This window comes from Halomonas sp. Cn5-12, from assembly GCF_021532545.1.
Taxonomy (GTDB): domain Bacteria; phylum Pseudomonadota; class Gammaproteobacteria; order Pseudomonadales; family Halomonadaceae; genus Vreelandella; species Vreelandella aquamarina.
Genome location: NZ_JAKGAY010000020.1, coordinates 1 through 56,344, shown reverse-complemented (window position 1 = coordinate 56,344; position 56,344 = coordinate 1). Strand labels below are relative to the sequence as shown.

At 56.0% G+C, this 56,344-nt stretch carries 56 protein-coding genes (1 of these 56 cut by a window edge); 35 read left to right on the top strand and 21 right to left on the bottom strand.

Going from position 1 to position 56,344, the window contains the following annotated elements:
* The 5 genes in view from L1249_RS11940 to L1249_RS11920 are tightly spaced (at most 50 nt apart) and all read left to right on the top strand, a layout consistent with a single transcriptional unit that may run on beyond the window.
* A protein-coding gene (locus L1249_RS11940) for an ABC transporter substrate-binding protein (protein WP_044629781.1) crosses the window boundary here: on the top strand, window positions 1–403 show its 3' portion. 827 nt of this gene lie to the left of the window's left edge; the window shows 403 of its 1,230 coding nt (coding positions 828–1,230); its start codon lies off the left edge, out of view; its stop codon occupies window positions 401–403.
* Window positions 404–446: 43 nt separating this feature from the next.
* A complete protein-coding gene (locus L1249_RS11935) occupies window positions 447–1,994 on the top strand; it encodes a fatty acyl-CoA synthetase (protein WP_235253606.1) in 1,548 nt (515 codons plus the stop codon).
* Window positions 1,994–3,136, top strand: a complete 1,143-nt coding sequence (locus tag L1249_RS11930; RefSeq protein WP_228168846.1) for an acyl-CoA dehydrogenase family protein — start codon at window positions 1,994–1,996, stop codon at window positions 3,134–3,136. The genes L1249_RS11935 and L1249_RS11930 overlap by 1 nt, the downstream gene beginning before the upstream one ends.
* A 50-nt stretch (window positions 3,137–3,186) precedes the next feature.
* On the top strand, window positions 3,187–4,371 hold the full coding sequence (gene bktB / locus L1249_RS11925; protein ID WP_228168845.1) for a beta-ketothiolase BktB: 1,185 nt from the start codon (window positions 3,187–3,189) through the stop codon (window positions 4,369–4,371).
* A 39-nt stretch (window positions 4,372–4,410) separates the two neighbouring features.
* On the top strand, window positions 4,411–6,063 hold the full coding sequence (locus L1249_RS11920; protein WP_228168844.1) for a fatty acid--CoA ligase: 1,653 nt from the start codon (window positions 4,411–4,413) through the stop codon (window positions 6,061–6,063).
* Window positions 6,064–6,074: 11 nt separating this feature from the next.
* Here the strand turns inward: L1249_RS11920 and L1249_RS11915 are convergent, their stop codons facing one another.
* Window positions 6,075–7,079 (bottom strand): AraC family transcriptional regulator, encoded by a 1,005-nt coding sequence (locus L1249_RS11915; protein WP_082051457.1) that lies wholly within the window; start codon window positions 7,077–7,079, stop codon window positions 6,075–6,077.
* Between the two features lie 154 nt (window positions 7,080–7,233).
* Here L1249_RS11915 and L1249_RS11910 point away from each other — a divergent pair, with 154 nt between their 5' ends.
* Window positions 7,234–9,153 (top strand): ATP-binding cassette domain-containing protein, encoded by a 1,920-nt coding sequence (locus L1249_RS11910; RefSeq protein WP_054645067.1) that lies wholly within the window; start codon window positions 7,234–7,236, stop codon window positions 9,151–9,153.
* Between the two features lie 53 nt (window positions 9,154–9,206).
* Here the strand turns inward: L1249_RS11910 and L1249_RS11905 are convergent, their stop codons facing one another.
* Window positions 9,207–9,659, bottom strand: coding sequence for a universal stress protein (locus L1249_RS11905; protein WP_044629774.1), 453 nt, complete (start codon window positions 9,657–9,659; stop codon window positions 9,207–9,209).
* A gap of 146 nt (window positions 9,660–9,805) precedes the next feature.
* On the opposite strand from L1249_RS11905, the gene L1249_RS11900 reads away from it, so the two are divergent.
* Entirely contained in the window at window positions 9,806–10,348 is a 543-nt protein-coding gene (locus tag L1249_RS11900) for a hypothetical protein (protein WP_044629773.1), read from the top strand.
* A gap of 3 nt (window positions 10,349–10,351) precedes the next feature.
* Here L1249_RS11900 and slyA read toward each other — a convergent pair whose 3' ends face one another.
* Both slyA and L1249_RS11890 read right to left on the bottom strand, forming a co-directional pair.
* Window positions 10,352–10,804 carry a transcriptional regulator SlyA gene (gene slyA, locus L1249_RS11895; protein ID WP_054641086.1) on the bottom strand — a complete coding sequence of 151 codons (453 nt, stop codon included), beginning with the start codon at window positions 10,802–10,804 and terminating at the stop codon, window positions 10,352–10,354.
* 72 nt (window positions 10,805–10,876) lie between these two features.
* Window positions 10,877–12,034, bottom strand: coding sequence for a DUF5924 family protein (locus L1249_RS11890; protein ID WP_228168843.1), 1,158 nt, complete (start codon window positions 12,032–12,034; stop codon window positions 10,877–10,879).
* Between the two features lie 258 nt (window positions 12,035–12,292).
* Between L1249_RS11890 and fadB the strand changes: the two genes are divergently transcribed.
* Together fadB and fadA are read left to right on the top strand one after the other, a co-directional pair.
* Window positions 12,293–14,479: a fatty acid oxidation complex subunit alpha FadB gene (gene fadB / locus L1249_RS11885; RefSeq protein WP_228168842.1), complete on the top strand. Its 2,187-nt coding sequence runs from the start codon at window positions 12,293–12,295 to the stop codon at window positions 14,477–14,479.
* 24 nt (window positions 14,480–14,503) lie between these two features.
* Window positions 14,504–15,682 (top strand): acetyl-CoA C-acyltransferase FadA, encoded by a 1,179-nt coding sequence (gene fadA / locus L1249_RS11880; RefSeq protein WP_228168841.1) that lies wholly within the window; start codon window positions 14,504–14,506, stop codon window positions 15,680–15,682.
* Between the two features lie 62 nt (window positions 15,683–15,744).
* Here the strand turns inward: fadA and L1249_RS11875 are convergent, their stop codons facing one another.
* Window positions 15,745–16,206: a flavodoxin family protein gene (locus L1249_RS11875; protein WP_054641087.1), complete on the bottom strand. Its 462-nt coding sequence runs from the start codon at window positions 16,204–16,206 to the stop codon at window positions 15,745–15,747.
* A 159-nt stretch (window positions 16,207–16,365) separates the two neighbouring features.
* On the opposite strand from L1249_RS11875, the gene L1249_RS11870 reads away from it, so the two are divergent.
* From L1249_RS11870 to L1249_RS11825, 10 genes are all read left to right on the top strand, one after another.
* On the top strand, window positions 16,366–16,938 hold the full coding sequence (locus tag L1249_RS11870; protein WP_054641088.1) for a hypothetical protein: 573 nt from the start codon (window positions 16,366–16,368) through the stop codon (window positions 16,936–16,938).
* A 52-nt stretch (window positions 16,939–16,990) separates the two neighbouring features.
* Window positions 16,991–17,467, top strand: coding sequence for a YbhB/YbcL family Raf kinase inhibitor-like protein (locus tag L1249_RS11865; protein WP_054641089.1), 477 nt, complete (start codon window positions 16,991–16,993; stop codon window positions 17,465–17,467).
* Between the two features lie 93 nt (window positions 17,468–17,560).
* Window positions 17,561–17,902: a zinc ribbon domain-containing protein YjdM gene (locus L1249_RS11860; protein ID WP_054641090.1), complete on the top strand. Its 342-nt coding sequence runs from the start codon at window positions 17,561–17,563 to the stop codon at window positions 17,900–17,902.
* Between the two features lie 324 nt (window positions 17,903–18,226).
* Window positions 18,227–18,691 (top strand): SUF system Fe-S cluster assembly regulator, encoded by a 465-nt coding sequence (locus L1249_RS11855; RefSeq protein WP_054641091.1) that lies wholly within the window; start codon window positions 18,227–18,229, stop codon window positions 18,689–18,691.
* Between the two features lie 69 nt (window positions 18,692–18,760).
* Complete coding sequence (sufB, locus tag L1249_RS11850) at window positions 18,761–20,203, top strand: Fe-S cluster assembly protein SufB (RefSeq protein ID WP_044629765.1); 1,443 nt, start codon at window positions 18,761–18,763, stop codon at window positions 20,201–20,203.
* 70 nt (window positions 20,204–20,273) lie between these two features.
* Window positions 20,274–21,023, top strand: coding sequence for a Fe-S cluster assembly ATPase SufC (gene sufC / locus L1249_RS11845; RefSeq protein ID WP_044629764.1), 750 nt, complete (start codon window positions 20,274–20,276; stop codon window positions 21,021–21,023).
* Entirely contained in the window at window positions 21,020–22,360 is a 1,341-nt protein-coding gene (gene sufD / locus L1249_RS11840) for a Fe-S cluster assembly protein SufD (RefSeq protein WP_054641092.1), read from the top strand. Before sufC ends, sufD begins: the two co-directional genes overlap by 4 nt.
* A 14-nt stretch (window positions 22,361–22,374) precedes the next feature.
* Window positions 22,375–23,640, top strand: coding sequence for a cysteine desulfurase (locus L1249_RS11835; RefSeq protein ID WP_044629762.1), 1,266 nt, complete (start codon window positions 22,375–22,377; stop codon window positions 23,638–23,640).
* 8 nt (window positions 23,641–23,648) lie between these two features.
* Window positions 23,649–24,218 carry a putative Fe-S cluster assembly protein SufT gene (gene sufT, locus L1249_RS11830; protein ID WP_044629761.1) on the top strand — a complete coding sequence of 190 codons (570 nt, stop codon included), beginning with the start codon at window positions 23,649–23,651 and terminating at the stop codon, window positions 24,216–24,218.
* Window positions 24,219–24,236: 18 nt separating this feature from the next.
* Window positions 24,237–25,025 carry a SanA/YdcF family protein gene (locus L1249_RS11825; protein WP_137094193.1) on the top strand — a complete coding sequence of 263 codons (789 nt, stop codon included), beginning with the start codon at window positions 24,237–24,239 and terminating at the stop codon, window positions 25,023–25,025.
* A 21-nt stretch (window positions 25,026–25,046) separates the two neighbouring features.
* Here the strand turns inward: L1249_RS11825 and L1249_RS11820 are convergent, their stop codons facing one another.
* From L1249_RS11820 to L1249_RS11805, 4 genes are all read right to left on the bottom strand, one after another.
* The gene (locus tag L1249_RS11820; protein ID WP_044629760.1) at window positions 25,047–25,493 is read right to left on the bottom strand and encodes a hypothetical protein; all 447 of its coding nucleotides are present in this window, start codon (window positions 25,491–25,493) and stop codon (window positions 25,047–25,049) included.
* Window positions 25,494–25,581: 88 nt separating this feature from the next.
* Window positions 25,582–26,490 (bottom strand): 30S ribosomal protein S6--L-glutamate ligase, encoded by a 909-nt coding sequence (gene rimK / locus L1249_RS11815; RefSeq protein WP_044629759.1) that lies wholly within the window; start codon window positions 26,488–26,490, stop codon window positions 25,582–25,584.
* 40 nt (window positions 26,491–26,530) lie between these two features.
* Complete coding sequence (locus tag L1249_RS11810) at window positions 26,531–26,971, bottom strand: ATP-dependent zinc protease family protein (protein WP_044629758.1); 441 nt, start codon at window positions 26,969–26,971, stop codon at window positions 26,531–26,533.
* Window positions 26,972–27,023: 52 nt separating this feature from the next.
* The gene (locus L1249_RS11805; protein WP_054645068.1) at window positions 27,024–28,076 is read right to left on the bottom strand and encodes a DUF3549 family protein; all 1,053 of its coding nucleotides are present in this window, start codon (window positions 28,074–28,076) and stop codon (window positions 27,024–27,026) included.
* Window positions 28,077–28,361: 285 nt separating this feature from the next.
* Here L1249_RS11805 and L1249_RS11800 point away from each other — a divergent pair, with 285 nt between their 5' ends.
* Complete coding sequence (locus L1249_RS11800; RefSeq protein ID WP_044629756.1) at window positions 28,362–28,694, top strand: YqcC family protein; 333 nt, start codon at window positions 28,362–28,364, stop codon at window positions 28,692–28,694.
* Window positions 28,695–28,796: 102 nt separating this feature from the next.
* On the opposite strand, the gene L1249_RS11795 is transcribed toward L1249_RS11800, so the two are convergent.
* The 6 genes from L1249_RS11795 to L1249_RS11770 form a co-directional block, all read right to left on the bottom strand.
* Window positions 28,797–29,423: an OmpW/AlkL family protein gene (locus L1249_RS11795; protein ID WP_054645069.1), complete on the bottom strand. Its 627-nt coding sequence runs from the start codon at window positions 29,421–29,423 to the stop codon at window positions 28,797–28,799.
* 251 nt (window positions 29,424–29,674) lie between these two features.
* Window positions 29,675–31,165 (bottom strand): sodium/proline symporter PutP, encoded by a 1,491-nt coding sequence (gene putP / locus L1249_RS11790; protein ID WP_228168840.1) that lies wholly within the window; start codon window positions 31,163–31,165, stop codon window positions 29,675–29,677.
* Window positions 31,166–31,463: 298 nt separating this feature from the next.
* The gene (gene putA, locus L1249_RS11785) at window positions 31,464–34,655 is read right to left on the bottom strand and encodes a bifunctional proline dehydrogenase/L-glutamate gamma-semialdehyde dehydrogenase PutA (protein WP_228168839.1); all 3,192 of its coding nucleotides are present in this window, start codon (window positions 34,653–34,655) and stop codon (window positions 31,464–31,466) included.
* 259 nt (window positions 34,656–34,914) lie between these two features.
* A complete protein-coding gene (locus L1249_RS11780; protein WP_228168838.1) occupies window positions 34,915–35,778 on the bottom strand; it encodes an AraC family transcriptional regulator in 864 nt (287 codons plus the stop codon).
* A 27-nt stretch (window positions 35,779–35,805) separates the two neighbouring features.
* Window positions 35,806–36,165, bottom strand: coding sequence for a hypothetical protein (locus L1249_RS11775; protein ID WP_044629751.1), 360 nt, complete (start codon window positions 36,163–36,165; stop codon window positions 35,806–35,808).
* 279 nt (window positions 36,166–36,444) lie between these two features.
* Window positions 36,445–36,852, bottom strand: a complete 408-nt coding sequence (locus L1249_RS11770) for a CBS domain-containing protein (protein WP_228168837.1) — start codon at window positions 36,850–36,852, stop codon at window positions 36,445–36,447.
* Between the two features lie 145 nt (window positions 36,853–36,997).
* On the opposite strand from L1249_RS11770, the gene L1249_RS11765 reads away from it, so the two are divergent.
* From L1249_RS11765 to L1249_RS11730, 8 genes are all read left to right on the top strand, one after another.
* On the top strand, window positions 36,998–37,522 hold the full coding sequence (locus L1249_RS11765; RefSeq protein WP_044629749.1) for a YqaE/Pmp3 family membrane protein: 525 nt from the start codon (window positions 36,998–37,000) through the stop codon (window positions 37,520–37,522).
* A gap of 86 nt (window positions 37,523–37,608) precedes the next feature.
* Window positions 37,609–38,478, top strand: a complete 870-nt coding sequence (locus L1249_RS11760) for a carboxylate/amino acid/amine transporter (protein ID WP_044629748.1) — start codon at window positions 37,609–37,611, stop codon at window positions 38,476–38,478.
* A 112-nt stretch (window positions 38,479–38,590) separates the two neighbouring features.
* Window positions 38,591–39,523: an NAD(+) kinase gene (locus tag L1249_RS11755; RefSeq protein ID WP_172416063.1), complete on the top strand. Its 933-nt coding sequence runs from the start codon at window positions 38,591–38,593 to the stop codon at window positions 39,521–39,523.
* A 1-nt stretch (window position 39,524) separates the two neighbouring features.
* Window positions 39,525–40,511: a metallophosphoesterase gene (locus L1249_RS11750; protein ID WP_054641094.1), complete on the top strand. Its 987-nt coding sequence runs from the start codon at window positions 39,525–39,527 to the stop codon at window positions 40,509–40,511.
* Between the two features lie 200 nt (window positions 40,512–40,711).
* Entirely contained in the window at window positions 40,712–41,563 is an 852-nt protein-coding gene (locus L1249_RS11745; RefSeq protein ID WP_044630635.1) for a rhomboid family intramembrane serine protease, read from the top strand.
* Between the two features lie 41 nt (window positions 41,564–41,604).
* Complete coding sequence (locus L1249_RS11740) at window positions 41,605–41,889, top strand: YeaC family protein (protein WP_054645073.1); 285 nt, start codon at window positions 41,605–41,607, stop codon at window positions 41,887–41,889.
* On the top strand, window positions 41,873–42,736 hold the full coding sequence (locus L1249_RS11735) for a DUF2797 domain-containing protein (protein WP_083602212.1): 864 nt from the start codon (window positions 41,873–41,875) through the stop codon (window positions 42,734–42,736). The genes L1249_RS11740 and L1249_RS11735 overlap by 17 nt, the downstream gene beginning before the upstream one ends.
* A 92-nt stretch (window positions 42,737–42,828) precedes the next feature.
* Window positions 42,829–43,254, top strand: a complete 426-nt coding sequence (locus L1249_RS11730) for a CopD family protein (protein WP_044630638.1) — start codon at window positions 42,829–42,831, stop codon at window positions 43,252–43,254.
* A gap of 49 nt (window positions 43,255–43,303) precedes the next feature.
* Here the strand turns inward: L1249_RS11730 and L1249_RS11725 are convergent, their stop codons facing one another.
* Window positions 43,304–43,762, bottom strand: coding sequence for a DUF2231 domain-containing protein (locus L1249_RS11725; protein WP_062360241.1), 459 nt, complete (start codon window positions 43,760–43,762; stop codon window positions 43,304–43,306).
* Window positions 43,763–43,830: 68 nt separating this feature from the next.
* Here L1249_RS11725 and coxB point away from each other — a divergent pair, with 68 nt between their 5' ends.
* The 4 genes from coxB to L1249_RS11705 are packed head-to-tail and all read left to right on the top strand — an operon-like array spanning window position 43,831 to window position 50,075.
* Complete coding sequence (coxB, locus tag L1249_RS11720; RefSeq protein ID WP_230834767.1) at window positions 43,831–44,895, top strand: cytochrome c oxidase subunit II; 1,065 nt, start codon at window positions 43,831–43,833, stop codon at window positions 44,893–44,895.
* Window positions 44,892–47,417, top strand: coding sequence for a cytochrome c oxidase subunit I (ctaD, locus tag L1249_RS11715; RefSeq protein WP_230834768.1), 2,526 nt, complete (start codon window positions 44,892–44,894; stop codon window positions 47,415–47,417). Before coxB ends, ctaD begins: the two co-directional genes overlap by 4 nt.
* A 4-nt stretch (window positions 47,418–47,421) precedes the next feature.
* Window positions 47,422–47,766, top strand: coding sequence for a hypothetical protein (locus tag L1249_RS11710; protein WP_054641095.1), 345 nt, complete (start codon window positions 47,422–47,424; stop codon window positions 47,764–47,766).
* 56 nt (window positions 47,767–47,822) lie between these two features.
* Window positions 47,823–50,075, top strand: a complete 2,253-nt coding sequence (locus L1249_RS11705; protein WP_235253607.1) for a heavy metal translocating P-type ATPase — start codon at window positions 47,823–47,825, stop codon at window positions 50,073–50,075.
* On the opposite strand, the gene L1249_RS11700 is transcribed toward L1249_RS11705, so the two are convergent.
* The 5 genes from L1249_RS11700 to L1249_RS11680 form a co-directional block, all read right to left on the bottom strand.
* Window positions 49,996–50,289 (bottom strand): winged helix-turn-helix domain-containing protein, encoded by a 294-nt coding sequence (locus tag L1249_RS11700; RefSeq protein ID WP_054641096.1) that lies wholly within the window; start codon window positions 50,287–50,289, stop codon window positions 49,996–49,998. The two genes, L1249_RS11705 and L1249_RS11700, sit on opposite strands and share 80 nt — an antisense overlap.
* Before the next feature lie 38 nt (window positions 50,290–50,327).
* On the bottom strand, window positions 50,328–51,407 hold the full coding sequence (locus L1249_RS11695) for a PA0069 family radical SAM protein (protein ID WP_054641097.1): 1,080 nt from the start codon (window positions 51,405–51,407) through the stop codon (window positions 50,328–50,330).
* 97 nt (window positions 51,408–51,504) lie between these two features.
* Window positions 51,505–52,008 (bottom strand): opioid growth factor receptor-related protein, encoded by a 504-nt coding sequence (locus tag L1249_RS11690; RefSeq protein ID WP_062360251.1) that lies wholly within the window; start codon window positions 52,006–52,008, stop codon window positions 51,505–51,507.
* Between the two features lie 73 nt (window positions 52,009–52,081).
* Window positions 52,082–53,116: a helix-turn-helix transcriptional regulator gene (locus L1249_RS11685; RefSeq protein WP_172514361.1), complete on the bottom strand. Its 1,035-nt coding sequence runs from the start codon at window positions 53,114–53,116 to the stop codon at window positions 52,082–52,084.
* Between the two features lie 39 nt (window positions 53,117–53,155).
* A complete protein-coding gene (locus L1249_RS11680) occupies window positions 53,156–53,776 on the bottom strand; it encodes a DUF2201 family putative metallopeptidase (protein WP_054641098.1) in 621 nt (206 codons plus the stop codon).
* Between the two features lie 450 nt (window positions 53,777–54,226).
* Here L1249_RS11680 and L1249_RS11675 point away from each other — a divergent pair, with 450 nt between their 5' ends.
* From L1249_RS11675 to L1249_RS11665, 3 genes are read left to right on the top strand one after another with little or no spacing between them, the layout of a single operon-like run.
* Complete coding sequence (locus tag L1249_RS11675) at window positions 54,227–54,598, top strand: hypothetical protein (RefSeq protein WP_054641099.1); 372 nt, start codon at window positions 54,227–54,229, stop codon at window positions 54,596–54,598.
* Window positions 54,577–54,738 (top strand): hypothetical protein, encoded by a 162-nt coding sequence (locus L1249_RS11670; protein WP_172416070.1) that lies wholly within the window; start codon window positions 54,577–54,579, stop codon window positions 54,736–54,738. Before L1249_RS11675 ends, L1249_RS11670 begins: the two co-directional genes overlap by 22 nt.
* Complete coding sequence (locus tag L1249_RS11665; RefSeq protein WP_230834769.1) at window positions 54,735–56,042, top strand: DEAD/DEAH box helicase; 1,308 nt, start codon at window positions 54,735–54,737, stop codon at window positions 56,040–56,042. The genes L1249_RS11670 and L1249_RS11665 overlap by 4 nt, the downstream gene beginning before the upstream one ends.
* Window positions 56,043–56,344 lie beyond the last annotated feature (302 nt).

The following is a 56,344-nucleotide window of genomic DNA, read 5'->3' as shown; positions in this document are numbered from 1 at the left end:
GCAAGGGCTGCAGTTTACCAAGGCGTGGTATTACGACCTTAACGAAGAGACGCGGGCCTGGGCAGAACGTTTTCGTGAGCGCACAGGCAGCATGCCGACCATGGTTCACGCCGGGATTTATTCCAGCACGCGCCACTATCTAGAGGCCATTGCAGCGGTGGGTACCGACGATACACAGACGGTGCGCCAGCAGATGGCCGATACGCCGATTAACGATATTTTTGCCAAAAATGGCTATATCCGTGAAGACGGCCGTATGGTGCATGATATGTATCTCGTCGAAGTGAAAACGCCAGAAGAGTCGGCCGATGCAGACGACCTTTTCCGCGTCGTGCGCACTATCCCAGCAGAGGAAGCGTTCCGGCCGCTGTCTGAAAGTGTCTGCCCACTGGTAACGGGTTAATTCATCGCTGAAGCCTTTTAGACCATAACAACAAGGACTTAGCATGACGCTTACCAACTCAATCCACCGTAATACCATTGGCGCTGCGCTTAACCGCAGCGCTCGCAAATACCCCCAGCAGCTTGCGCTTCGCTTTGCTGACCGTTCATGGAGCTATCAAGCCCTTAACGTGGCCGCTAACCAAGTGGCTAACGCTCTTTTAGAGGCGGGGCTTGTCCCGGGAGACCGACTAGCGGTATACGGAAAAAACTCAGATGCCTATGTGATTGCCTGGCTGGCAGCGGTTAAGGCTGGGCTGGTGCATGTCCCGGTCAACTTTGTCCTGAGCAGTGAAGAGCTTGGCTACATTTTGCAGCAATCAGGCACTAAGGGAGTACTGAGTGATGCCTCACTTGCTGACAAAGTGCGCGAGGCCACTCAGGCAATCACGCTGACGGTGAATGGCACCTTGCATGCTGTGGAGCCTGGCGGCTTCGACGTATTAGCCAGCGTCGGGTCGTCCCACTCAAGTAATGAGCCCGACGTGGCGCTAGAGGGGAGTAGCCTTGCCCAGCTGCTCTACACCTCGGGTACGACCGCCGCGCCCAAGGCCGCGATGATGAGCCATCAGGCGTTAATGGCAGAGTATATGGCGTGCATGGTAGAGCTGGATATTAAAGGCAGTGAGGCGATGTTGGCCGCGTTGCCGCTTTACCACTCGGCACAAATGCACGTGTTTTTGATGCCCGCGTTACTGCTTGGTGCCCCGGTTATTCTCCTGGAAGCGCCAATGCCAGACAGCTGCTTAGCCGCCATTGCTCAGCACCAGATTACCTCATTTTTTGCACCGCCGACGGTATGGATTAGCCTCTTACGCCATCCCCAGTTCGGCCAGCACGACCTCTCTACCCTGCAAAAAGCCTATTACGGTGCCTCTATTATGCCGGTACCTGTACTGGAAGAGATGCAGCAGCGCTTTCCTGGCGTGGGCTTATACAACTGCTACGGCCAGAGCGAAATAGCCCCATTAGCGACTGTTTTACGACCTGAAGAGCATGCGGAGCGCCCGGCATCGGCGGGCCGCCCGATCCTTACGGTAGAAACGCGCATCGTCGATTTAGAAGGGAACGACGTTGCCCCTGGTGAACATGGTGAAATTGTGCATCGCTCGCCGCAGCTAATGGTGGGTTACTGGGATAAGCCCGCGATGACCGCTGAAGCGTTTCAAGGCGGCTGGTTTCACTCAGGAGATGTCGGCTATATCGACGAGGCGGGTTACCTATATATCGTAGATCGTATTAAAGACGTCATTAATACCGGCGGTGTGTTGGTGGCTAGCCGAGAAGTGGAAGAGGCACTCTTTAAGCACGCGGCGATTGCTGAGGTCGCCGTGATAGGCCTTCCCGATGAGAAGTGGATTGAAGCGATTACGGCAGTGGTGGTGCTGAAAGAGGGGCAGGAGGCGAGCGAGCAGGAACTGATTCATCACACCAAAAGCATTGTGGCGCCCTATAAAGTGCCTAAACGGATTGTCTTTACTGACGCGCTCCCGAAAAGCACGGCAGGGAAAATTTTAAAGCGCCACCTGCGCCAAGAGTTTAAGGAGTCATGATGGACGAGCAGACACACGCGCTTTTTCACACCATGATTACCCGCTGCTTAGCACAGGAAGTGGCACCGTTTTACCCGCAGTGGGAAGACGCAGGAGAAATACCACGCTCTTTATGGAAGGCGCTGGGCGCCGCTGGGCTGTTAGGCATTGATTTAGACGAAGCGTATGGCGGTTCGGCGGCCGATATTGCGGTGACTCAGCTGGCACTAGAGGAGATGTCTCGCCAAGGTTTTGGTGGCCTTGCCAGTGCCTACAACATTCACGCCAATATCGTTATGCCCTATGTGCAGAACTTGGGGTCGCCTGAACAGAAAGAGACATGGCTACCGCGCATGGCGCAAGGTGATTGCTTAGGAGCGATTGCCATGAGCGAACCCCACGCAGGCAGTGATTTAGCGGCGATGAAAACCCGAGCCACGCGTATAGACGATGGTTGGCTGCTCAACGGTAGCAAACTGTTCATCACCAACGGCCAAGTGGCTGATTTGGTAATCGTATGCGCGAAAACAGACCCCAGCGCTGGCGCAAAAGGGGTCTCACTGTTTTTGGTGGACACCGCGTTACCCGGATTTTCTCGTGGTAAGCCGATCAAAAAAATTGGCCAGCACGCTAGTGATACGGCGGAGCTGGCCTTTGATCAACTGAAACTGCCTGCTAATGCGCTATTAGGTGAAGAGGGCGAAGGGTTTCGCTACCTCATGCAAGAGCTGCCCCGGGAGCGTTTAGGCGTGGGTGCCCAAGCCTTGGGGGCAATAGAGGGTGCGCTAGCGCTAACGCTTGAGTACGTCACCCAGCGGGAAGCCTTTGGCCAGCGAATCGCCGACTTTCAAAATACCCGCTTTACGCTGGCGCAGATTAAAGCCCAGCTTGAAATGGCAAGAGCCTATTTCGATCAGTGCGTCGAACGGTATCGACAAGGCACCATGAGTAGCACCGATGCGGCTATTCTCAAGTTACAGCTGAGCGAACTGCAGTGCCATGCGATTGATCGCTGCTTGCAGCTGTTTGGTGGCTACGGCTACACCCAGGAGTACCCCATTTCACGCTTTTATCTGGATGCACGGGTACAAACGATTTACGCCGGCAGCTCCGAGATCATGAAAGAGGTGATCGCACGTTCGCTGCTGGGCAAGGCCCCGTAATGCAAGGACCTGTGATGTTAGGACCTGAGTATTGTTAACAAGGAGCATGTATGCAGCTGGATAGCGTAGTTATTGTGGGCGGTGCACGCACGGCCATCGGCGCTTTTGGTGGGGCGCTGTCATCCTTTGCCCCGCATGAGCTAGGTACCCTTACGGCCATAGAAGCGCTGCGCCGAGCAGGGGTGGAAGGCAATGACATTGACCACTCTGTGTACGGTCATATTATCACCACCGGCCCTGAAGATGCCTATTTGGCCCGCCATATTGCACTCAATGCAGGCGTCCCAAAAGAAGCCGGTGCCTTTAATGTCAATCGGCTGTGCGGCTCCGGTGTGCAAGCGGTGGTGTCAGCTGCGCAGCAAATTGCCTTAGGCGACAGCCGACTTGCCTTAGCAGGTGGTGCCGAAACCATGTCCCGTGGTGCCTATGTGTTAGCCCCCCAGGCGCGTAACGGTATTCGTATGGGCGACACAAGCATTCAAGATTTAACCCTTGGCGTGCTTAGCGACCCGTTCGGCAGTGGCCATATGGGGATCACTGCTGAAAATATTGCTCAGCAGTACGGGCTGAGTCGCGAACAGTTGGATCAGTTCGCCCTCGATAGCCACCAAAAAGCGGCACAGGCCATTTCAGAAGGGCGTTTTGATACTCAAATCGTGCCAGTCGAGGTGACGAAAGGGAAGCAAACGCTGACCTTTGCCCGTGATGAGCATGTCCGTGAGGGCGTTGAACTTGGCGATTTAGCGCGTCTCAAACCTGCGTTCAAACGCGACGGCGTGGTCACGGCTGGCAACGCCTCGGGTATTAATGATGGCGCGGCTACGCTGGTCTTGGCTCATGCCGAAGAGGCACAGGCGCGGGGGCTGACGGTACGTGCTCGGCTGCGGGTGGCCACCACGGCGGGGGTCGAACCATCGCTAATGGGGTTAGGGCCTATTCCAGCAGTCAAGCGCTGCCTTCAGCAGGCAGGGCTTACGATCAACGACATCGATGTGATTGAATCCAATGAAGCGTTTGCGGCCCAAGCGATGGCGGTGGCATCGACGCTTGGTTTTCCATTGGAAAAGTTAAATCCCAATGGCGGGGCGGTTGCCCTTGGCCACCCCGTGGGGGCGACAGGCGCTATCTTAATCTTGAAAGCGCTGCATGAGCTGGAGCGTATTCAGGGGCGCTATGGGCTCATTACGCTCTGCATTGGCGGTGGGCAAGGTATCGCGCTATTGATCGAGCGCTAAGCCGCACCGGGTATCTAACAACAATCAAAGGTATGTCTTATGTCGACGATAACGCCAAAACTGCTTCCTTCTACGTCCTCTGCCACCAACCCTCCCATGCTGATCAAGGATCTGCTGGAGTCCGGTGTGCGCATGGCGGGCAACAACCAAATTGTGTATCGCGATCAAAGCCGCCACGACTACCGCCGATTTCAAGAGCGGGTCCATCAACTGGCTCATCTGTTGACGGTGCAGGGAGTGCAGGCAGGAGATGTGGTGGCGGTGATGGATTGGGACAGCCACCGCTATCTGGAATGCTTCTTCGCCATTCCCATGATAGGTGCGGTGCTGCACACGGTGAACGTCCGCCTGGCACCCGAACAGATTCTCTACACCATGCAGCATGCGGAAGACGTCTTCGTGCTGGTGCATGAGGACTTCGTGCCTCTGCTGGAGCCGCTGGCGCAGCAACTTCCCGATATTCGTGGCTACGTGCTTTGTCAGGAAGAGCGCCGTGACGTCTCGACGTCGCTGCCACTGGTGGGGGAGTACGAGGCCCTGCTGGCTGACCAGCCCAGCCATTATGATTTCCCCACGTTCGATGAAAATGGCGTGGCCACGCTGTTCTACACGACCGGCACGACCGGCAACCCGAAAGGGGTGTTCTTCACTCATCGTCAGCTGGTGTTGCACACGCTGGGCGAGACCAGCACGTTCCAGGCGCCTGGCTTCGAGCTGTTGAACCGAGACAAGGTGTATATGCCCATTACGCCGATGTTTCACGTGCATGCCTGGGGCGTCCCTTACACCGCCACGCTGCTGGGCGCGACGCAAGTGTACCCGGGCAAATACGAGCCGGAGATGCTGGTGAAGCTGCTGGTCAGTGAAAAGGTCGATTTTTCTCACTGCGTACCGACACTGCTCAACATGGTGGTGAGCGCGGAGGCCATCGCGACGAAAAAAGTCGATTTGACTGGCTGGAAAGTGCTGGTCGGAGGTAGCGCCTTGACCCAGGCGTTGGCAAGCCGTGCCTGGGCGCTTGGGATCGACACCCGCAGCGCTTATGGCATGTCGGAAACGTGTCCTCTGCTCACTGCCGATATCTTGCCGAAGGAGGTTGCGGAGGCTGACTTCGAAAGCCAGTTGCCGTGGCGCTGTAAAGCAGGGCTTCCGGTGCCGTTTGTAAGGCTGCAGGTGGTCGATGTTGACGGCCAGCCGCTCCCCCACGATGGCAAAAGTGTCGGGGAGGTGCGTGTCCAAGCCCCGTGGCTAACCCAGGCTTACTATAAAGAAGAAAAGCGTAGTGAGGAGCTGTGGCGGGATGGCTGGCTGCATACCGGAGATGTGGGTTCTCTGGATGAGCATGGTTTCCTAGCAATTAGCGACCGTATTAAAGATGTCATTAAAACCGGAGGCGAGTGGCTGTCCTCGTTGGAGCTGGAAAGCTATATCAGCCAGTGTCCTGGTGTTGCCGAAGTGGCGGTGATAGGCGTGGCAGATGATAAGTGGGGAGAGCGCCCGGCCGCGCTGGTGGTGCCCAGTGATCTCAAACAGCCGCCTACCGTAGAGGCTATCCAGGGCTTTATGGAACAGTTTGTGGCGCAAGGCAAACTCAACCGTTGGGGTGTTCCCTCTCTGATTCGTATCGTCGATGAAATCCCTAAAACCAGCGTCGGCAAGCTAGATAAAAAGCGCATTCGTACCGAGATATAAGCGCGAACCTCTCACCTTGTCGCCTGTGCTTTACGGTAGGCGGCAGGGGAGTTGCCTGTCCACTGCTTAAAGGCGCGGCTAAAGCAGGCTAAGTCCTCAAAGCCAAGCGTTTCTGCAATGGAAGATAGCGTACGCTGGCTTCGGGTCAGCGCTTGAATAGCGTAGTCACGCCGGTACTCATCCTTAACAGCTTGAAAGCGCGTACCCTCTAGTTGTAAATGCCTCGAGAGCGTCCGTACGGAGACATGCAGCGCCTCGGCAACCTCTTGAACGGTACACGCCTCCGGCAAGTGACGGCTGAGGTGCTCTCTCACCCGGTGGGTGGCTAAGCGGTCTTCAAACGAGACATAAAACCAATCCGCCGGTGCGCGTTGTAAAAAAGCCCCCAAATGCTGCTTTGTTTGCCGAATAGGCTGTTCTAAGAGCGACTTGTCGAAGTAAACAGCTGTTTGTGGCTGGTCGAACTTCACTTTTCCCGGATAAAAATAGAGGTAGTCGGCGCTGTGGGCGGGCTGCGGGTAGCTGCACTCCATTAAAACGGGCGGTATCTTGCGAGCAATCATCCAGGAAGCGATGCCGTGGAAAAGTTTTAGCATCAGCTCATGGACTAAAATGCGGCTGCCTTGCAGCGGCGCATGCTCTTCCAGCGCCAGACGCGCTAAGTCGTCTTCAATCGTAAAGCTGTAGCCAAAATCATCCAGAAGTATGCGAAAAAACTGGGTATAGCGATGCAGGGCGACCTGTAGGGTAGGCGCTTCCAGCATACTTAAGCACAGCAGCTTGAGGGTTCCACAGCGTAAAGGGCGTGAGAAAAAACGCGGTGTTTCATCGTCTAGCTCAACGGCCAGCAGGCGGTAGAGCTCAGCAAATTGCTCAACGGTGACGCGCCCATTAGGAGCACTAAGTAAAAAGGGTGAAATGCCTGCTTGTTCTAAATAGCGGGTGGGTGGTTGCCCCGCAGCGGTTAGGCCACGAAATAACTCATTAACAAAATGCATGGAGACTGTCACTGTCACGGTGATTTCACCTTACCAGCGTTTTTCAACACCGCTTTATTGTTGTTAATTAGCCTATGACGTTAGCACGTTGTCTCGCTTGGCTCTACAAGGGGGCATCGTAATTCGGAAGCATGCGTTACACTGTGCGCCTCACGACGAAGGAGGACACTGCGTGACCCTGTTACGACTCGAACAGCTGCAACTCGCTTACGGCACCCAAGTACTGCTCGATCGCGCCGACCTGACGGTTGAAAGAGGCGAGCGGCTGGCGCTGGTCGGACGCAACGGCACCGGTAAATCCACGCTACTAAAGCTCGTAGCGGGCGATATTCAGCCGGATGATGGCACCATTTGGCGTGCGCCGGGCTTAAAAATCGGCGTGCTGGCCCAGGAGTTGCCTGAATCATCGGGCATGACGATTTTTGATATGGTCGCCCAAGGCCTACCCGAAGCGGGCGAGCTGCTGTCTGAATATCAGCACCTCATCAATGACCCAGACCCAGATATGAACCGCATGGCGACGCTGCAGACGCGGCTCGAGGCCATTGACGGCTGGTCGTTTCATCAGCGTATCGATGTCGTGCTCACACGACTGGGTTTGCCACCCGAAGCGGAGATGAGCGCGCTTTCCGGCGGCTGGCGTCGTCGCGTGGCCCTGGCCCGTGCGCTGGTTTCCGAGCCGGACCTACTGCTGCTGGACGAGCCGACCAACCATTTAGACCTGGACACCATCGCGTGGCTGGAAGAGCAGCTGCTCGCTTTCAACGGCGCTGTGCTGCTGATCACCCACGACCGGGCGTTCCTGTCGAAACTCGCGACGAATATTTTAGAACTGGATCGCGGGAAGCTCGGGCGTTATCCCGGTGTCTACAGCGAGTATCAAGAGCGCAAACAGCACGAGCTGGAGGTCGAATCGCGCGAGAATGCATTGTTCGATAAAAAGCTCGCTCAGGAAGAGGCCTGGATTCGCCAGGGGATCAAAGCGCGCCGTACCCGTAACGAAGGGCGCGTCCGCGCGCTAGAAGCCATGCGCAATGAGCGCAGCCAACGCCGCGAGCGTCAAGGCACCGCCAGTCTCACGGTGGATAGTGGCGAGCGCACCGGTAAGCGGGTGGTCGAGCTCAAAGGCGTTACTCAGCGCTTTGGTGATGAGGTGATCCTGCGCAACGTGAACCTGGAAGTGATGCGTGGCGACCGCATCGGCTTCTTGGGGCGTAACGGTGCCGGTAAAACCACGCTGTTGAAAATATTGCTTGGCGAGCTGGCCCCTACCGAAGGCAGCGTACAGTTAGGTACTAATCTCAAAGTGGCCTATTTTGATCAGCTACGGGCCGGCCTCGAGTTGGAAAAAACGGTGTATGACAACGTAGCCCAGGGGAGTGATCGCGTCAGCGTGGGCGGTAAAGACCGCCATGTGATGAGCTATCTGCAGGATTTCTTGTTCACCCCAGATCGCGTGCGTCAGCCAGTGAAAGCGCTATCCGGGGGCGAGTCCAATCGCCTGCTGTTAGCCAAGCTGTTTACTCAGCCTGCTAACGTACTGGTGCTGGATGAGCCCACCAACGACCTAGACATGGAAACGTTGGAGCTGCTTGAAGAGCTGCTGTTAGATTTTGATGGCACGCTGCTTCTGGTTTCCCACGACCGAACCTTCATGGATAACGTGGTGACCAGCATGCTGGCCTTCGAAGGTGAAGGGCGCGTGCGTGAATACGTGGGCGGCTATACCGACTGGATTCGCCAGGGCGGTAAGTTACCCCCTGCACCGTGGGAAGGTGCTGCACGCCAGCACACAGAACCCACCAGCGAGGCCGTTAAAAAAGCTGCGCCAGCCCCAGCGGCTGAACCGGCCAAAAAAGCTGTTAAGCTCTCTTACAAACTACAGCGTGAGCTAGATGCGCTGCCAGCTGAGATTGAACGCTTAGAGGGGGACGTAGAGACGCTTGAGCAGGAGATTGGCGACCCGGCGTTTTATCAGCAGGAGGCCACCGCTGTGACGGCTAAACTGCAAGCGCTAGAGAAGGTTCAGCAGGCACTGGAAGTGGCGATGGAGCGTTGGATGGAGCTTGAAGCAATGGCCAATGGCGAATAGCTAGCGCTGTTATATGCTAAAGGCCCCGGGTGGGGCCTTTACCGTTAAAAAAGCTATTCGTCGCTTTTTTCACCTTTTTTGCCCACACGAACGGCTAAAACGTCGCACTGAGCGCCGCGTAATACGCCAGTAGAGGTGGAGCCAAGCAGCAAAGCAAAGCCGTGACGGCCATGGGAGCCGACCACGATGAGGTCAACGTCGTGCTCTTCGGCAAAGCGGTGAATCTCCGTGTCCGGCATACCTACCACTACATGCTGGTCAGCAGCCTCGACGTGAGGCGCGGCGATCTCCGCTAAGCGCTTCTTGGCATGCTCATCTAGCTGGTCCTGGATGCTGGTAAGATCCATAGGAATATCGCCGCCGTAGGCGAATCCCAAGGGTTCCAGAGTGTGCATGATCGAAATTTTCGCGCCGTTGTTGCGCTCGGCAATCGCCACCGCACGCTCAAGGATTTTGTGAGAGTCTTTGGTTAAGTCGACGGCGACCAGGATATGGCGATAGCTCATGGCGTATCTCCTTGGTGATGTGGCACACAGAAAGGCTCTTGTTCGATACCTTTACTTTAGGTCTGAAAATGAATCTTAACAACGACCTAGGTCATAGTTTTTAAATATTGCGAGTTGAGTTTGACGAAAAGAGGGTAAGCGTTGCAATGGAATGGTTGATCATCGTTTTTATTCTGATGTTTGTGATTGCGCCAGTCATGTGGTTAAAACCAAGCCCGCGCCAAAAGCGCCAGATGGCGCTGCGCTCCTGCGCAGCGCGTCAGGGGGTGACGGTCAAAATGGCCAAACCACCTCTACATCATTTTAGAGGCACGATGCCCGCGTATCGCTGGCACTACCCGCAACAGGCGCCTGGGCCTGATTTTGTACTGGTACGTGACTCCAACGCTAGTGACGCTTTGGAGCCTTTTCACGCGGGTTGGCGCTGGCGCATTGCGCCGCTGCGTCCCTTGCCCGATGTGGCCAGCACACACTTACGAACTCTGTTAGAGCGTCTGCCCCAGGATGCGTTGGTATTGGAATCTAACGCCCATTCGCTGACGCTATGGTGGTGGGAATCACAAACCGCCGAGCGGTTTACGCGCTATTTGGCGGATATCGAACCTCTCAAGAAGGCGTTGAGCGGCCTTTCAGACCACCCACCTGCCAAACCGCTAGCGCCAGATGGCGTGGAACAAAGAAACGTCTAACGATTAGGCTGTGGGGCTATCTTGATCCCTTGTCTGAATCGCCAGACCGTTGGATTCGATCAGCGCAAGCCACTTATCCAACTGGTCCAGGTCCTGTTCGCTCAAGCCTGCTAGCATCTCCTGACGCGCAGCCAGTACCACACTATCGATCTGCTCCAGGAGCGGTATGGCGGCTGGAGTAAGGTAGAGCCGTTTGCTGCGTCGATCGTCATCGCAGGCGCGACGCTCGACCAGACCTTGCGCCTCCAACTGTCCTAAAGTACGCACCAGCGACGGCGCCTCGACACCGATCGCGCGCGCCAAATCACACTGAGGATTGCCTTCCCCCAGTTTCCAAAGATGGTACAGAGTCACCCACCGGGTTTGGGTCAGCCCTAATGGTGCCAGCCTGCGATCGAGGATCGAGCGCCACAGATGGGGCAAACGAGCAATACGAAAACCAATTGTTGATGCCATAGGTAACTAACTGCCGAAAAGTGTAAGTGAACGAATTGTCATAAGCTGCGTCGCTGAATGCAAGGTGTTCTGCTACTCCGGCTCTGATGAGTCGCTTTGAGTGCCGTTCTTTCCAGGGATAAAACGACGTAAATTAAGCGCGCTCAGCCCGCTAGGCTGAATGGTGCTATCGGCGACGGTTGCCTTGTCAGCATCTTCCGACACAGTAAACCGAATTAGGCCCAGCCGCTGGCCACCGTCCGTCATAATATCGACCCGCCACTCCCCCGATGGGTCTTCGGGGAAGTTCTGCTTGTGGCTCCATGCGCGGTAGCCTTGTTCGCGCCCGCCGTTAATCGCAAGCTCCACAGTGTCCATTTCTGCACCGTTATGATGCCACGCATGGTAGATAGTTTCGCTTAATCCGCGAGGCGCACGAATAGCGGTATACACATACAGCCCATTACTGCGGATAGCATCAGGCGTCAATGCCATGGTGCCTTGAGGTGTGCGCTGCTGTGTATCAAACGCTGGGGATAGCGCTGTGCTGGTCATCCAGAGGCTAGCGGGCGGTACCCACACGCGACCAAGCCATGCCCCATAAGCCAGCACCACGGTTAGTGCAAAAAAGCCTAGCCAGCGCGCGAGGGAGCGCTTTTTCAATAAATGCCAAAAGCTAGGTAGAGCCACTAAAACAGTTAATACCAATGCTAACAGTAGGCTCTGTCCCGTGGTGAGGTGCACCATGATGGGCAGAATGACCAGTAGTACCAAGAACACACACTGGGCATGAAACATAAAATAGAGACTGCGCCAGCGCCCAGCGAGCTTGTAGTAGAGCGGATCGATAATCGACCACACGGCCATGCCAATCACCAACAGCGCGAACAGCGCTTGGCCGCTGTTCCACACGGTGGTCACCAGAATAAACGGCAAGGTAAAAAACAGCGTCTCCTGGTGAATCATTTGAGCGATAAAAGCGGTAATGCCTTTCGGCAGCGTCGGATGACCGCGATGGGCCAGCCAGCGGCCAATCACACTTTCGGATAGCAGTAGTAGCCAAGCGAACAGCAGGCCGAGTGCCAAGGCTGCGCCTAGCCACTGTTGGCGATCAACGAGGAAAAAGCTGCCTAATCCGGCCGCAAACGCCATGGGCGGCCAGAGCCAACTCCAGGGCTTTAGGCGCTCTACGATCCTTTCGACGCGCCCTTGCAGTGCTTCCATGCGGGCGGGAGTTAAGAGTGTCCCCATAGCGTTAAAAACTCGTCAATGAAACGGATATGATCGTTGGGATAGCGGGTAAAGTCGATGTGATACGCCATTATGCGCTAAAAAAGCGTAAGAAATGTGTGCATTTAGAAAGGTGTCTATCAAGCAAGCGGATTAGCCAAAAGTCAGGGCTTGACGTACTGGCGTAACTCAACCAAGCTAAGGCAATCAAACGACCGTATGAAATGCGTGGCAGGCTCGTCAACGGCGTGCCAGCCCGAACTTGTGGAGAGAGCGCGCATGATCTATCAAGGCAATGCCATCACGGTGGAGCGTCGTGACACCCAGGGTGGCAATGACATCGCAATGCTCACTTTCGATTTGAAAGATGAGTCCGTCAATAAGCTATCCAGCGCCGTTATGGCAGAGCTGGGCGATGCGGTAAAAGCGATTCAGGCCGAAAGTGGTTTGAAAGGGCTGATGATACGCAGTGGCAAAGATGCTTTTATCGTCGGTGCTGATATCACCGAATTCCACAGCCTGTTCGACAAGGGCGAAGAGTATCTGGTGGAGATGAACCTCAAGGTTCACGACATCTTCAATGCGATTGAGGACCTGCCTTTCCCCACCGTGACGGCGATCAACGGGTTGGCGCTGGGCGGCGGTTGCGAAGTGCTGCTGACCACCGATTTCCGCGTGATGAGCGAGAAGGCCAAGATTGGCCTGCCAGAAACCAAGCTGGGCATTCTGCCGGGTTGGGGTGGCTGCGTGCGCCTGCCGCGCCTGATTGGTGCCGATAACGCCGTTGAGTGGATTGCGGGTGGCACTGAAAACCGCGCAGATGCTGCCTTGAAAGTAGGCGCCGTGGATGCCGCTGTTGCCCACGAGCAGTTGGAAGAGGCGGCACTGGATATCCTCGACCGCGCCAATGCCGGCGAATTGGATTATCACGCTCGTCGCGAAGAGAAAAAATCACCGCTCAAACTCAACGCCATCGAACAAATGATGGCGTTCGAAACCGCTAAAGGATACGTCGCTGGCAAAGCGGGCCCGCACTATCCCGCCCCGGTTGAAGCCATCAAAGTGATTCAAAAGGGCGCAGGCGAGACTCGCGCCCGCGCGCAGGCCATTGAAGCCAAGTCGTTCGCCAAGCTGGCGCTGAGCAGCGTTGCCTTCAACTTGGTAGGCCTGTTCATTAATGACCAAGTCGTTAAAAAGAAAGGCAGCAAATACGAGAAGCAGGCGCAGCCGGTGAAGCAAACCGCCGTGCTGGGCGCTGGTATTATGGGCGGGGGTATTGCCTACCAAAGCGCCAGCAAAGGCACGCCCATCCTGATGAAAGACATCAAGGACGACGCCATCGAGCTAGGCCTGAAAGAGGCGCGCAAGCTGTTCTCTAGGCAGGTAGAGCGTAAAAAGCTCACCACCGAGCAGATGGCCGAAAAACTCTCTAACATCCGTCCAACGCTCTCTTACGGCGATTTCGGTAATGTCGATTTGGTCGTAGAAGCGGTGGTCGAGAACCCCAACGTCAAAGACGCCGTGTTGACCGAAGTAGAAGACAAGGTAAGTGAGAACACAATTCTGACTTCCAACACGTCGACCATTTCGATTAACCGTCTGGCTAAGAACCTGAAGCGCCCGGAAAATTTCTGTGGCATGCACTTCTTCAACCCCGTGCACCGTATGCCGCTGGTGGAAGTCATTCGTGGCGAGAAAACCTCGGACGCCGCCGTTGCCGCAACCGTGGCTTATGCCCGGGCCATGGGTAAAACCCCCATCGTGGTGAATGACTGCCCTGGGTTCTTGGTCAATCGTGTGCTTTTCCCTTACTTCGGTGGCTTTAGCTTCCTGGTCGAGCAGGGTGCCGACTTCCAGCGCGTCGATAAAGTCATGGAGAAGTTTGGCTGGCCCATGGGCCCGGCGTACCTGCTGGATGTCGTCGGCATGGATACCGCCGTGCACGCCAACGAGGTGATGGCCGAAGGCTTCCCGGATCGTATGGCACGTGAAGGCAAAACCGCTATTCAAGTGATGTACGATAACAAGCGCCTGGGTCAGAAGAACGACAAAGGCTTCTACGCCTACGAAGAAGATAAGAAGGGTAAGCCTAAGAAAGTCAGCGACGAGCAGGCTTACGCACTAGTAAAAGAAGTGGTGAAAGAGCAAAAAGAGTTTTCGGATGAGGACATCATTGCTCGCATGATGGTGCCGCTGTGCCTTGAGACTGTGCGTTGCTTGGAAGATGGCATTGTCGATACGCCCGCAGAAGCCGATATGGCGCTGATTTACGGCATTGGCTTCCCTCCCTTCCGTGGCGGTGCGCTGCGCTACATCGACGCGCTGGGCGTAGCCGAGTTTGTTGCGCTGGCCGACCGTTTAGCACAAGAGCTGGGGCCGCTTTATGCACCCACCGAGAAGCTGCGTGCCATGGCACAGAATAACGAGCAGTTCTACGCTGGCACCACTGCAAACGCTCAGGCCTAAGTCACCACCCACAGGAGAAATAAGATGAGTTTGAATCCGAGAGATATCGTGGTGGTTGACGGTGTTCGTACCGCCATGGCGAAAGCGAAAAACGGCGCCTTCCGCAACGTGCGTGCCGAAAACCTCTCCGCTGCCGTGATGCAGGCGCTGTTTACCCGAAACCCTAATCTGGATCCGTCGGAAGTAGACGACGTGATCTGGGGCTGCGTCAATCAGACACTAGAGCAGTCAATGAACATCGCTCGCAACGCGGCGATCATGACCGGTATTCCTCGTACGGTGCCTGCCCAAACGGTTAACCGCCTCTGCGGCTCTTCGATGACCGCACTGCATATTGCTGCTGCAAACATTAGAGCGGGCATGGGTGATTTTTACGTGATCGGCGGTGTTGAGCACATGGAGCACGTACCGATGGCTCACGGCGTCGACGTGAATCCGGCGGCGAGCAAATACGCGGCCAAAGCCGCCATGATGATGGGGCTCACGGCGGAACTGCTGGGTAAAATGCACGGTATTTCCCGCGAAGATCAGGACAAGTTCGGTGTCCGTTCGCATCAACGTGCACAAGCGGCGATGGAGAAGGGCTACTTCGACAATGAGATCATCGGCGTCGAAGGTCACGACCAGCGTGGTTTCAAAGTGCTAGTGAAAAATGATGAGGTGATTCGCGCCGATGCCAGCCTGGAATCCATGGCGAACCTGAAGCCGGTCTTCGATCCGCGTAACGGTACCGTGACGGCGGGCACTTCATCAGCGCTTTCAGTGGGCGCTTCCGCCATGGCCGTGATGAGCTACGAGCGTGCCCAGGCGCTGGGGCTGGAGCCGATTGCCAAAGTGCTCTCGACCGGTGTGGCCGGCTGCGATGCCTCCATCATGGGCTATGGCCCGGTGCCAGCCTCTAAAAAGGCACTGAAAGCGGCGGGCTTGTCTGCAGCGGATATTCAAACCGTCGAGCTGAACGAGGCATTTGCCGCGCAGGGGCTGCCGGTGTTGAAAGACCTCGGCTTCCTGGACGCCATGGACGAAAAAGTGAACCTGCATGGCGGTGCCATCGCCTTGGGTCACCCGTTAGGCTGCTCGGGCTCGCGTATCTGCACCACGCTGCTGAACGTCATGCAGCAGCGCGATACCACCCTGGGCCTAGCCACCATGTGTATTGGCATGGGACAAGGGGTTGCCACGGTGTTCGAGCGTTTGAAGTAATACGCGCTCTTCCCCGTAATGAAAACGGCACCCTGAGCGGTGCCGTTTTTCGTTTCAAGACGTTAAAACAATCCGTTATCCAACCCAGCAGCAAGGGTCATGCCCAGCTCTTCGGCTTGGCTGATAAACGCCTCTTGCCACTCGCCGCGAAAAATCAGAGGGTCCTGCACCCAGCGCCAGCGTAGTCCCGTAACGATACTTTCCACTGCCCGACGAGTACCCGTTCCATCATGCCCCGCGCGGATGTAGAGTGCGCAGGGCAGGCCCTGCTTCTCTTCCAGTACGCCGTAGTAGCTGCGGTCGAAAAAGTCCTTTAGCGCGCCGCTCATGGTGCCTAGGTTTTCGGTAGTGCCCAATACGATACCGTCACAATCGAGGATGTCCGTCGGTCCTGCGTCGAAAGGCGTTTTGACGATGCACGTCACTGACTCGATATCCTCATGTTCTGCACCTCGCTGTACGGCCTCGCTCAAGACGCGGGTATTGATGGAGGGGGAGTGAGCGACGATTAATAAGCGTTTCATGAGGATGTCTTCAGGCAATTGGCGGTAAGTTCAAGAGGTGCCACACTGTAGGCACTTAATGACACAGCCTAGAGGCCTTAGGGCAAACCAATCAAACGCTTTCAAATCGCGTATGGGATAGGGTGTTCCGTGTTGAACGATCAAAAAGGGAATTGCGTCATGCGCCAGCAGACCAAAGCGATAGGGGTCGCCAGTCTTTGTTCATTAACGCTGTTGTTGGCAGGGTGTGCGGGTCAACCAAGTGCCCCAGCCCGTAACGACAGCCGTTCAGCTCCTGCCGCGAGCAGTGAAGAGATAGTTCCTGCTGCAGCCGCATCGAACTATCAACCCGTCAGAATGGCACAGGCGGAAGATTGGGCACCCCCGCTGCAGGCGAGCCCGGAAGAGGACGCCGCTTACTATGTGAGCCGGTTATCCGACCGCCGTTTTGTCAGCCAGTATGGTGGGCCCGATAACCCAAGACCCTGGTATATCGCAGCCGAGCGTCTGGGCGAAATAGGTATGCCTGCCGTTCCGCTGCTGTTTGCCCGCCTCAATACCGAGGACCAGTACGAACTTATGCTGGTGCTCTACGCATTGCAGTTAGCCACACAAGACCCGCTCGTGACCTTCCAAACCGGCGGCGAAGCCGTTCAACTGCCGACGGTACTGGACCCAAGCGCCAATGGGGAAAATCGGCGCATTGCTCAGCAGTGGTGGGAGCGCTATGCGACACAGTTGGAGTTGCGCTAACACATTCGCTACATTGACCCTTGCCCCTTATTTCGCTGATTAGGAGAGCTCTATGGCATTTGCACTATCTAGCATGCAAGTCACCAGCACGGCCTTTGGTAACCATCAAGCGATTCCTGCCAAGCACACGGGTGAGGGCGACGATGTTTCCCCTGCGCTCGCTTGGCAAGGGGCTCCGGAAGGCACCAAAGGGTTTGCGGTGATCTGCCACGACCCTGATGCCCCGCTGGTGAAAGAGGGCAGCTACGGGTTTGTGCACTGGGTGCTTTACAACCTGCCGGGGGATATCACCTCGCTGGATGAAAACACCACGCTAGGCACGTTGGGTATGGCTGATTTTGGTAAACCTGGCTACGGCGGGCCCATGCCCCCAGAAGGCCACGGCAGCCACCTTTACTATTTCTGGGTGCTGGCGCTGGATGAACAAACAATGCTGCCGGAAGGACTTACGTTGCCTGAACTATTGAGCGCCGTTGAGCCTCACTTGTTAGGCATGAACCGTCTCGTCGGCACCTACGAGCGCGCCTGATTTACCTCCCCAGGCTGGAGCATTCCGCTGAAGCCGTGTAGGCTCCGTCGCTTGCTAATGTTTGTGTGATTGTCTGCTGCGATGGAGCCTTTGATGAGTGATATGCCCAACTGTCCTGCTTGCGCCTCTGAGTTTACCTATGACGATGGCATTCAATACGTTTGCCCAGAGTGTGGTAATGAATGGTCTAAGGACGGCGAATCAAGCGAAGTGGAGGCGGGCTCAGGCATCCGTGACGCAAACGGCAATATGCTGGCTGATGGTGACACCGTCACTGTAATTAAAGATCTCAAAGTGAAAGGCAGCTCCTCCGTTGTGAAAGTGGGTACCAAAGTGAAGAATATTCGCTTAGTAGACGGTGACCATGATATCGACTGCAAAGTCGATGGGATTGGCCCCATGAAGCTGAAGTCCATCTTTGTCAAAAAAGCTTAGCATCGAGCTAAGATCATCCTAGTTCCCTCTCCAAGCCTGCGATGAATCTCGTGGGCTTTATTTTTCGAGCTGTCATAGCTTCTCTAAATGATAATGATTGGCTTTTTTGATGTTATCAGCCGCGAACGTGCTAAGAAGTCGCGCTATTTGATAAGGATTTTGCAGAAGGGCTTCACATCAAATTTATACAGGACTAAAATGGTACTCAATTAACGGGTAAGCCAACGGCTCATTCCTGCATGGCTTAGTGGTCCTGCATGGCGTAGTGGTAAGTGAGCCGTTGTGGATTAGTCGTGGTGAACGATGACGGCAAACGGAGTGACTATGCTCAAGCTTTCTCGGCTGACAGATTATGCCGCTGTGGTGATGGCACAAATTGCCCGTCATCCCCAGGCGTCGCATGCGGCGGCTGACTTAGCAGAAGCGGTTCAATTGCCCCATCCCACGGTGAGCAAAACCCTTAAGATGCTGGTGAAAGCAGGGCTTTTGGAGTCGCAGCGCGGTGCCCAAGGCGGTTACCGCTTAGCGCGTCCCGCCTCGAAAATTACTGCCGCCGACATTATCAGTGCGATTGAAGGGCCGGTCGCCATGACCGAGTGCAGCCAAGCGGAAGGCGGCTGTGAACTGGTCGCCACTTGTGGCGTAGCAGATAACTGGCAGCGGGTATCGTTGGCTATTCGCACGCTGCTTGAAAGCGTGACGCTTGCTCACTTGGCGGACACCGCGCCCATCAAGCTACCCGTACAGTTACCGATTCAAAGTATCAGCCTATCGGCGGCATCGGCTTAAACCGTTAGGCAATTTAACCCTATTCACGGCGAGCTAACCTCGCCACCCAACTGCCCGGAGGGTATCACCATGGCAAGCGAAGAAATGGAACAGTTGGTTCGTCGCGAGTACAAAGATGGCTTTGTAACCGATATTGAAAGCGATACACTGCCACCTGGCCTGGATGAAAACACCATCGCCTTCATCTCCAAGAAGAAAGGCGAGCCGGAGTGGATGCTGGAGTGGCGCCTGGACGCTTACCGTCAGTGGTTGAAGATGGAAGAGCCGTCCTGGGCACACCTGAACTATCCGCCCATCGATTACCAAGAGATCTCCTATTTTAGTGCGCCCAAGCGCCCAGAAGATCGTCCCCAAAGCCTCGACGAGGTAGACCCTAAACTGCTGGAAACCTACGAGAAACTGGGTATTCCGCTGCACGAGCGTGCCGCCCTGGCAGGGGTTGCCGTCGATGCGGTCTTCGACTCCGTCTCGGTTGCGACGACCTTCAAAAAAGAGCTGGCGGAAGCGGGCGTGATTTTCTGCTCCATTTCCGAAGCGATTCGTGACTACCCGGATTTGATCAAGCAGTACCTGGGGACGGTAGTGCCCGTGGCTGATAACTATTTTGCTGCGCTAAACTCCGCCGTGTTCACTGATGGCTCGTTCGTGTTCGTGCCAAAAGGCGTGAAGTGCCCGATGGAGCTGTCTACCTACTTCCGTATCAACGCGGCCAATACGGGCCAGTTCGAGCGCACGCTGATCATCTGCGAGGATCGTGCCGAGGTCTCCTACCTGGAAGGCTGCACCGCACCCATGCGCGATGAAAACCAGTTGCACGCTGCCGTGGTCGAACTGGTTGCATTGGACGATGCCTACATCAAGTACTCCACCGTTCAGAACTGGTACCCCGGTGATGAAGAGGGTAAGGGCGGCATCTATAACTTCGTGACCAAGCGCGGAGACTGCCGTGGTGAGCGTTCCCGCATCAGCTGGACGCAGGTAGAAACTGGCTCTGCAATTACCTGGAAATACCCCTCTTGCGTGCTGCGCGGTAAAGACAGCATCGGTGAGTTCTACTCTGTTGCAGTAACGAACGGTCGCCAGCAAGCGGATACCGGCACCAAGATGATTCATATTGGTGAAGGTACACGCTCCTATATCGTTGCCAAAGGTATTTCAGCGGGTAAGAGCGACCAGTCCTACCGTGGCTTGGTCAAAATTGGGCCGCGTGCCAAGGGCGCGCGTAACTTTACCCAGTGCGATTCGCTGCTGATTGGCGACAAGTGTGGTGCCCACACGTTCCCCTATCAGGAAATTGGCAACAGCACCGCGACCATTGAGCACGAAGCCACCACCTCTAAAATCGGTGAAGATCAGCTCTTCTACTGCCAGAGCCGCGGTATCTCAGAAGAAGATGCGGTCAGCATGATTGTGAATGGCTTCTGTAAAGATGTTTTCCAAGAGTTGCCGATGGAGTTCGCGGTGGAAGCGGAAGCACTGCTCAATGTCACTCTGGAAGGCGCGGTGGGCTAACCGCTCCGGCACCCAACTTATTTTTAGGGCGTCGCACTCGCGACCCGCAAGTATTTAAAAGGCGATCACTATGTTGCAAGTTAACGATTTACACGTCACCGTCGAAGGCAAAGAGATTCTGAAAGGCCTGACGCTCACCATTAATGCCGGTGAAGTGCACGCCATCATGGGCCCCAACGGCGCGGGTAAATCCACGTTGTCAGCGGTTATTGCTGGTAAAGATGGCTACGAAGTGACCCAAGGCAGCATCACGTTTGAAGGCAAGGACGTGCTGGAAATGGAAATCGAAGAGCGCGCCCAAGCGGGCCTGCTGCTAGGTTTTCAATACCCGGTGGAAATCCCAGGGGTAAAAAACATTTACCTGCTGAAGTCTGCGCTTAACGCTCAGCGCGCTGCGCGTGGTGAAGGCGAAATGCCCGCGCCGGAATTCATGAAGCTGGTCAAAGAGAAGCTCGGCTTTATGAAAATGGATGCCAGCTTCCTGCAGCGTGCAGTGAACGAAGGCTTCTCCGGCGGCGAGAAAAAGCGTAACGAAATCCTGCAGATGTTGGTACTACAGCCGAAGCTGGCCATGCTGGATGAAATCGACTCTGGCCTCGATATCGACGCCATGAAAGTCGTCGCGGACGGTGTGAACAGCCTGCGTGCCGAAGAGCGCGCCATTCTGTTGGTCACCCACTACCAGCGCCTGCTGGACTACATCGTGCCGGACAAAGTTCACGTTCTGGTCGATGGCCGTATTGTCAAAACCGGCGATGCCGAGCTTGCCAAAGAGCTAGAGGCCAACGGTTACGAAGGCATTGAGGAGTCCGTGGCATGAGCGATACCCAAACCTTTCTGGACACGCTAGCGGCGCGCAGTCAGCAGCGCGCTGGAGAGCCTACCTGGATCGCCGCTCGCCGCCAGGCGGGCGCGGCTCGCTTCGAAGCAATGGGCTTCCCGACCCGCCGCGACGAAGAGTGGAAGTACACCGACGTGCGTGCCATCGCCCAGGGCAACTTTGCCTTGGCAGAGAACTCCGAGTTCTCTCAGGCCCAGGCGGCTGCCCTCACGCTGCCCCTGGATGCTTACCGGCTGACGTTCGTGGACGGTGTGTTTTCGGCAGCGCTGTCGGACCTCGATACGCTTCCCGACAGCGTTCAGGTTATGCCGCTCTCAAAAGCGCTGACGGATAACCATGAAGCCGTGGGCGGCCCGCTGGGGCGTTTAACCGGGGTCGATTTCTCCACGTTCGCCGCGTTAAATACCGCCTTTATGGAGGAGGGCGCAGTGGTGCGCATCGCGCCGGGCACCGTCGTCGAAAAGCCCATTTTGCTGCAGTTCCTGTCTCGTGCGGGGACGCCGGTGATGAGCCATCCGCGCATTTTGGTCGAAGCCGCTGGGCGTAGCGAAGCTACCCTCATTGAGCACTACGTGGGTGAGGCGGATGCCGCCAACTTTACCAACGTCGTGGCAGAGCTGATGCTGGATCGTGGGGCAGTTTTGAACCACTACAAGCTCCAGGAAGCACCCATTGGTGACCTGCACGTAGCGAGCATTCACGTCGAGCAGAACCGCGACAGCCGCTACACCTCGTACAACCTGAATTTGGGTGGCGTGCTGGTGCGCAACGACCTGATCAGTGACTTGAACGGTCAGGGTGCTGAGACGAACTTCTACGGCCTGTTCTTTGGCCAGGGTCGCCAGCACGTGGATAATCACACTAAGGTGAACCACAACGCGCCACTGACGTTCTCGAACGAGAACTACAAAGGTATTCTGGATGACCGCGCTCACGGTGTCTTCAATGGCAAAGTGTACGTGAAGCGCGATAGTCAGAAGATTGAGGGCTTCCAGAGCAACCAGAACCTGCTGCTTTCAGATCGCGCGCAAATCGACGCAAAACCCGAGCTAGAAATCTACGCCGATGACGTGAAGTGCTCCCACGGCACCACCACCGGTCAGTTGGACGAGGATGCGATCTACGCACTGCGTACCCGGGGTATCGACGAAGCCACGGCACGTGGCCTGTTAACCCTCGCCTTCGCTGGTGAAGTACTTGAGCAAGTGGCGCTTGATGCTATTGCCGAGCGCGTTGAGCTGGCGGTAGCCGGTAAACTGCCTGAGCGTTTCAATCTCGCCGGACTGGTTGAAGCGGCGGCTGCGCTCAACGATTAATCAAGGAGTCATCAATGCCCCATAGCGTGATTGAGAAGCCTACCGAGCGCAGCGTTGCGGCCTATGACGTTGAAGCGCTACGCCGAGACTTCCCGATTTTGAATCGTGAGGTTCACGGCAAGCCGCTGGTGTATTTGGATAATGCCGCCACCAGCCAAACGCCGCAGCAGGTGATTGACGTGTTTAGCGATTACTACTCGCGCTACAACGCCAATATTCACCGTGGCTTGCATACGCTCGCTGATGAAGCGACGGCAGCCTTTGAAGCCACGCGTCATCGTGTTAAAGCGTTTCTCAATGCCGAAGATGCCCGCCAAATCATCTTCACGCGGGGCACCACTGAAGCGATCAATTTAGTGGCCCAAAGCTGGGGCCGCAGCCAGCTAAATGCCGGGGACGAAGTGCTGATCTCGATGTTGGAGCACCACTCCAACATCGTTCCCTGGCAACTGCTGGCGGCGGAGCGCGGCTTCACGATCAAGGTCATCCCAGTGGACGCGCGCGGGGCGCTCGATATGCAGGCTTATCGTGAACTCTTGAGTGATCGCACGAAACTGGTGGCGGTGAATCACGTCTCTAACGCGCTGGGTACGATTAACCCCGTGAAAGAGATGGCAGCGCTGGCGCATCAGCATGGCGCGCTCATCTTGGTGGATGGCGCCCAAGCGACGCCGCATCAGCAGGTGGACGTTCAATCTATCGATGCGGATTTCTATGCGTTTTCAGGCCATAAAGTGTACGGCCCAACGGGTGTTGGCGTGCTATATGGCAAGCAGGCGTTGCTAGAGGTCATGCCGCCTTGGCAGGGTGGCGGTGAGATGATCAAAACCGTTTCCTTTGATGCAGGTACCACCTTTGCGGATATTCCGCATAAATTTGAAGCGGGTACCCCCGCCATTGCCGAAGTGATTGCGCTTGGCCGTGCGCTTGAGTGGATGGAAGGCATTGGCGTTGAGGCGATTGGTGCGTGGGAAGCCGTGCTGCTCAACCATGCTACTCAGGCGGTGAGTGGCATTGAGGGCCTGCGGATATTAGGCACTGCGCCGCATAAAGCGGGCGTGCTCTCCTTCGTTGTTGAAGGTGCTCACTCGCAGGATATTGGCCTGCTGATTGACCAGCTGGGTGTAGCGATTCGTACCGGGCACCACTGTGCCCAGCCGCTGCTGCATCACTTTGGCGTTGAGGCGACCTGTCGTGCATCGTTTGCTGCGTACAATACCCTTGATGAAGTAGACACGTTTGTGGCAGCGCTCAACCGTGTGATTGGAATGGTACGCTAAGGACATCTATGGATATCGAGCAAATTGCGAGTCTTCAGCGCGGTCAAAAACTCCCGCTCCAGCGGGATGTAGAGGCCATCGCGATTCCGTTCGGCAAAACGGATACGCTGGCGGAAGACAGTATTGTCAGCGTAATGCAAGCCAAAGGTAGCTCGGTGAGTGTTGGTTTTGAAGGCCGCTTGTATCTCATTGAAGGGCGTAACCTTGATGCGCTGGGGCTTGAGTCGCTGCCACGTCCGACACTGCCAGAAAGTGCTACTGATGAAGAGATTGAGCAGTTTGTCTGGGATCAGCTGCGCACCTGCTTTGACCCGGAAATTCCGGTGAATATTGTTGATCTAGGGCTGGTGTACGGCTGTCGGATCGAGCGCTTGATTAGTGGCGAGCGGATAGTCACTATCCGTATGACGCTGACCGCGCCTGGCTGCGGCATGGGCGATGTCATCGCTGCCGATGCGCGCAACAAGATTCTGGGAGCGCCGCAGATCAGCAAGGTGCATACCGAAATTGTCTTTAGCCCACCCTGGAGTCGTGACATGATGAGCGATGAAGCCAAGCTTGAGCTCGGCATGTTCTAACCCCTGCTGGGGAGCTGGATGCACAGCCTGTTATTACGTTGGATAAAGCGTTTTCTAATGTCGCTAGGAGCCTTGCTGCTACTGGCGACATTGCTATTTATAGCCGGTAATTTATGGGTGCTTGCAAGTACCGCACGCTATATCGACGGTCATTTAGAGCAGTGCCAACCCACAGACGTTGCGATTGTCTTTGGCACCTCTCACTGGACTCGTAGTGGGCTACGTAACCCGCATTTTCATGCCCGCATGCGAACGTCTGCACGCCTTATCGCTGACCAGCGTGTTCAGCATCTGCTCATCTCTGGCGATAATCGCACCCAAGCCTATAATGAGCCGCGTGCCATGTGGCGCGATCTGTATCGCCGAGGGGTGTCTGCGGAGCAACTGACAATGGATTTCGCTGGCTTCAGCACCTATGACACGATGGTGCGGGCGCGGGATGTGTTTCAGCTTAAAGAGGCGCTGCTGGTTACCCAGAGTTGGCACTTGCCTCGGGCTATTTTTATCGGGCGTGCGCTGGGGATGGAAGTGACGGGCTGTATTGCTGAGGAGCAGTCAGCGGCAGATGAGTGGCGGTTAAAAATGCGTGAATGGGTAGCGCGAATTGCTACTCTGGGAGATCTCTACTTATGGCAGAGGGAGCCCTACTTTCTCGGCCCCGCAGAGCCTATCGAGCTTCATCGCCAGGAGGGTGGCGATAAAAGTAGAGAAGAAAGTAGGGAAAACACGCCTGAGGCGACCGTCAATATCAACGCCGCTCTATTTTTTCAGCAGTCGCTGCAGGCTGATACAGTCCCTGAGCATTAAAGCCGAGTTAACGCCGCAAAGTTAGCGGCGAGTATTACGTTTTTGCAGGTTGTATAGCTCGCGAATCAGCTTACGGCATCCCCGCATGCACTCATCCACTACCGGTTCGATCGGGTCGGGTAGGGGGTGGGTAAACAAGGTTGAGAGGGCCTGCATCAGTACACGCTCTTGTTCTAACAGCTCATTGATCAAGACTTGGCTATCGTTGCCAACGAAGCTCTTTAAACGGCTCCAGAGCCATAAGAAGTCATCACGCTCAACGTCAGCATCCCGAGGCAGCATTTTTAAGTGCGCGCGGGCAAGTTCCTGCAGCTTACGCATCTGCTTGAGTCGCTCAGTATAGTGCGGCTTCAGTGCATCGCGCAGCGAGGGGCGCAGGCGTTCGATATTATCCTGGAAATAATCAATGCTATCGGCCAGCGCTTCCAGCACGCTGTCCATCGCCACTTGGCGATTGTCGAGAAACATGAGCGTCTACCTCCTTCGGTGACGCAGATTGTGGGGGGGACGGCGTTGATTTGCCACCCCTAACGGGGATTATTTTTGCAATTGGCCGTTAGCCTTTAGGCTTGGGTGGTGCTTTACGCGCAGGCACTGCATTCTTTTCGATATGCTCGATGATCATGCCGGCAATATCTTTACCGGTAGCGCTCTCGATGCCCTGCAAACCTGGTGAAGAGTTGACCTCCATAATCACCGGGCCGTGGTTAGAGCGAAGCAAATCCACGCCCGCGACGCGCAGTCCCATCGCCTTGGCTGCACGAATCGCGGTGGAACGCTCTTCCGGGGTGATGCGGATCACACTAGCAGTGCCGCCACGGTGAAGATTGGAGCGGAACTCGCCGTCGGCGGCCTGACGTTTCATGGATGCCACGACCTTATCGCCAATCACGAAGCAGCGGATATCCGCACCGCGCGCTTCTTTGATGTATTCCTGAACCATGATGTTGGCTTTCATGCCCATAAAGGCCTGAATGACGGATTCAGCGGCCTGGTTGGTTTCAGCCAATACCACACCAATACCCTGGGTGCCTTCCAGCAGTTTAATCACCAGGGGCGCGCCTTTCACCATGGTGATTAGGTCGGGAATATCATCTGGTGAGTGGGCGAAGCCGGTAATTGGCAGGCCTAATCCCTTACGCGATAGCAGCTGCAGCGAGCGCAGCTTATCCCGGGAGCGGGTAATCGCGACCGAATCGTTAATCACGTAGGTGCCCATCATTTCAAACTGGCGCAGTACCGCACAGCCGTAGAAAGTCACCGAGGCGCCAATACGCGGAATTACCGCATCAAACGGCTCAATCTCTGCGCCTTTATAGTGAATAGAGGGGTGGTGCGAGGCGATGCTCATGTAGCAGCGCAGGGTATCGACCACTCGGGCGGTATGGCCGCGCTGTTCGGCGGCTTCCACCAGTCGGCGCGTAGAGTAAAGGTTTCGGTTACGGGAAAGCAGGGCAATATGCATGCAGGGCTCCGGGCCAAAAAGGGTCGTCGTTTAAATGTGTTTAAGGCTCGCCGTGCAAAAATGCAGCGCCGGGGGCCACCAGTAGGCGGCGCATAGCGCGCCTGCCAAGCAGCATCGCGTGGCGCATATTGCTACGGTCGGTCAAAGTAAGTTCAACCGGAAAGTTCAGTTCGCCCAGTTGCATTGGGGTACGGATGACATAGCGCCACTCGCTATGGCCGTTCGAGCTGGTGACGCGGCGACGGTCGTGTAAATGCAGGCGATAGCGGTGGGCAGGTGTCTCTGGCCCACCGCTATGGGTAATAAAGCTTACCCATAACTGTCCATCAGCATCTTCATGGGTTTCAATTTCTTCGGCGTGCAACGCCGATGTCCGTGCGCCTGTATCGGCTTTGCAGCAAAGGTGAAGCCCTAGTTCAGGTAACGTCACCATTTCACGGCGGCCGATGACCGCTTTGGCCTGATAGGGTAATTCCTTCACAGCGCACTCCTGACGATATAAGAGAAACAAGACATAGTGATGACGATTCCTGCTAGCCTTTTTGGTTAGGCTGCATGGCCGACAAACGCGATTGGATAGCCGAGCCTGCTGGGGCGTCACGCAAGGTCAGCATGACGGGCAGACGCAGCCGAGGAATTAAAGCGATATCGCGCACAACGGCCGCAAAGTGGCTGCGCTCATCCTCTGCTAAACGTTGTAAGAATAATGGTAAACGCTCGGCATCTTCCAGTAATGGCCAACCGCGCCCGGCGATGGCGGCCATCAGGTCGGGGCCGCAGGCCGCGCTATCGTTTAGCAGGTTGGTATACCAGTCGCCAGCAAAAGCCGGCGCTGAGCTACCCACGCTACGTACGCAGGCGCAGAGCGTTTCTAAATCGCCGCTGCTGGCCGCCTGCTCGCCTCGTGTCCGCAACGCATCAATGAGCGCTTCAGACAGTGGCTGATGCTCAAGGCAGTAGCAGAGCGAATGAATAACGCTCACCGGTAGTTGAGGAATACGTAGCGCTAGGGCATCTGCCGTTGGTGTATCCAAACGTACGACATAATCGGCGATGCCTTGTAGTCCCAGGGCTTGCCAATCAATCGTCTGTTGGCCACTTAAATAGGCTTCTACAGGCTCTAGGTGCTGGCTGGCAGGTAGGGCGCTGGCATAGGTGGCCCGGGCATTGAGCATGGCCTGAAAGGTGATATCAGGCGTAAAGGCCAGCGGATTATCCTTCATTAAATGGTCCACGTCTGCTGATTCTGCAGCGTCGAGCACAGTCGGGTCAGAAGCAGCGGCATTGCGACCCAGGGTTTCCAATAGGCGGTTAATAAAGCCATCGCGCTGTGCGGGCGATAGCATGCCTTGCTCATCCAGTGGCAGCGCTAAAAACCAGATAGCAGGCTCTTCCATTGCCCCTAGGCGAAAGACGATCCCCAGGCGTGCTTGCCCTTGCCACGGTTCAGGCCAGGCCTGTTCGGCATTTTCAAACGCGCGCAGGGTTTCCCTGGAGCAGGCAGTCACTCTGCGCCCCATATGGTAAAGCGACACCTCAGCGCCGCTGCGTGTAAAAAATTCATCAAGGGTGTTAATTGGCTGCATGACATCCTTCCGCATTTCAAGCCTGCACTCTACCTTGCTGTTCTGCCACTGTCAGCCGCAAACGCTGATTAATCCGTGCTTTATTGTCTAAGTGGTTAAAAATTGAGCAACTTTGCGTAAGCCGCGTGAGACTAGCGGTGGCGACACCTTTCCATAGTTTATCCACAGCCTCTTGCAGGTTTTCTGTGAATCGGTGAATAACTCCATTGAGCACGCCTTTGAGTGGCAACTTACCCACAGAGTTGGGATAATGAACGCTAAATATGACCAACCCATAAGGTGCTTATGAGCGTCCATCAACAGCTTCAAACCGCGCTTCTTGAGCTTGAAGCCGCCATGAAGGCCGCTAATCTGTGGCGCACGCCCACCCCAGATGCGGCCGCTTTTGCCAGTCAGCAGCCTTTTTGTATTGATACCATGTCGCTGCCCCAGTGGGTGCGCTATGTCTTTGTTGCCCGCTTAAATGCACTTATTGAAGCCGAGGCTGCCATGCCCGCCAAGTGTGAAGTCGCTCCAGCGGTGGCGGCGTATTTAATGCAGGAGAAGGTAAGAGCAAGCGATCAGCTATTGGTAGTGAAAGCGGTGGAGCGTGTCGACAAGCTGGTCACAGAGAATTAACCACGCGAGTAAGGCAGACCAAATAGCAATGCCCAGAGCGCAAGCTCTGGGCATTTTTTTACGTGTTTGCGAAGGTGGGAGCTAGAAGCTAGAAGCTAGAAGCTAGAAGCGGTAGCTTAAGCCTGCCATGACCACCATGGGGTCAATCTCGACGGTGCCCGCACCTGCGCCATTAATAGAGGCGTCGGTGTCGATGTCTAAGTACCAGGCAGCGGCGTTGAGTGCCCAGTGGTCATCAATGAGTAGATCAACACCCACTTGAGCGGCCGCGCCCCATGAGTCGTCTAGCTCAAGTTCGCCAATGGCGAGGCTCTCATCGGAGAAGCGCGTGTAGTTAATACCCGCACCCACGTAGGGCTGTACTTGAGAGTCGCTACCACCCAGTGGGTAATACTGTAGCGTTAGAGTGGGCGGCAGGTGCTTTGTTGACGCCAGGTTATCACCATTTAATTCAATGTCGTGCTCGAAGGGCAGGGCGGCTAGCAGCTCAACGCCCATTTTGTCGTGGAAACGGTAGCCCAGGGTGAAAGCGAAGTCGGTTTTATCCTGAACATCGACCGCGAAGGCACCACCTGCGAGCGAGCCGTTGTCGCTTTTCGGCGCGATGTTGGCAACGCCAACGCGGGTAAAGAAATCGCCAGCGCCATAGGCAACGGCTTGGCTGCTAACTGCTAAGGTGGCAGCGGCAAGCCCAGTGGCGAGTAGGGTAGGCAGTGATAAATGGCGCATAGCGTCGCTCCTGACCGATAACATGATGGGTGAGTGGTTTAAAGTTGTCGTAAACCATATAGCCAGTGTATCGAGCCAACGAGGGAGCGTTATTGACCTAGGGCAAAGAGCTGTGAATTGAGAGGTTCAGCGCCTAGCAAGGTAAATATCTGAAGGGGGAAGGGGCTAAAGAAGGGGCTAAAGAAGAGGAGGCTTAACGGGTTAACTTCAACCCGTTAAGCCTTAGGCTAATTAAGCGACGTTACACTCGTTTAGCGTTCAATATGCTGATACTCGCCAGCATCGGCGGTTATGCTGCTTACTGCCAGGATGGCAATGAAAGAAGCGATAAAGCCTGGGATGATCTCGTAAACGCCAGGGCCACCCATGAAGGAGCCGTTCCAGCCCAGCGCAATCCAGATCATAACTGTGGCAGCACCCACCACCATACCGGCGATAGCACCTGCGCCGTTTGTACGCGACCACATCAGCGACAGAATAATCAGCGGGCCAAAGGCGGCACCAAAACCTGCCCAAGCGTTACTCACCAGCCCCAGCACTTGCGAGTTCGGGTCAGCGGCAATCACGGCTGCGATCAGACCCACTAGCACAACACTGACACGACCTACGGCCACACACTCTTTGTCTGTAGCTTCTTTACGCAGGAACAGGCGATAGAAGTCCTCGGTCAGTGATGAAGATGACACCAGCAGCTGGCTAGAAATAGTACTCATCACAGCAGCAAGCAGGGCCGCGTAGAGGAAGCCGGTGATCAGCGGATGGAACAGCAACTCAGCCAGGATGATAAAGATCGTTTCCGGGTCTTGGACTTCCATCCCATTGCGAACCGCATAGGCGCGACCAAAGATGCCGAGAGAGACCGCGCCGATCAGGGAAATAGCCATCCAGCTCATGCCGATGTTGCGGGCAATCGGAACATCTTTCAGCGTACGGATAGCCATAAAGCGCACGATAATATGCGGCTGACCAAAATAGCCCAGGCCCCAGGTAACGGCAGAGAGCCACCCAATGAACGTCAACCCTTCAGTCCACGACAGCAGCGTGGGATCAACTTCATTGAGGGTCTGTGAGGCTTGAGTAAAGCCACCACCGCCTTCGCCAAACAGTACTACTGCTGGCATGATGACCAAAGCCAGCATCATGATGCAGCCTTGCACAAAGTCCGTCATGCTCACGGCCAAAAAGCCGCCAACCACGGTGTAGGCCAGCACCACGCCCAGCGTGATTACCACACCCACCGCGTAGTCGCTCATACCACCGATGTTGATAACGCCAGCAAAGGCGCTCTCAAACAGTTTGCCGCCTGCGACCAAGCCAGAAGCAGTGTAAACGGCGAAGAAAATCACGATGACGATAGCGGACACCGTTCTCAGCGACAGCGCCCGAGTGGGGAAACGGTTGGCTAGGAAGGCTGGAATGGTAATCGCGTTACCATAGTGAACTGTCTGTTCACGAAGGCGCGGCGCGACCAGAATCCAGTTAAAGAGTGCGCCCACAAATAGGCCAATCCCGATCCAGGCCGAACCCAAGCCAGAGACGAACATTGCCCCTGGTAAACCCAGTAGCAGCCAGCCGCTCATATCCGACGCGCCAGCCGACAGGGCGGCTACTTTAGGGCTGAGGGTACGGCCACCCAGCATGTAATCCTCAGACGTAGATGTCGCTTTGCGCATAGCATAAACGCCGATGGCAATCATGAGCGCAAAGTAGGCAAAAAGGCTGACCCAAACGCCAATATCCATAAAATATCTCCAATTCATCAGGACGGAGCTAGCTCCGACAGGTGCCTGCGCCGACCAAGTAACGTTGGCCGCCGCGCAGTCTTGTTGTTGTTAACCCCTTTTCGTATTCAAGTCGCTGACCCTAGCGAGTAACCGCTAGGGATGTCATTAGAGGGGGTATGGCTACGTTTATGTGCAATGTTCCCTATACCCAGCACACGGCCTGGAGGGGCCGCGAATGTGAAGGCAATCGCTCTATTGTTGTCAACCATGAGACGGTTCCTTTTCAGGAGTTCAGGTTAGTAGTGTTGATGAGCCGTTACTCATCCCCTAGCGCCAGAAGCGACGCGTTGCCACCCAGGGCGGCGGTGTTATTAGTAATCGTTTTTTCGGTCACAAAGCGCTGCAAATAGTGCGGCCCGCCTGCTTTAGGGCCAGTACCTGACAACCCTTGGCCACCAAACGGCTGAACACCAACAACAGCACCGATGATATTACGGTTGATGTACACATTGCCTACCCGAATTTTCTGCGCTATTTCAGCGGCAAAGGATTCGTTACGGCTATGCACCCCAAATGTCAGGCCATAACCCCGGCCATTAATATCGTTGATCACCTTATCAAGCTCGCGGGCTTTGTAGCGCACAATGTGCAGCACCGGGCCAAACTGCTCGCGAGAAAGGGCATCAATGCTGTCGATGGTAAACGCCACCGGCGGTACAAAGGTGCCGTGCTGGGTGTGCTCGGCAGACATCGGTGTTTCGGCGACTAAGCGGTTCTCGCCTTTGAGCTTCTCGATGTGCTCCATCAAGCCTTTACGGGCGTCTTCATCAATGACCGGGCCGACATCGGTACCCAGGTCACGAGGGTCGCCAATGCGCAGTTCGCTCATCGCCCCCTTGAGGATTTCGATAACGCGGTCAGCAACGTCTTCCTGAAGGTAGAGCACCCGTAGGGCAGAGCAGCGCTGGCCAGCACTCTGGAAGGCAGACTGAATGACATCCACTACGACCTGCTCAGGCAGGGCGGTAGAGTCAACGATCATCGCGTTCATGCCGCCGGTTTCAGCGATCAGCGTGGGTAGCGGTGCATTATCACGGGCGGCGAGAGCACGGTTAATAATTTGCGCTGTGTCGGTACCGCCGGTAAACACTACGCCGGTAATGCGCGGGTCAGAGGTCAGCACACTGCCCACGGTCGGGCCGTCACCCGGCAGCAGCTGCACCACATCACGGGGCATGCCCGCTTCGTACAACAGCTCGATAACGCGGTGGGCAACGATCGAGGTTTGCTCGGCGGGTTTTGCCAGCACCGTGTTGCCTGCAACGGCGGCGGCAACGATTTGACCGCAGAAGATGGCGACCGGGAAGTTCCAAGGGCTAATGGCGGCAAAAACACCTTTACCACCCATCATCAAGCGGTTGGATTCACCGGTCGGGCCAGGCAGTTCGATGGGTTCGCCAAACGACTCTTCAGCGCGCATGGCGTAGTAACGGCAGAAATCAACCGCTTCTTTGATTTCATCGACGCCGTCAGTGAGCAGCTTGCCGCCTTCACGGGAGCAGAGTGTCATCAGCTCCGCCATGTGCTCTTCCATCAGGTCGCCCAGCCGACGCACAATCGCTGCGCGCTCGGCTACGGGAGTCGTGTCCCAGCGAGGGAAGGCTTCCCAGGCAGCGTCGAGGGCTTTCGCTGCCTGTTCTTTGCTGGTCCACTGCACGCTGCCGACGGTTTGGCGGCGGTCGAAAGGCGAAGTGACGCTATGGGTATTGGCGCTATCGTCGGCCACATCAAACGCTAGCAGCGGCTTGGTGGGGTACTGCTTATCCATGAATGTCGCCATTTTCTCCATCAGCGGGTAATAGTGGCTACGGATGTTTAAGTTGACCCCACGGGAGTTGCGGCGCTTCGGCCCGTAGATGTCTTTTGGCAGCGGGATGCGCTTGTTGTAGAAGGTTTTTTGCTGGCGCAGTGTTTCGATAGGGTGCTGGCACAGCGACTCCACCGGCACGTCCGGGTCGACAATCTGGTGAACGAACGACGAGTTGGCACCGTTTTCCAGCAGGCGACGTACCAAGTAGGGCAGTAGGTCTTTATGGGCACCGACCGGCGCGTAAATGCGGCAGTAGGTGCCTTTAGGCGCACGCTCAAGGGCCGCATCATAAAGGGCTTCGCCCATGCCGTGCAGGCGCTGGAATTCAAACGGGCGGCTGTCGTGATTCGCCAGCTCCAGAATGGTGGTCACGGTGTGAGCGTTGTGCGTCGCAAACTGAGGGAAGATGCGGCCACGGGTGTCGTCAGACAGTAGGAACTGCGCGCAGGCCAAGTAGGCCACATCGGTACACGCCTTGCGGGTATAGACCGGGTAGCCATCGATACCAAGCTGCTGAGACTCTTTGATTTCGCTATCCCAATAAGCACCTTTTACTAGGCGTAGCGGGATTTCATCGCCTTGTTCATCCGCTAAGCGGTTGATGTAGTGCAGTACTGGCAGAGCACGCTTGGAGTATGCCTGAACCACTAGGCCAAAGTGGCCCCAGCCTTTGACGGCGTCGCTCTGGTAAATCGCGCGGAAGACTTCCAGAGAAAGCTCCAGGCGGTCGACTTCTTCAGCGTCAATGGTCACCGCCACATCCAGCTCGCGCGCTTTGGTGACCAGTTGAATGACGGTATCTACCAGCTCGGTCAGTACCTGTTCGCGGCGGCCAAACTCATAGCGGGGGTGCAGGGCAGAGAGTTTGATGGAGACCGACGGTGCCGGGGTTTTGTCGCCCAGCGTTTTGCACGCTTTACCCACTTGCTCAATAGCACGGGCGTAGTCGTCAAAGTAGCGTTTGGCATCGTCGCGGGTGCGTGCGGCTTCACCCAGCATGTCGTAAGAGTAGGTGTAGCCTTTATTGAATAGCGGCTTAGAGCGTTTCAGGGCTTCGTTAATATCGCGGCCAAGCACGAACTGCTTGCCCATGATTTTCATCGCTTCCATCATCGCCCGGCGAATCACCGGCTCGCCCATACGATTAACCATGCGGTTAATAAAGTGGGCGGGCTGACCCTCTTTCGGATGGTCCAGCTTCAGCACGCGGCCGGTCATCAGCAGGCCCCAGGTCGAGGCGTTGACCATCCACGACTCGCTCTTGCCTACATGGGACTGCCAATCCGCTGGGCCTAGCTTGTCTTCGATCAGCGCATCTGCGGTGGCTTTATCGGGAATACGCAGCATCGCCTCGGCAAGACACATCAGCATCAGCCCTTCGTGGGTATCCAGGCTGTACTGCTGAAGCAGCTCGTCGATGGTGTCGACGGCGGTGTCCATGTTGCGAACGTCGCGCACCAGCGCTGCCGTGTTGGCCTCAATGCGCGAAAAATCGTCTTGGTCGGCGTTGAGCAGTTTAATCAGCTCGCTGACGTAGGCATCTTCATCGACGATATAGTGTTCGCTGACACGCTGCATTAGCGTATCAAGGTCGGTTTGCCAGGTGGCAGGGTCACGCATTTTTTTAGCATTGAGCATTGAGGCCCCCGTAAGACAGGTCTGAAACGAACAGCTTAAACGAATAGCTGTGTCAGCTAGCGTTCAAAAAGTGGTGGCAGGGCAGATGCCCAGACTGACGTTCGAATGTAGAGCTAGCCGTCGTTAGGTGTATGTCGTTTTCGTGGCAAAACGTGTCAATTTCACGGCAAGCTGTGCCTATTTACGACTTTAGTAGAGTTGGGTGCGGCTCGCTAGCGGCAAACAACGCGACTTTTTTACTAAATCCACCAACGTAATATCAGCGAGACAAGAGCACGCCTGCCCCTGCGGGGGTGGCTGAGGATGATAACGCCGTTGAATGAGCCGTTGAACGATTGTTGGTATCTAAGGAGGGGCTGGCAAAGCCTTGGCGTAACTGGCGCGGCGAGGCGCCGTAGCTGCGACGAAAGGCGTGGGAAAGCGCGCTCTGGTTGGCAAACCCTGTTTGTATGGCGATATCGGTAAGTGGCAAACGGCTTTGCATGATGAGTTGACGCGCCGCGTGAAGCCGCTGCCGTCGTACATACTGCCAGGGGGAGAGGCCGGTTTGGGCGCGAAAACGCTCAGAAAAATGTGCTTCGCTCAGGCAGGCGAGCTTGGCCAGGTCGGCCACCCGCAGCTCATCGGCTAAGTGACGGCGGATAAACCGGTCAATCTGGTTAAGGTCAATGCGTCGCTGGGCAGCGCTCCCTGAGGCACCTAGGCGGGCTTTTAGCGAGCCTAACAGCGTGGCCGCTAGGCGGTCTTGCTGAAACGAGGTGGCAGAGTTGTCTAATCCCCGGGCCAGTTCGCTCTCGACAAAGGTAAGATAGTGGCGCAGCGGGCTGTCTAAGGCAAAAAAGCGCGGCGCATCAAATAGCGCCACCAATTCACGGTGCTCACCCGTCAAAGCGGGAGCATCTTCTGGTAAATCTAGAATCAACTGACGATTATGGCCGTTGCCAGAATAGTAGTGCTCGTGGTTAGCAGGCACGATGCAGCCGGAAAAAGCGTTTACACGGCCACCCAACCCCTCGATTTCAAATTCAGAAGAGCCACATAGCGTGATCACTATCTGATGGAAGTCATGGGAGTGATGCTTCGTCGCCGTTTCCAGGGGTATTTGACGAATGGTACTCGGCATACGGTTCTCCTCGTCGCTGCTGCTCTGTTAGCGCTGACGAAGCGCTGTATGTGCCGCTAAATGATCACGTAATGCTTTTAGCTCCGCGTAACCCTCTTGGTTGAGGAGCGGCTTGCCCTGAGCAATCTGCCAGCGTCGCCCGTGTGTATCCATTAGGTGTGAGGCACGGCGGCGAACGTTGTCTAAATACTCATCATGGCGGATAGGGTAGCCAATCAGAGCATTCCACTCGGTCTCGCTGACCTTGCTCTCCAGCGCCTTATCAAACAGCGCGATCAGATCCTTGGGCTCGGTGCGGTAGCGAGGCGTTCCTGCGTTCATCAGCACCAGCAACACAGCCCCCATTACCAGTAAACAAACGCCAAATACCAGTAAGTAAAGTGCCATGCATAGCTCCTGGCCACATCAGGATAGACGCCAGCTTATGCGCCCAGTTGAGAATAGCCACCTAGTATACGCCTACGCCTGCTGAGACGAAAATTTTAACCTTTTGCGAACTTTTTCTCTGCAGGGTGTCTGAGTATGTACAGACAACATCGCGATGGCAGTCGCTAATAGTGTTGTTCTGGCTATTGTTTTCGATCCCTTGCTTCCGCTGCTTTTTCAAGCAGCGGTTTTTTTTTGTAGGTACCTTTATTTAGCATCATGCCGCAGGTGTTCAAGCGTCTAATGGCGGCGAATCATTAGTAAGGCCATCAAAATGTCCCGACGCGTGACGATGCCGACTAACCGTTGCTGCTCAACGACCGGATAAATTTTCGGTTTCGCGCCCAGCATTTCCTGCGCTAAATCGGTCACGCTTTTATTGGGGGAGGTAGTGAGCACGTCCTGACGCATTAACTCTCGGACCAACGGCGCTTCGTGGTCATGGTAAATGCTGTCGAGCACGTGCCCCAGAACATCCTGCTCAGAGATAAAGCCGATTAAGCGGTCTGACGTATCTACGACTGGCGCTCCAGGCAGCCGATGCAGGGCGAGCCCTTGTGCAAGCGTCGTAATGGATGTCTCTCCTGAGACACGGTAGCAGTCGCGAGACATAATATCGCGTACGGTATCCGGGATTTTTTTATTCATTGGAACACTCCTTAACGTGATCGACAGGCCACTGCCGATTCTCTTACTGTAGGTGATTTAACTCACCCTGTGCTGACCCCATACTGTCTCTATTCAACGCTTTGCCAATTTTTCAAGCCCGCTTCAAATGCTGTGAGGAGTCGTTATGGATGCTCGTGAATATCTGAACCGTAAAGGCGTTGGCCTAGATCGAGACCCTGACAGGCCCAATACGCTGGAAGAGAAAGCCTGGGAGCGTGCCCGTGGCGCAGGCAGTCATCGGCCCAACTCGGGGACACCCTACGACTGGGAAGATTGGGAGCGCTACCACGACGACTTGGCAGAGGGCGCAGACACCCTAGAGCAAAAAATAGATAAAGAGGCGCACCGTAAAGCGCTTGCCCATGAAAAGGAGCAGGCCGAGAAAGCACAAGCGGCCGTTGGGCACTTTACCCCCTCAGCGAAGCCTATAGCCCCTGAAGAAAAAACTTCACCAGAACCACCCGCCACACCCGCGAAAGAACCTGCCAACTTACAGCTAGCTTATCGCGCCCTGGCCGTGCTGCTACCGCCCTTAGCCGTTGGTTTAACCGAAGGCGGGGCCCAGCGTGTATTAATCAGTGTCGTGCTGACGCTAATAGGTTGGTTGCCCGGTGTTGTCTATGCACTTGTTTGGCTGAATAAACGGTAAAAACCGCCTTACGCTTTTGGCCCATTGGCAGGGGATTCTAAAGGCGTATAATTCCCGTCAACTTTCTTTTTGCTTGGGGTTTACTGATGGGCTATTTGGTTGGCGTAACGGCGCTCTGGGCGTTTTCGTTCTCTTTAATTGGTGTGTATTTGGCGGGTCAGGTTGATAGCTACTTTGCTGTGCTGGTCCGCGTGACCCTAGCAATGCTGGTGTTCCTACCTTTTCTGCGCCCAAGCCTGCTGCGCGGTAAGCAGCGCTTGGCATTGATGGCGCTGGGCGCGATCCAGTTAGGCATCATGTACACCTTCTTTTATCACTCCTTCTTGCTACTCTCCGTGCCTGAGGTGCTGCTGTTTACCATCTTTACGCCGGTGTATATCGCGTTGTTGGATGACCTGATGTTCAAACGCTTTACGCCGATCTATTTGGTAACAGCTATTTTGGCAGTACTAGGCGCCGGGGTGATTCGTTACGACGGCATCGACAGCGGCTTCTGGCTCGGCTTTTTGGTCGTGCAGGGCGCTAACCTATGTTTCGCCATCGGCCAAGTCGGTTACCGCCGCCTAGCGGCAGACCTGCCGCCCACTCTTGCTTGGCATAACGTGTTTGGCTGGTTCTTTATCGGGGCTATGCTGGTAGCGCTGCCTGCCTTCTTGCTGTTTGGTAATAGCGCCGCGCTGCCATCCACCACTCTGCAGTGGGGCGTATTGGCGTGGCTGGGGCTGGTGGCATCGGGTGTTGGCTATTTTGCCTGGAACCAAGGGGCAACCAAGGTAGATGCGGGCACCCTGGCGATTATGAACAATGCGCTGGTGCCGGCTGGTTTGGTCGTTAACCTGGTGATTTGGAACCGCGATGCTGATGTGGGCAAACTGCTTTTGGGGGCGGCGATCATGGGCGCTTCGCTGTGGCTAAACCACTGGTGGCTGCAGCGCCGCAAGGTGGCGGCTGCCTAAGCTAAACCGCTGATTTTTCCCGGTGCGCAAGGCTTACCTCTGGCGCACCGGGTGATTTGCTCGATACTGCCTTCCTCTCCATAATGTGGGCTGATGCTAGCGAGAGTCGCCCATGTCTAATACCACATCGTCAGGTTCCAACCCCGGTAGCCTTAGTCACCCAGTGAAGCCGTTCAAGACGATTGGCTTGATTGGCCGCTTAGGCAGCGACAAAGTTGTCGACTCGCTTCAACGCTTGGTCCGTTACTTAACGGAACATGACTATAAGGTACTCATCGAAGACCGCACCGCCACGGCGCTGCCCCAACACGGCTTACCTGAAGCTAGCCGCCGCATGTTGGGTGAACTGTGCGATTTAGTGATTGTGGTGGGTGGCGATGGCAGCTTGTTAGGCGCTGCACGCACCCTGTGCCGCAGCGGTACGCTGATTCTAGGCGTCAATCGCGGGCGGCTGGGCTTCTTAACCGATATTTCTCCCGATGAGTTAGAGACCCGGGTAGGCGAAGTGCTGGCGGGGGAGTTTGAGGTTGAAGAGCGCTTCTTGCTGGATGCCGTGCTCTACCGCAATGGGGTCGCCGTAGGAAATGGCGACGCGCTTAACGAAGTTGTGGTGCACCCCGGTAAAGCGGTCCGCATGATTGAGTTTGAACTGTTTATCGATGGGCAGTTTGTCTACAGCCAGCGCAGCGATGGGCTGATTGTCGCCACTCCAACCGGCTCTACCGCCTATGCGCTTTCCGGTGGTGGGCCGATTATGCACCCGAAGTTGGATGTGGTGACGCTGGTGCCGATGTTCCCGCACACGCTCTCCAGTCGGCCGATTGTGATTGATGCGGCCAGCGAAATACGCATTCATATTGGCGAAACCAATCAGACCTACCCCCATATTAGCTGCGACGGGCAAACCCGCGCGGTGGCCAAGCCTGACGATGTCTTGGTTATCACCCGTAAGTCGGAGCGCGTTCAATTAGTGCATCCCATTGGGCACAACTTCTATGACGTGCTGCGCAGTAAACTCGGCTGGAGCCACCGGCTAGGGGATTAATATGGAGGGTTACGACTTAATTGGTGATATCCACGGCTGCGGTGCCACGCTAGCGGCACTGCTGGAAAAGCTTGGCTACCACCAGCACGGCGGTGTTTATCGCCACCCGCGGCGCAAAGTGATTTTTTTAGGCGACCTGATTGATCGTGGGCCACGTATTCGCTTGGCGGTGACCATTGCACGGCGCATGGTAGAGGCGGGCGAAGCGCATATTGTGATGGGCAATCACGAGTATAACGCGTTGGCCTATACCCATCCCGCGCCCTCTGGCAGCCACAAGCGCTGGCTGCGCGAACATACCCCGCGCCACAACCGCATTATTCAAGACACTCTTGATCAGTATCGCCACCATACCAACGAGTGGGAAGACACGCTGGCCTGGTTCAAAACCATTCCGCTGTTTCTAGAGCTAGACGGTATTCGCGTGGTACACGCGTGTTGGGATGATGCGCTGATCAGCGAGCTCAAGCAGCGCTTACCGACTGCCCGAATGGATGATCAGTTTCTGGTAGAGTCCAACGACCCAGGCTCCCAGGCGTATCGAATACTTGATCGTCTTACCCGTGGCCCCCATATCCGGTTACCAAAAGGTGTCGCGATTCACTCGGGGGACGGTTTTACCCGACAAAGCTTTCGCGCCCACTTTTGGGCAGCTAACCCGCAGCAGTGGGGAGATGTGGTATTTCAGCCAGATAACCTGCCCGGCGATTTGGAAGCGCGACCACTCACCGACAGTGAGCGAGAGCGGCTAAGTTATTACGGCCCAGAGCAGCCGCCACTGTTTATTGGCCACTACTGGTGCGAAGGAATTCCCGCACTGCCCGCGGCCAATATTGCTTGTTTAGATTACAGCGCCGTTAAGTTTGGTCGTTTGGTGGCCTATCGCTGGAGCGGTGAAACGCAGTTGAATGCCGATCATTTTTTATGGATTCAAGTGCCCAAAGAGGAGCGTGCGCTACCCAAACCCTGGGAAATTGACTTTGATTAAGCACGCGACATTGAAGTTACAAATGGTTACATAATTTTTGCAAAACTGCTGAACTAATCTAGCTGCCGGCTATCAGAGTAAGTGTTCCCTTGAATGATCCCTTGCTTTTATCCGGCGGCCCCCTCCGCCGGATTTTTTTGTTTATCCTTTGGTAAAGCGGCGCTAAAGCGCGACCACCACTTGGATAGAAGGGAGATGCCATGCATCCAGTCATGCTCTTACCCGCGGGCGCAGACACACAGGCACTGCGCAAAGCGTTATGGCACTACCGTATTGGCCACCGGATCACCGACGAAGCGGACGGCCAGCTGCTCTGGGTGGCCGACCCCCGCCAACATGAAGAGTTACGTACCCTGGTTAGCCGCTGGGAGCGAGGCGAACCGCTGATTCTTGAAGCTACCCGGCCCAAACGCCCGCCTGCGGCCCACAGCCTTGCTGCCACGCTACGCCAAGTGCCGGTCACGGCGTTAATGATCGGCGTGAGCCTGCTGGTATTTGCCCTAAGCGGCATTTTCGGCGATCTGCTAATTGTGGCGCTCACCATTGTGCCGGTGGGTATCTCCGGCGGCCAATTGGTATATGGGTCGCTGGCAGACACCGTGATGGGGGGGCAGGTATGGCGTCTGCTCTCCCCCGCATTCCTGCATTTTGGCTGGATGCACCTGATTTTCAACCTGATGTGGGTGTGGTACTTCGGACGGCAAATCGAGCTGCGCCAAGGCAGTAAAACGATGCTGCTCCTGCTTCTCGTCGCCGGTATCGGTGCCAACTTGGCGCAATACGTGACCGGAACGGTGCTGTTTGGCGGTATGTCCGGCGTGGTCTATGCGCTATTGGGCCATGTGTGGCTGATGTCCCGCCGTGCCCCGAACAGTGGCTTTTTCGTGCCGCAAATGCTGGTGGTGTTTATGCTCGGCTGGATGGTGTTCACCATGACCGATATTGCCAGTACCGTCGGCTTTGGCAACGTGGCCAATGAAGCCCACCTGGGCGGGCTGCTCGTGGGGCTCGCCACGGGCTGGTATTATTCCTCCAAACGTAGCAAAGCCTAACGCCGCCAATTTGAAAGCAGCAAATACTTGAGGTGCTAACCGTGAGCGATATGACCTTCGATAAAATGATCAACCAGATGACGCCTGCGATTTATGAAAGCCTTAAGCAGGCGGTGTCGCTACGCAAATGGCCTGATGGCCGCCGCTTAACGCCGGAGCAAACCGAGCTGTGTTTGGAAGCTGTCATGCGTTATGAAGTTGAAAACAATGTACCGGAAGAGAATCGCGTAGGTTATTTGGAGCGGCGTACCTGTGGGGCAGGTGCGACAGGCGCAGGCGTTAGCCCAGAAATGGCGGGCCTTGGCCGGGATGCCACGCGTGACTGATTTGTTAATCCCCGAGGTCTCTCCCGTTAAAGGGTGTTTGCAAAAAATGGCGGCGGCACTGCCTAGCCGCCAAGACGAGCAAGTGGTTTACCATCTGCGCGCTGGTGAGCATCGGGTGGCGTTGAATGAGCGTATTGGCTCCCCCATGCGCCTTGCATGGAGCGGTGCCATTGCCTGTACTCACTGCGGTCGGGCAACCAAAAAAAGCTTTGCACAAGGCTACTGCTACCCTTGCTTTAAGCGCTTGGCGCAGTGCGATACCTGCATCATGAAGCCAGAGACCTGCCACTACTACCAAGGCACCTGCCGCGAGCCGGAGTGGGGCGAGGCGCACTGCTTTCAGCCCCATATTGTGTATCTCGCCAACTCTTCTGGTTTGAAGGTGGGCATTACCCGCAAAACACAAATGCCCACTCGCTGGTTGGATCAAGGCGCTATTCAGGCGCTGCCGATTCTCGAAGTGAATACCCGCCAGCAGTCCGGGTTCGTCGAGATGCTATTCAAAGAGCAGGTGGCTGATCGCACCAATTGGCGTGCTATGGTCAAAGGTGAGGTCGATCCCCTTGATCTGCGCGCTGAGCGTGACCGATTGTTAAACACACTGGCAGACGGTTTAGGCCAGCTACGTAGTGTTCACGGCGAAGACGCCATTCGCACGTTGGATGAGGCTCCTTTGCAGTTCGACTATCCTGTGGCTGCGTTTCCCCGCAAAGTAGTCTCTCATAATTTTGATAAGCAGCCGCTGGTTGAAGGCATCCTTCAGGGCGTGAAAGGGCAGTATCTCATGTTCGATACGGGTGTGATAAATCTACGTAAATTCACAGGTTACGAGATTTCGGTGGAGTGAAACTTGGCGTTTTGCCTAGCCAGAATGGCATCGGTTGACTAAGGTTATCAGGGTCACAATAGACTCTGCCCTAGTAACGCAAGGAAGCCTCGATGCCATGGCTAAAACTGCTGCACATCGCCGCGCTGGTCATTTGGTGCGGCGCTCTTCTTTATTTGCCTGCACTTTTATTACAGGCGCTTCAGCTACGTAAAGATGCGGGCTTCGCTCAGGGCACGCCGCCCATGCCGCGTTTTTTTTATAACTCCATTGCTACCCCGGCGGCACTCGCTGCGATTGCCTCAGGCACGCTGCTATTTCTGTTACATGGCCTGTTAGGCGGCTGGTTGATCTTAAAGCTGGGGGCCGTGGTGTTAATGGTAGCTGCCCACGGCTGTTTTGGCTGGCTTATCCTGCGCCTGGAAATGGGAATTTTTAAAGGGGTGAAGGCAGCCAGCCTGTGTGCGCTGCTGCTGGCGCTGGTGGGCATCTTTGGCGTGCTAGGGTTTGTGCTCTCTAAACCGCTGGAGTGGAGCTAGCTCAATGGCCAATGTCCTATTACGGGCTGCCATTGAGCCGCTCGGGTTACTATTCTACTTCAACGCCCACCGCGTGCTCGTACACCAGTTGGCCACCGAGCCACCCGGCCAGCGCAATCAAGCCGGCCGTTACCAGCGAGATGGCCAACCCCCACGGCAGCACCGCACTGGGCTCAGTGAAACGCAGCAGCCAGTTCAGCGACGCCAGAGAGAGCATGACCACAGCCACAATGGCGTGGCTCCAGCCAGTAATCAGTCGACGGATGCGTGCTACCGAGACCAAGTCAATAATGCCTGCCACCGACGCAATCCAGCCGCCAAACGCGCCAACACCCGCCAGCCAAAGCCCGCCGCGCAACCAAAACGTATCTTGGGTATACCAGTAGGCGATATCGCAAGCGACCAGTGCCATCAGCGCCGCTACCGGGAAGTGAATCATTACCGGATGGAGTGGATGGCCAGCCAGCGACGCGCGGCTTTTGATCGAGCGTTGGGGAGTAGGTGTCATCGTCACTTCCTGTGGTTAGACAAAGCGAAACAGTCGGATAGATCAACTGCACTTCAGGGAAAACGCTAATGAGGGAACGCAATAGCGCTACGTCCACCGTCACTCCGTATGTATCGCCGCGATGGACCCGACGAGTCGCCTGTCTGTTGGGGCCTGCCCTGGTAATAAGTTTGGCAGGCTGTGCAGGCGACAGTTCTATCTTAGACCCTGCAGGGCCCGCCGCGCGAGACGTTCGGTTAATTTGGTGGGTAATGCTGGGCTTTGCCACCATCGTGCTGATTGGTGTCACCGTGGTTTGGCTGTACGCCTTCAAACCGCGCAACGTCGAGCGTACATCCGCCCAAGAGCGCCGTATCGCGCGGCGCTGGATTATTGGTGGAGGCCTTGTGTTGCCGATCACCAGTGTGACTGCGCTGTTGATGTTTGGGGTGCCCGCTGGGCAACGCATGCTGCCGCTCCCGCTAGGCGAGCCGCCTGAAGTGATTGAAGTGATCGGCCACCAATGGTGGTGGGAAGTGCGCTACCCAGGCGCCGAAGGCGGCGAAGTCGTCACCGCTAACCAGCTCGTCATGCCCGCCGGGGAGCCGGTGGATTTTCATGTGAGCGGCGCGGATGTCATTCACGCGTTTTGGGTGCCGCGCCTGGGCGGCAAAATCGACATGCTGCCAGGAAGGGTGAATAAAATCCGCCTGGAAGCCGATGAGCCCGCCGTATTTGGTGCCCAGTGTGCCGAGCTGTGCGGGGTGGGCCATGCCCATATGCATTTGTACGTCGAAGCCGTGCCTCGTGAAGCATTCGATGCATGGCTGGCAGCTCGCCAAGACGCAGAACTAAGCGAATTAGCGACCCAAGATTCAGCCCACGATAGCGCAAGAGAGGCCTTTGCGACCCACTGCGCGAGCTGCCATCGAGTGGCTGGCGTCAGCCAGGGCGATGTAGGGCCGAACCTCTCGGATATCGGTAGCCGCACGATGCTGGGTGCCGGTGTGATGGCCATGGAAGAGGGCGCGGTGAGCCAGTGGCTGCAGCAGCACCAAACGCTGAAGCCGGGCAATAAAATGCCCGCCCACGACGATATTGATAAGGACACCTTGGATGCCCTGGGTGCTTGGCTGGAGACCTTGACCCCATGAAGAGCGTGAATCAAGAGGCGGTAGAGCAGGACCCGCAGCAACTACACGAAGACCTACATGACATTTGGGGCAACCCGAAAGGGCTAAAGGCCCTCACCATCGTGAACCATACAACGCTCGGTCTGCGTTTTATGATCACCGGGATGGTGTTTTTCCTGATTGGCGGCATTCTCGCCATGCTAGTGCGCACCCAACTGGCGATGCCCGACCAGGACTTTATGTCGCCGGAGATCTATAACCAGGTCACCACCATGCACGGCACGGTGATGATGTTCCTGTTCGCCATCCCTATGCTGGAGGGGCTGGCGATTTACCTGATCCCTAAAATGATTGGTGCCCGTGACTTGGTGTGCCCACGGCTAACGTCGCTGGGTTATTTCTGCTACCTGTTTGGCGGGATCATCCTCACCTCCAGCCTAATTATTGAGATGGCGCCTTCAAGCGGCTGGTTTATGTACACGCCGCTGAGCAGTAAAGAGTTTGCCCCGGATTTGGGCTCCGATTTTTGGCTGCTGGGCATTACCTTTGTGGAGATATCAGCGCTCTCGGCGGGAGTGGAGCTGGTGGTGTCTATCTTACGCACCCGCACCCAGGGCATGGCGCTGCATAAGATGCCGCTGTTTGCGTGGTATATCCTCGCCATGGCGCTAATGATCGTGGTGGGTTTCCCACCGCTGATACTCGGCAGCGTGCTGCTGGAGCTTGAACGGGCGGTAGGCATGCCGTTTTTCCAAATTGCGGGCGGCGGCGACCCGGTACTCTGGCAGCATCTGTTCTGGCTGTTTGGCCACCCAGAGGTGTACATCATCTTTCTGCCTGCTGCCGGGATTATTTCGACGCTGATTCCCGTGTTTGCCGGGCGGCCCATCGTGGGATACGGCTGGGTAGTGGCAGCGATCACCATTATGGGCTTTATCAGCTTTGGGCTATGGGTTCACCACATGTTCACCATTGGCATTCCGCAGCTGGCCCAGGCGTTTTTCTCGGCGGCCAGTATGCTAGTGGCCGTGCCCACGGCGATTCAGGTGTTTGTCTGGATAGCCACGCTCTGGCTTGGCAAACCCAAAATGAAGCTGCCCATGCTGTGGGTGATGGGCTTTTTAATTATCTTTGTGTGTGGTGGGTTAACCGGCGTCATGCTGGCGCTGGTGCCGTTTAACTGGCAGGTGCACGACACCCACTTTGTAGTGGCTCACATGCACTACGTGCTGGTGGGGGGCATGTTCTTCCCGCTGATCGCCGGGCTTTACTATTGGTTGCCGCTCTTCTCCGGGCGAATGCCCTCCGAAAACCTGGGGCGCTGGGGGTTTTGGCTTACTTTCCTGGGCTTTAACGGCACCTTCTTGATCATGCACTGGACCGGGCTGCTCGGTATGCCCCGGCGGATTTACACCTATGAAGCAGGGTCGGGCTGGGAGATTTTTAACCTGCTCTCGTCGATCAGCAGCTTTGTGCTCTCGGCAGGGATTGCCATGGTGCTGCTGGATATCGCGCTGCACTTTCGGTTTGGCAAGCCTGCCAAGCATAACCCCTGGAATGCCGATACGCTGGAGTGGGCCAACACCATGCCGCCCAGCGCCTATAACTTTGTCAGCCTTCCCAATGTCGAAACCCGCCACCCGTTGTGGGATGACCCAAATCTGCCTCATACCATGGCCGAGGGTAAGCACTCGTTGGCGGTGGCTTCCCACGGCAGAAGGGAGATGTGGGGCACCGATCCAATTTCAGGCAAGGTGCGCGAGATTATCCACCTGCCCGGTAACTCCTGGTGGCCGCTGTTTGCCGCTGCCGCGCTGGCGGTGGTGTGCCTGAGCCTGCTGACCAAGGTGTACGCGTTGGCAGGCGTGTTCGTGATGATTGCCGGTATCTTTCTGCTGCGCTGGTCCTGGGAGAACGGTGCCCACCCCAAGGCGGCACCGGATGCAGGCGTCAAACCCGGCGACCCACCGCTTCACTCGCGCACCATGGATGGCCCCGGCCTCTGGGCGATGGGTGTTTTTCTGATCGCCAACGGATCGTTTTATCTCTCTTACCTGTTTGGCTGGTTCTACCTCTGGACCGTTTCACCCGAATGGCAGATGCCAGAGACGCCGCCGCTATCGCTCATATTAATGGGTGCAGCTGGCGTAGCGGTTTTAGCCGGTTGTGGTGTGATGGAAAAGCTGGTACGTGGGCTGCGCCAGCAGCGTGACGCCGGGCTAGGTGCAGGCTTCTATTTAGCCGCTGCGTTAGGCGCACTACAAGTGGGGCTAACGGGCTGGGCGCTGTGGCAAGCCGAGCTTGCTCCCACGCAAACCTCCCACGATGCGGTGATGCTGGTCGGCCTTGTCTACGCTCTGTTCCACGGCGGTTTAGCGGTCGTCTTGACCGTGCTTCAAGGCCTGCGTGTGGGCTATGGCTATGTGGGCGCTCATGCTCCCTTCGAGCCGGGCGTAGTAGCCCTGCTATGGCGCTATAACGTGGTCACCTTTGGGCTGCTCATAGGGGCGCTAGCGGTGCTGCCCCGCGTGTTAGGAGGGTAGGGCGATGGAACGACTTAACTTTACCCACCCTATCCATTTGATAGTGGGGCTAACGCTTTGGAGCGTTTGGTTTGTGGCCGTTTATAGCGGCCTATCGGTGGCCTGTGCGGTAAATCCACCGCCGCCGGAGGCAAGATCACTCACGCTACTCAACGCAGGTCTGGGCGGTTTTACCCTTCTCTGTGCTGCTGGGCTTGTGCTGTTGGCCTGGGGGTGCTGCCGCACAGCCAAGCAGCATCAGGGGCGTCAGCGCTTTCATGCCGTGGTATCCGGTTGGCTCTACTTGTTTTCTGCCTTTGGCGTGGCGTTTGCGGGGCTACCCATCATTGGCGTGCCGCCTTGTCTGTAACCGTGAACAGTGACTCGCCTGCTAATGACGACGCACCGCTCTATACGCTTCATGGCATGTGGTGCACCAGCTGTGCGCTGGCGGTAGAGGGCGCGCTAGCTCGCGTACCGGGCGTCGCTCAGGCCAGCGTTCATTACCCTACTGCAACGGTATGGGTAAACGGCGCTCCCGCAGCAACCCAGTTGGCGGTGCTAGCCCCCGTGGTGAAGCGGCTGGGCTATCGGCTAAGCGAGTTAGAGCCAGTGCAAGATGCCCAACAGCGCTTAGCCCAAGAGAGCCGCTATCTCACGCTGCGCCTGATTGTAGGTGCGGTGTTGGGTATGTGGACCATGCTGGCGTCGCTGCTGATCTACGTGGGCGCGTTGCCCAATGCCACCATAGAGCTGGTCGTCGCTTGGGTGTCCGGTGCCTTTTCACTGCCCGTCGTGCTCTATTCCGGCCTGCCGTTTTACCGAGCGGGGTGGCGCACGCTATTGGCCCGACGTCCCGGCATGGATGTATTGGTAAGCCTGGGTGTGTTTGGCGCCATGGCGGTATCGGTAGGGCTGCTGCTGCGCGGCTCTTCAGAGGTCTATTTTGATACTGCGGTGATGCTGATTGTGCTGCTTCTAGTGGGCCGACTGGTCGAAACCCTGTGCAGGCAGCAGGGGCTCAAAGCCTTTGATGCACTAAGGCTGCCGGAGGATGACGTGGTGGTTTGCCAAGGCGAGCAGCGCGACACGCAGCCCGTTGGGGAAGTCTCCATAGGAGCCGTGATTGAAGTGCCCCCCGGTGAGCAGGTGCCTCTGGATGGACTGCTGGAAACGCCCGGCTGGCTGGATACCGCCACGCTCACTGGGGAAAGCGTGCCCCGTTACCTGCATGCTGGGCAGCGCGTCTATGCGGGCTGCCGCTATGCGGCGAGGCTAAACGCTGCGCCTTTGAAGGTGACTGTGACGGCCACCGTCGGCCAGCGGCGGGTGGATAAACTGTGCGAGCAAATGCGCCGCGCCCAGGCAAAAAAGGGCGAATTGCACAAGCTGGCCGACCGCTTTGCCTCATGGCTAAGCCCCGTAGCGCTGCTGCTGGCTGTGCTGACACTCCCACTCGGGCTGCTATTGGGCCTTGGTCTAGAAGACGCTGCTGTGCGTGCGCTGTCTGTTTTGGTGGTGGCTTGCCCCTGCGCGGTGGGGCTGGCGGTTCCGCTGGCAAGCCTTGCCGGTAGCAGCCAAGCGTTACAACAGGGCATTGCGCTTCGCGACCCTGCTGCTTTTGAAACCCTGGCGAAAGTACGCGGTATTGCCTTCGATAAAACCGGTACGCTCACCCGTGGGCAGCATCAGGTAGTGCATGCCGCGCTGCGCCAAGGCGAAGATCTCACGATGTTTCAGGCGATGCTGCACAACGCCGTTAGCCAAAGCGAACACCCGCTAGCCAGCGGTTTGCTGGACTGGGCGAACAAGGCTGAAACAGCAACGCCGCCCAAAGCGCTTCATAAAGTATTTCATAACGTACTTCATCTTGAGGAGCATCCCGGCAAAGGCCAGCAAGTAACGTTTCAAAACGGAGAGCAGTGGTGGTTAGGTAGCGCCGCATGGATAGAGCAGCAGCTTGGCGCGCCCTTGCCAGATAACGCCCAACACCCTGACTACGCCTTTGCTTCACAGGTGGTAGTGGCCAACAGCCGCGGTTGGCTCGCCACGCTTTACTGTGCCGACCAGCCGGTAAGCGATGCGAAAGCGAGCCTTGCCGAACTACAGCGCTCAGGGTACATCGTGGCGCTGATCAGCGGCGACCGTCAGGGGCCGGTGGGCTGGCTTGGCCAGCAGGTAGGGTTAGCAAAAACCGCCTGCTACGCCCAGCGTTCGCCGGAAGCCAAAGCGGCACTGCTCAAAGCCTTGCCGTCGCCCACGCTCTATGTGGGCGACGGGGTGAACGATACCTTAAGCCTTGCTGAAGCCGGGGTAGGCGTCGCTCCCATGCAAGCCAGCGAAGCCGCCCGCAACGGAGCGGCCGCACAGCTGCTTTGGCCTGGGGTGAGCGGTATCGTAAGGCTATTGGCACTGGCTAAGCGCACCCGCCGAGTCATGGTGCAAAACCTAGTGTTTTCGGCGCTTTACAACACGCTGGCGCTTGGGCTGGTGACCATGATGGCGGTCCCGCCCTTGGCCGCCGTGCTGGCGATGGCAGCAAGCTCGCTCAGCGTGACGTTAAATACAGCGCGCCTTGCGTGGGCAGAGCCTGACGAGGCTAGCGATAGCCCAATGCCTGCCCTAAGCGCTCAGCGTTCGATGCCACCCACTGCGGGTCAATCGCGCCCCACTGCTTAATGGTGTAATGGCCAATGTTGTGGCGCTCGCCGTCGCCTTTTTCAAACACACACTCAATATCTAGCTCGCCGAGCGACGCGATGGTGTCCTGGGCGGTGCGCCTCGGCATGCCGGTGGCTTCCATCAACGCGGGTACGCTGGCCACGCCTTGCTCAATCAAGTGGGCCACGTAAAGGCGGCGGTAAAAGCTGGATTTTGTTTTGCTGAGCGACATGGAGAGGGCGTCTTCTTAGTGATGGGTATTCCAGCAGTCTAATCAAATAAATCCCCCTGTGCCCGGGGCGGGCGAAAATCACGGGTATTCAGCCCCTGCTCGGTGCGTGGCTGCATGTTCCACTGGCGGCTAGCACGCTGAAACCGCTGGGCGATTAAGTCAGCGAATACTCCCTCACCGCGAAAGCGCTTACCAAAGGCAGCATCGTAGGTTTTACCGCCCCGACACTGGCGCATCAAACTCATTACCTTAGCGGCGCGCTCGGGGTAGTGGGCTTCTAGCCACGCTTCAAACAGCGGCGCGACCTCGTGGGGTAGCCTTAGCAGCATCCAGTTCGCGGTGCGCGCCCCGGCACGACTGGCGGCTTCCAGAATGCGTTCAATTTCGTGGTCGGTCAGGCCTGGAATAATCGGCGATACCAGCGTGCCCACCGGTATTCCCGCCGTGTTTAGCTCACGAATCACTTTCAGGCGCGCCTGGGGCGATGCCGTGCGGGGTTCCAGCGTGCGCTTTAGGTTAGCGTCTAGGCTGGTCAAACTCACGAACACCCGCACCAAGCGATGCTCTGCCATTTCTGCTAGTAGATCTATATCCCGCAAAATCAGCGTGCTTTTCGTCACTAGCGTCACCGGGTGGCGGCAAGCCAACAGCAATTCCAGCAAGCGGCGGGTGGTTTGGTAGGTGGCCTCTAGCGGCTGGTAACAGTCGGTATTGCCGGAGAGGTTAATGGGTCTGCAAACGTAGTGGGGGTGGCAAAGCTCCTCTTTTAAATGCTCCACCAGCCCGTGGCGGGCGATCAGTTTGGTTTCAAAATCCAGCCCCGGCGATAAATCCCAATAGGCGTGGGAGGGCCGCGCATAGCAGTAGACACAGCCATGCTCACAGCCGCGATACGGGTTAAGCGAACGATCAAAAGGTAAATCTGGAGAGTTGTTCCAAGAGAGCGCGCTTTTACTGGCTTCCTCGCGCACTTCTGTTGCCAGCGAGGTGGTGGCCTCCTCTTGCCACCAGCCGTCATCCTCCGCCACGCTGCGGGTAGGGGCGAAGCGGTTATGTGGGTCGTAGGTTGCACCACGCCCTTTATGCACGGTAGTGCGGGAAGGGTCAAACGCCGCCATCTGCCACCTCGTAAGATATGTCGCTGTATATGTTTAAACATACAGTATATGGCGTATGAAAGAGGGTGCAAGCACGACGCTGCTAGCTCATGCTGAGCTAAAATGCTTCGTGCCAGTACTGTAGTGTCGTTTCTGATACCACGCCATGCTGCGTACCAATCTCAATAACCGCTTGCTGGAGCGCGCGGGCCAAAGTTGGTTGGTGGCATAACGCTAACGACCGAATCATGCGCGTAATACGCAGATGGTTGTGGCCCCCAGCTTTCAACCAGATATGGGTTTGTATCGATAGCGTTGGCTGAGCGGTGATGATGTTGCCATCCCGTGTTAGCCCCAAAAAATTTAACATTACATCCAGTGAGCGTTGCTGGTGGTGGCGTAAGCGCTCGTCATTCGCAAAAGCTGCTTGCACTGCAGGCGTTAAGAGCGGCGCAAAGCTATTAAAACGGCTCGCTTCTGGAATAGGAAACAGCCACTGAATATAGTCGTGGGTATGCTCTAGCCAAAACGGCGAGAGCGCCCAGATATCTTCAAGTAAACGCCCTTTATGATCGGGGGATTCACCGCGATAAAACGCGAGTAAGCGGGTATCGTTATCCATTATGTCTCCCCATTAACGTTTCAGCGTGGCCATGCAGCGCCAATCCGAGCGCAGGCAGTTTTCGTACAAATCCTCAGTGTGTCTCGTAGGTGAGCGTTGTGTCCTGGTAGTGCGCTAGTACCTGCTCAGCACTCTTTTTTAATGCCTCACGCCACGTGGCAGGGGCGGTGACTTTCACATTGGCGCCCATGCCCATCAGCCACCAGAGGGTTTGTTGGTCATCCGGCACTTGGGCGGTTAACCGGTACCAGTTACTGTCGGGGAGGGCTTCAATGGTTTGCGTCTCAGAAAGCGGTGTTTCCTGCAGCAACCACGCCACAGGTTTCGCGATCTCCGCTTCCAGCGTCACATCGCTCGGCCCTTGCCGATAACCAAACGCGCCGCCCTGAATGTAGCGGTCAATATCAAAATCAGGCTGTGCCTGCCAGGGGTGCTGGCTGAGTGTGGCTTGTTTAATGCGATGCAGGGCAAACTGGCGCAAATCCTCAAATCCGTTTACATGGGCCAGTAAATAGGTCGCGCTATGGCGGCTGACGATGCCTTGCGGATGAAGCGTGAACGGCTTTTCTGTTTCGCTGGAGCGCGACAGGTAGACGACATCAACTGCCTTCTGCTCAAGCAAGGCTTCAGAAATAGTTTGCCAAGTGGACTCATCTATTTCAGCCGGAATCAGCGCTTTACCGTTGGGAATGGCGCGTACTTTTCGCGCCCATTGGCTAAGCCCGTTGGCGTTCATTTCATCCAATAACCGCCGTGCATCGGTAAAGTGGGGCGATAACTGCCCGACCACCACTGGGGGTAAGAGCCCTTTTAAATACTCTTCCGCTAGCACCAGCGTTAAGGCGCTGGGTACATCCAGTGCCGGTAGCTGGCACTGAAAATCACGATCAAAATACCAGCGGTAAGGCTTCTGGCTATCGTCGCAGCCAATCGGAAACTGAGTGGAGAGCTTCTGGCTAAGGTCACGCTGTAGGGAGCGAGTGTCGATCTTAAAACCACGCTCGGCAAGCTTCTCCTTTAGCACAGGGGTCGCGATACGCCCAGGAAAGCGGGGAATCAGCTGCAGCATGGTTAAATAACGAAAGAGCGTGTCGCGTGCATCAGACATAATAAGCCAACCTTGGCCACTGTGATAAAGATGAAGAGTTTACCGAACCTCACAAAACTTAGCGACTCTCTCGGGTAACTCATGGGTCGCTTTGGTGATGAGGTGGGCGCGATGGCGCCAGAGCATGGCAACTCGCACATCGGGTTGCGCATTGGGCAAGTGCCACCAAAGCTCGGCAGGGTGAGTATCTGCCGTCACTTCGAGCGATGTGTCAGGGTGCCCCTCCAACCAGCGATACACCTCCATTGCATTGCGGCCCACGCACACCGGGAACAGCGGTGCATCAACCGGTAGCGCAACACCTAACGCCAGCAGCAGCGTGTTCACTTCATGGTCGCACGCCAGGTGCCAACGATGCCGGCTAGCCACCAAGGGGGCGGTAAGATGGCCTGCCACACAGTGCCAAATCAGATGCGCCTGTAAATAGAGGCGCGATTCCTCTGTGAGTGTGGCGCTATAGCGTGGGCAAAAATAGAGAAACTTACCATCGGTGCTGGCGCTACCGAAATGTTGATCAGTAATAGGAGACAACATTAAGAACTGGCTAAAAAAGCTCATAACAGGCAGCGTTTCGGCCCATGTGTCGCGATCCGCCTGCCACTTCACAAGCTCCTGCCGAGCGCAATCATCAGTAAGTAAACAATCGGGCATCATCACCATCACTTTTACTCTTTTTGATGTTAGAGGCATACGTTATGGTGGTGATGCGACAACTAATGTCGCGTTATTTTTGAATATGCATACTTAGGCGTTATGTGTGCCGCATGGGGGCTAAAGTGCTGCCGGAGCGCTGGCTAGTGACGTTAGCGTGGCGAGAAAAAATAGACCAGATGGCAAGGCAGCTATACACCCTAAAAGCATAATGGTGAATAAGGAATGCCACGATTAGTCAAGACCACCATCGAGATTGACAAGTGGAAGCATCAGGGGCGCCAACAAGCGGCACGATGGCTGGGGTAGAGATATGGCGTGATTGGGTGATCTGAGGACGCGTATTACCTAAGCAGATGCCAGACATCACACCTTTGCGTAGAATACTAGGCAAGTTAGCTTAGCTTGATTAAGCCCAAGAGTGGCAAAGTAGCCACCGCAATCTGACAGGGAGGTAGAATGGTCACGGTTTATCCACGTCTAAGCGACGCTGAGTTAGAAGCATTGCCTTCCCGTACTGAGGCGAGTATTTACCGCAATGCCTATGAAATTGCCTGCTGGCTAAAAGAGCGTCACGACGCTGTCGCAGAGCCAGGGGAGTACCTGCCCAGCAGCCAAAAAGCAGTGGCTGTTTACACGTGGAAAAGGCCCCAAGACCAATGGCCGCTGTTACAGAGAGCAATTGCCGAACTGGAGCAAGACGGCTTGCAACCGCAGGATATTTTACCGCTTACCCCCTTTAAGGTGGCTAACAGCCAAGTGTTGCAAGCGCAGCGCTCCAAAAACAAAAACTACAGTACAACGAGCGTATGTTTAATGTTGCAGCGGTAAAAGGGCTGGAAGCACCAGTGGTGAGCTTGGTCGACATGAATACCAGTGTTTGGGCTGCGAACCCGAAGGTGGAGTATTTAGGAGCGTCTCAGGAGCGGGTGAACGTGTTAGTGTTTATTTCTGCACAGGATTTTAAATGAGCATCACCGCCTACCACGCAAAATATTATGCCTACGAGTTAACCAAACGCCATGCTGATAGGGGTGTTGATCGCCTATCGCAGTCTCTGTTTGATGCCAGTGTGGATTTAAACCCACACCAAATTGAAGCGGCGCTGTTTGCTATGCGTAACCCGCTACAACAAGGTGTACTGCTGGCTGATGAAGTAGGGTTAGGTAAAACCATTGAGGCCGCCTTGGTAGTTTGCCAGCTATGGGCGGAGCGTCGTCGCCGTATTTTGATAATTGCACCCGCCAGCTTGCGTAAGCAATGGGCACAAGAGCTGTATGAGAAATTCGCAGTCCCCACCAAAGTAGTGGATGCGGCTGTATTGCGCCAAGAGGCAGTCGGAAATGTGTTGCAGACGCTCGAATACATAACGCGTAGCAACATTGTGATTATGTCGTATCATTTTGCGACTCGACTGGAAGAAGAGCTGCGCGGTATTCCATGGGATCTAGTCGTATTGGATGAGGCCCACAAACTGCGCAATGCCCATCGTCCAAGCAACCGTATTGGACAAGCATTACGCCGCGCCCTGGAAGGGCGTAAAAAGCTATTGTTGACCGCCACGCCGCTGCAAAACTCGCTGATGGAGCTTTACGGGCTATCCACCCTGATTGATGAGCACCTGTTTGGCGACGATAAAGCCTTCCGTAAGCAGTTTGTGAATAATGATGCAAACCTGCCGGAATTGCGCGAAAGGATAAAACACTTTACCCACCGCACATTGCGTAAAGATGTGTTGGAATATGTGCAATACACACAGCGCAAAGCCCTTACCCAACCCTTTGAGCCAACTGATGACGAGCAAGCAGTTTACGATGCTGTCTCAGCCTTTTTGCAGCGTGAGCACTCTTTTGCTTTGCCGAAAAGTCAGCGCCATCTGACAGGTCTGATTCTGCGTAAATTACTTGCCTCTAGTACTCCAGCCATTATGGGAACCCTTGGCAGTATTTATCAACGTCTGGAACAGCAGCTTAAGGAGATGCATGAAAATTTAGTCTCAGTGTCTAATGGCTCCAGCTGGTGGTACACCCTGGCGGATGAAGAAGACTTGGAAAGCGATACGCTTGAAGCATTAGAAGAGCAAACTCAAGAGAGCGCGTCGGCAGCAATAGCAGCAGATACTAATAACCCCACCAATTTAACGCGTGCCCTAGAAGAAGAAATGGCTGAACTAGGGGGCATTATTGAGCAAGCAAGTAATCTGAATGACCACACTAAAGCCAGCGCCTTGCTTTCTGCTTTAACCCTTGGCTTTGAGAACATCCTGAATCCGTGAAGCCGGCGCCGACACTTTCCCTATCACCGCCAGCGAGCACTTTTTGATCATTCGCCCCGTGCAAGTTGGCTTTCGCAAGCCCGTTATTGCCAAAACCCACCGTGCTGATCGGTGCTGACGGCCCGTTTTGTCATGCCTTTCCACCCGCCAGGCACGACATATCTGGCGATCGCGTGTCGCTTGGAACTGCTTGTGGATAGAGTGTCGCCGATTGACGGTCAGCATGGCGTTCCTCGTGGATAACGCAGTCGGCTCCGCAGCGTCTTGAGCACCGTCATGCGCCCGATATCCTGCCCGAAGTC

Excerpts from the sequence above, each read along its gene's own strand:
- L1249_RS11935 (WP_235253606.1), top strand. The coding sequence starts at position 447 with ATGACGCTTACCAACTCAATCCACCGTAATACCATTGGCGCTGCGCTT.
- L1249_RS11930 (WP_228168846.1), top strand. The coding sequence starts at position 1,994 with ATGGACGAGCAGACACACGCGCTTTTTCACACCATGATTACCCGCTGC.
- bktB (WP_228168845.1), top strand. The coding sequence starts at position 3,187 with ATGCAGCTGGATAGCGTAGTTATTGTGGGCGGTGCACGCACGGCCATC.
- L1249_RS11920 (WP_228168844.1), top strand. The coding sequence starts at position 4,411 with ATGTCGACGATAACGCCAAAACTGCTTCCTTCTACGTCCTCTGCCACC.
- L1249_RS11905 (WP_044629774.1), bottom strand. The coding sequence starts at position 9,659 with ATGAGCTATCGCCATATCCTGGTCGCCGTCGACTTAACCAAAGACTCT.
- L1249_RS11900 (WP_044629773.1), top strand. The coding sequence starts at position 9,806 with ATGGAATGGTTGATCATCGTTTTTATTCTGATGTTTGTGATTGCGCCA.
- slyA (WP_054641086.1), bottom strand. The coding sequence starts at position 10,804 with ATGGCATCAACAATTGGTTTTCGTATTGCTCGTTTGCCCCATCTGTGG.
- L1249_RS11890 (WP_228168843.1), bottom strand. The coding sequence starts at position 12,034 with ATGGGGACACTCTTAACTCCCGCCCGCATGGAAGCACTGCAAGGGCGC.
- fadB (WP_228168842.1), top strand. The coding sequence starts at position 12,293 with ATGATCTATCAAGGCAATGCCATCACGGTGGAGCGTCGTGACACCCAG.
- fadA (WP_228168841.1), top strand. The coding sequence starts at position 14,504 with ATGAGTTTGAATCCGAGAGATATCGTGGTGGTTGACGGTGTTCGTACC.
- L1249_RS11875 (WP_054641087.1), bottom strand. The coding sequence starts at position 16,206 with ATGAAACGCTTATTAATCGTCGCTCACTCCCCCTCCATCAATACCCGC.
- L1249_RS11870 (WP_054641088.1), top strand. The coding sequence starts at position 16,366 with ATGCGCCAGCAGACCAAAGCGATAGGGGTCGCCAGTCTTTGTTCATTA.
- L1249_RS11865 (WP_054641089.1), top strand. The coding sequence starts at position 16,991 with ATGGCATTTGCACTATCTAGCATGCAAGTCACCAGCACGGCCTTTGGT.
- L1249_RS11860 (WP_054641090.1), top strand. The coding sequence starts at position 17,561 with ATGAGTGATATGCCCAACTGTCCTGCTTGCGCCTCTGAGTTTACCTAT.
- L1249_RS11855 (WP_054641091.1), top strand. The coding sequence starts at position 18,227 with ATGCTCAAGCTTTCTCGGCTGACAGATTATGCCGCTGTGGTGATGGCA.
- sufB (WP_044629765.1), top strand. The coding sequence starts at position 18,761 with ATGGCAAGCGAAGAAATGGAACAGTTGGTTCGTCGCGAGTACAAAGAT.
- sufC (WP_044629764.1), top strand. The coding sequence starts at position 20,274 with ATGTTGCAAGTTAACGATTTACACGTCACCGTCGAAGGCAAAGAGATT.
- sufD (WP_054641092.1), top strand. The coding sequence starts at position 21,020 with ATGAGCGATACCCAAACCTTTCTGGACACGCTAGCGGCGCGCAGTCAG.
- L1249_RS11835 (WP_044629762.1), top strand. The coding sequence starts at position 22,375 with ATGCCCCATAGCGTGATTGAGAAGCCTACCGAGCGCAGCGTTGCGGCC.
- sufT (WP_044629761.1), top strand. The coding sequence starts at position 23,649 with ATGGATATCGAGCAAATTGCGAGTCTTCAGCGCGGTCAAAAACTCCCG.
- L1249_RS11825 (WP_137094193.1), top strand. The coding sequence starts at position 24,237 with ATGCACAGCCTGTTATTACGTTGGATAAAGCGTTTTCTAATGTCGCTA.
- L1249_RS11820 (WP_044629760.1), bottom strand. The coding sequence starts at position 25,493 with ATGTTTCTCGACAATCGCCAAGTGGCGATGGACAGCGTGCTGGAAGCG.
- rimK (WP_044629759.1), bottom strand. The coding sequence starts at position 26,490 with ATGCATATTGCCCTGCTTTCCCGTAACCGAAACCTTTACTCTACGCGC.
- L1249_RS11805 (WP_054645068.1), bottom strand. The coding sequence starts at position 28,076 with ATGCAGCCAATTAACACCCTTGATGAATTTTTTACACGCAGCGGCGCT.
- L1249_RS11800 (WP_044629756.1), top strand. The coding sequence starts at position 28,362 with ATGAGCGTCCATCAACAGCTTCAAACCGCGCTTCTTGAGCTTGAAGCC.
- L1249_RS11795 (WP_054645069.1), bottom strand. The coding sequence starts at position 29,423 with ATGCGCCATTTATCACTGCCTACCCTACTCGCCACTGGGCTTGCCGCT.
- putP (WP_228168840.1), bottom strand. The coding sequence starts at position 31,165 with ATGGATATTGGCGTTTGGGTCAGCCTTTTTGCCTACTTTGCGCTCATG.
- putA (WP_228168839.1), bottom strand. The coding sequence starts at position 34,655 with ATGCTCAATGCTAAAAAAATGCGTGACCCTGCCACCTGGCAAACCGAC.
- L1249_RS11780 (WP_228168838.1), bottom strand. The coding sequence starts at position 35,778 with ATGCCGAGTACCATTCGTCAAATACCCCTGGAAACGGCGACGAAGCAT.
- L1249_RS11775 (WP_044629751.1), bottom strand. The coding sequence starts at position 36,165 with ATGGCACTTTACTTACTGGTATTTGGCGTTTGTTTACTGGTAATGGGG.
- L1249_RS11770 (WP_228168837.1), bottom strand. The coding sequence starts at position 36,852 with ATGAATAAAAAAATCCCGGATACCGTACGCGATATTATGTCTCGCGAC.
- L1249_RS11765 (WP_044629749.1), top strand. The coding sequence starts at position 36,998 with ATGGATGCTCGTGAATATCTGAACCGTAAAGGCGTTGGCCTAGATCGA.
- L1249_RS11760 (WP_044629748.1), top strand. The coding sequence starts at position 37,609 with ATGGGCTATTTGGTTGGCGTAACGGCGCTCTGGGCGTTTTCGTTCTCT.
- L1249_RS11755 (WP_172416063.1), top strand. The coding sequence starts at position 38,591 with ATGTCTAATACCACATCGTCAGGTTCCAACCCCGGTAGCCTTAGTCAC.
- L1249_RS11750 (WP_054641094.1), top strand. The coding sequence starts at position 39,525 with ATGGAGGGTTACGACTTAATTGGTGATATCCACGGCTGCGGTGCCACG.
- L1249_RS11745 (WP_044630635.1), top strand. The coding sequence starts at position 40,712 with ATGCATCCAGTCATGCTCTTACCCGCGGGCGCAGACACACAGGCACTG.
- L1249_RS11735 (WP_083602212.1), top strand. The coding sequence starts at position 41,873 with ATGCCACGCGTGACTGATTTGTTAATCCCCGAGGTCTCTCCCGTTAAA.
- L1249_RS11730 (WP_044630638.1), top strand. The coding sequence starts at position 42,829 with ATGCCATGGCTAAAACTGCTGCACATCGCCGCGCTGGTCATTTGGTGC.
- L1249_RS11725 (WP_062360241.1), bottom strand. The coding sequence starts at position 43,762 with ATGACACCTACTCCCCAACGCTCGATCAAAAGCCGCGCGTCGCTGGCT.
- coxB (WP_230834767.1), top strand. The coding sequence starts at position 43,831 with ATGAGGGAACGCAATAGCGCTACGTCCACCGTCACTCCGTATGTATCG.
- ctaD (WP_230834768.1), top strand. The coding sequence starts at position 44,892 with ATGAAGAGCGTGAATCAAGAGGCGGTAGAGCAGGACCCGCAGCAACTA.
- L1249_RS11710 (WP_054641095.1), top strand. The coding sequence starts at position 47,422 with ATGGAACGACTTAACTTTACCCACCCTATCCATTTGATAGTGGGGCTA.
- L1249_RS11705 (WP_235253607.1), top strand. The coding sequence starts at position 47,823 with ATGTGGTGCACCAGCTGTGCGCTGGCGGTAGAGGGCGCGCTAGCTCGC.
- L1249_RS11700 (WP_054641096.1), bottom strand. The coding sequence starts at position 50,289 with ATGTCGCTCAGCAAAACAAAATCCAGCTTTTACCGCCGCCTTTACGTG.
- L1249_RS11695 (WP_054641097.1), bottom strand. The coding sequence starts at position 51,407 with ATGGCGGCGTTTGACCCTTCCCGCACTACCGTGCATAAAGGGCGTGGT.
- L1249_RS11690 (WP_062360251.1), bottom strand. The coding sequence starts at position 52,008 with ATGGATAACGATACCCGCTTACTCGCGTTTTATCGCGGTGAATCCCCC.
- L1249_RS11685 (WP_172514361.1), bottom strand. The coding sequence starts at position 53,116 with ATGTCTGATGCACGCGACACGCTCTTTCGTTATTTAACCATGCTGCAG.
- L1249_RS11680 (WP_054641098.1), bottom strand. The coding sequence starts at position 53,776 with ATGGTGATGATGCCCGATTGTTTACTTACTGATGATTGCGCTCGGCAG.
- L1249_RS11675 (WP_054641099.1), top strand. The coding sequence starts at position 54,227 with ATGGTCACGGTTTATCCACGTCTAAGCGACGCTGAGTTAGAAGCATTG.
- L1249_RS11670 (WP_172416070.1), top strand. The coding sequence starts at position 54,577 with ATGTTTAATGTTGCAGCGGTAAAAGGGCTGGAAGCACCAGTGGTGAGC.
- L1249_RS11665 (WP_230834769.1), top strand. The coding sequence starts at position 54,735 with ATGAGCATCACCGCCTACCACGCAAAATATTATGCCTACGAGTTAACC.